Raw genomic sequence first — 56,258 nt, 5'->3', positions numbered from 1 at the left:
CCTTTTCGTCCTTCGTGCTCTCCGCCTTCTTCTCGCCGGAGATAACCAGCTGGTTGCCGTCCAGGCTGACCTTGATATCTTTGTCGTCCACGCCGGGAAGTTCGGCGGTCACTTCGAAGGCATCCTTGGTTTCCGCCACGCTGACTGCTGGCGCCCCGGCACCAATGCTGGGAGAAGGCAAACCCTGATCGAAAACGCGAAGCGCGTTCTCCATTTCACGCCGCATGGCCCTGAATGGGTCGAATGCAGGCTCCTGGCTGGTAGTCCACAATCTCGGAAGGCTCATCTGGGTTCTCCGCAGGTTGAAGAAGGAGAAAAACAGCCTGCTCCTCGCGGTCATGGCGACCTTGATGTAGCGCAAAACCGCGGGGGTAATTTCGAGGCGGAAAGGCCGGCATGACGATAAAGGTGAACGCGTCAACGGAGTTGACCTAATCACGGCAACAAGCTTGGGCTGCGCGGCGCATGTTTAGCCGTGACGTTCCCAGGCGCAGACGAGCGCTACCGCGTCTCTTCTATATATCTTGGATTAATCGTGCCCTCAGCATGGCACGTGGCGGCGACGATAGCAGTAGGGACAACCGTATTGGCCTGGTGCGTAGTAGCCCGGCGCGAAATAGCCGGGTCCGTAGGCAGCGACTCCAGCTTCGGCGCCGGGGATGCCAGAGCCAATTGCGGACTCCGGAGGCGCGGTAGTAGCGGCCACGATAGCGTGAGTAGTCGACCTCCGTCACGCCGGACGAGCAGGCCCTTGTTTCAGAAGAACAGCGCCCGGCGAGACTGGAGCAGCCTCTGAAGGGGAGCACGGAGTCCAATAATGTCCACTCATTTTCATGAGTGGACAAGGAGGAACGGAGCCCGCCAATGAGGCGTCCAGCTGTAGCGGATTTGTTCTATTTCGAGCGGTTGATCTGAATAGATGACAGGCTTGAATCACAACAGACAGGCGGAGACTCCGGTTACTCTCACGGGCATGGATGTCGTAAGCCGTCGTAACCAAGATACGTGCCGGAATACGGGTCATAAGACCTGAAGCGTTGCGCACAATAGCTGACCGCGTCGCCCACATAGGGAGCCGGAGCGACGTAGACCGGCCCGGGACCGTAGCCGTAGTATCCGTAGGGTTGCGTTGCCCCAATGATCGCTCCGCCGATCAGCGCGCCCGCGATGCCTGCACCAATTCCGACACCCGCGCCGCCGTGCCAGCCATGGCGATATCGCACGGTCTCGACCGATGGCGCCACGGCGCTGCGCAACATCAGCGGGGAGGTTACCGGAGCGGCAATGACAGGAGCAACGAGAAGTGGTGTGGTGGCGATGATGAGTGCAGCCAGCACGGTTTTGGACGACTTGTTCATAGGGCATCTCCAAGTTCATTTTCGGGGAGCGCAGCTACCCGTATCCGGTGTCTCAAAAACGACAATGATCCGAGAAGGCTTGTACGAATTGATCTAGCGCAACGTCAGCGTGCATCGATTGGACAAATCCGATTTCGTCTCATCGGAGAGCTCGTGAAGCTGCAGCGCTGCGTGATTGAGCGCGGTCAGCGCATTCTCGTCATCGTCGAAGGTCGCGACGCCGCCGGCAAGGATGACACGATCAAGTCGATCGTCGAACATCTAAGCCCGCGTGATACCCACGTCGTGGCGCTGGGGCCGGCAAGCAATCGGGAACAGTGTTCATGGTACTTCGAGCGTCACGTTTCGCACTTGCCCGCGGCAGGAGAGATCGTGCTGTTCAATCGCAGTTGGTATTACCGGGCTGGAGTTGAGCGCGTCATGGGCTTCTGCACCAAGGAGGAAACCGAGGAATTCCTCGAGACCGTGCCGGCATTCGAGGCAATGATCGAGCGTTCGGGTATCACGCTGCTCAAGTACTACCTTGATATTTCGAAACAAGAGCAGAAGCGACGGCTCGCCGACCGCCAAAGGGATCTATTGAGCAATGGAAGCTGAGCTCCATCGATGCCAAGGCAACTCCCTTCCGGGACGGACCAGTCGCCCAGTGCATCTACGTAACGGCAATTAGTTGCCCTATCACGAGTGCGGGAACCTGGCTACTGATGGTGAGAAAGATTCTCAGCGGCCGCTGTCGCCAGCGCCGTGATGGATCAGACGCGAATGAGTTGCTTGGGTTTGGCCCGTCGGGACATTGGCCGAATTCGGATTGTTGGAATCGTGCGTGGAATGTTTCATCAAGGAACAGCTTGAAATGGATCGCCTGCCGGCCGGCGCGTTCGTCAGCCCATGCGGCGCGGCAACACGGTTCGACGTCGAGGGACAGCGGGCCGCGGCCGGTTGGAAGTTCCTATGGAGCGGGCGGGGTGGAAGCTGCTAGAACCGACGCATTCACGAGGACAGAACAATGACAGCCAAACGCGTGGTGTTCACCGGGGGAACAGGCAAGGCGGGCAGGCATGTGCTGCCGCATCTGCAGGACGAGGGCTACGAGCTCCTCAACGTCGACCTCAAGCCGTTCGATCACCCCGGGATCAACACCCTGATCGCCGATCTGACAGACAGCGGCCAGGCCTTCAACGCGCTGACCACGCATCATGGCTTCGGCGGCTTCAACGCCGGCCGGCCGCCACGGGCGCCGGATGCGGTGGTGCATTTCGCCGCGATCCCGCGGGTGCTCATCGAGCCCGACAATGAGACCTTTCGCGTGAACACGATCAGCACCTACAACGTCATCGAGGCCGCGGCGAAGCTCGGCGTGCGCAAGATCATCATCGCCTCCAGCGAGACCACTTACGGGGTCTGCTTTGCGGAGGGCGACAAGGACTTCAGGAGCTTTCCGCTCGAGGAGGACTACGACACCGACCCGATGGACTCCTATGGGCTGTCCAAGGTCGTGAACGAAAAGACCGCGCGGGCGTTTGCAATGCGCTACGGCATCGACATCTATTGCTTGCGCATCGGCAACGTCATCGAGCCGCACGAATACGACATGTTTCCGCGCTTCCTCGCCGATCCGCCGTCGCGCAAGCGCAATGCGTGGTCCTATATCGACGCCCGCGACCTCGGCGAGATCGTGCATCTGGCGCTCCAGAAGGACGGGCTCGGCTTCCAGGTCTTCAACGCCGTCAACGACACCGTCACCGCAACGATGCCGACGCGCGAGCTGCTGCGGCGTTACTGCCCGGACGTGCCGGTGACCCGCGAGCTCGGCGAACGCGAGGCGCCGCTGTCGAACCGCAAGGCGCGCGAGGTGCTGGGGTTCAAGGAAGCGCATGACTGGCGGAAATATGTAAAGGTGGGATAGCCCGACCACATCCAACGATCAGAATTGTTGCCCAGCTCTCTCAACGACGTCGTGGCCGGGTCAAGCCCGGGCATGACGGGTCACTCAACTGGCGGATGCGCACGGCAGCTCGCTCGTCACGACATCCGCCGCCGGATCGCGAGCATCGCCAGCGACAGCGCGATCGTGCCGACGATGAACACGGCCGCCGCCGAGACGATCGCCGGGCTGATGTTCTCGCGGATGGTGGCGAACATCTGCCGCGCCAGGGTGCGCTGATTGGGGCCGGCGACGAACAGCGTCAGCACCACCTCGTCCAGCGAGGTCGCGAAAGCGAACAATGCGCCGGAGATGATGCCGGGCAGCGCGATGGGAAAGGTCACCGAGCGCAGCACCACGGAGGGCGAGGCGCCGAGGCTCGCGGCGGCCCGCTCGAGCTGGATATCGACGCCCTGCAAGGCCGAGGAGACGTTGACCAGCACGAACGGCACGGCGACGACGGTGTGCGCGATGATGACGCCGAGATAGGTGTTGGTGAGCCCGTAGCGCGAAAACATCAGCTGCATGCCGACGCCGAGCACCACCGCCGGCACGACCATCGGCAGCAGGAACACGGTGCGCAAGGTCGAGATCAGCAGCGAGGCGCGCCTGCCGCGCAGGCCGAGCGCGGCGAGCGTGCCGAGCAACGTTGCAAGGGCTGTGGTCCCCGAGCCGATCAGCAGGCTGTTGACGATGGACAGCCGCCAGGACTCGGCCGTGACCAGCTCGCGAAACCAGCGCGTCGAATAGCCGGGAATGGGGTAGTTCAGGAACACGCTGTCGGTCAGCGACAACGGCAGCACCGCGATCAATGGTCCGAGCAGGAACACGACGACGGCGATCGCGAACAGCAGCTTGATGAGCGGCAGCCATTTCATGCGCGCTGCTCCTCGGCCGAGGTCAGCCGAATGTAGACGGCATAGAGCAGGATCGTCATCGCCAGCAGGACGAGACCGAGCGCACCGGCCATGCCCCAGTTCGCCGCCCCCGTGGCGTAGTAGGCGATCACCGAGCTGATCATCTGGTCGTTGGCGCCGCCGATCAAAGCGGGCGTGATATAGTAGCCCAGCGCGGCCATGAATACGAGCAGCGCTCCCGAGACGACGCCGCGCATCGAAAGCGGCAACAGCACGTGGACGAAGGCGCGCAGCGGATGCGCGCCGAGCGAGGCCGCCGCCGGCATCAGGTTGCGCGGGATCGCGATCAGCACGCTGAAGATCGGCAGCACCATGAACGGCAGCAGCACATGCGTCATCGCGATGACGACCCCGAGCCGGTTGAACATCAGCGGCACCGGCGCTGACGTCAGGCCGAGCCCCTTCAAGGTGGCGTTGATCAGGCCGTTGTCCTGCAGCACGACATACCAGGCCGCGGTGCGCACCAGGAGCGAGGTCCACAGCGGCAGCAGCACCGCGCCGAGCAGGATCTGCCGGCGCCAGCCCTCGACCGAGGCGGCCACCATCGCGAACGGCAGGCCGATGAGGATGCAGGCCAGCGTCACCAGCGCCGAGGTCACGAAGGTCCGGATCATGATCAGGCGGTTGGCCGAGGCGCCCTCCGGCATCGCAGCGATATTGCCGGCGGCGTTGCGCTCGAGGTCGACGGCGGCGAGCAGGTTCTTGTCGGTCCAGGGCGAGGCCACGGCCTCGGCGATGGTCGTCCAATAGGAGGTCTCGCTCCAGCGCGAGTCGATCGCGGCGAGGTCGACCGCGCCGGAGCTGTCGAGCGCGCGGCGGGTCTTGCCGAGCAGGCTGCGGAAGCCGGACTGCGCGCTGTTCAGGCGGCGAACGAGATCGCCGAACTGCTCGTCATTGGCCAGCTTGCGGATGTCGTCGACGAACGCGGCCTGTGCGGTTGCAGGAGGCACGCTTATGCGGTCCCAGCGCGCCAGCGCCTTGTGGGTGCGGGGCAGGGACTCGGTCGCGACCGGATCCGATACCGCCGACTTCATCATCGTCACCAGCGGCACGACGAAGAACGACAGCATGAACGCCAGAAGCGGCGCGAGCAGCAGGGCCGCCTTCAGGCGCTGGGCGAGGTCTGGTCGCATGATCCCACCACCCAGACATCCGACGCCGCGAATGACAGCGCCACGTCGCGGCCGACCTCCGCCGCCTCGCTCATGCGGTCGCCCTTGATGATCAGCCGCTGCTCGCCGACTGACGCCACGAGCCGCACGTGGTCGCCGAAATAGACGGCATCGAGGATGCGGGCGGTGAGACGGTTCGCCGTCGCCGCAGCATGATCGTTGATCCGGATCGCCTCCGGGCGGATCGAAACCTGCACCTTGCCGCCGTCGCCGCGTACGACGCCAGAATGCGCCGACAAGGACAGCCCGGAGTCCGTGGTCAACCGCACGGCTTCGCCGGCGTGCTCATCGACCTGGCAGGTCAGCAGGTTGGTTTCGCCGATGAACTCCGCCACGAACGGCGTGCGCGGCAGCTCGTAGATCTCGCGCGGCCGGCCGATCTGCTCGATCCTGCCGTGGTTGAACACGGCGATGCGGTCGGACATCGTCAGCGCCTCGTCCTGATCGTGGGTGACGAACACGATGGTGAGGCCGAGCCGGCGGTGCAGGTCGCGGATGTCGAGCTGCATCTGCTCGCGCAGCTTCTTGTCGAGCGCGCCGAGCGGCTCGTCCATCAGCACCACCTGCGGCTCGAACACCAGGGCGCGGGCAAGCGCGACGCGCTGCTGCTGGCCGCCGGACAGCTGCGCCGGCTTGCGCTCGGCCATGGTCGACAGCTTGACCATGTCGAGCACGCGGGCGACGCGCTGCGCGATCTCGGGCTTGGACGTGCCGCGCATCTTGAGCGGAAAGGCGATGTTGTCGCGCACGCTCATATGCGGGAACAGCGCGTAGTTCTGGAACACCACACCCATGTTGCGCTTGTGCGGCGGCAGCCCGTCGACCCTGGCGCCGCCGACCTCGATCGTGCCGCTGGTCGGCTGCTCGAAGCCGGCGAGCATCATCAAGAGCGTGGTCTTGCCGGAGCCGGAGGGCCCGAGCAGGGCGACGAACTCACCGCGCGCGATATCGAGATCGAGATCGTCGACCACGGTCAGCGCAGCGAAGCGCTTGACCACCTGCCGGAACGAGATGAAGGGGGTATCCATGACGGAGGCTTTCGGCGCGGACCTCGCCGGGACTCATGCACGAGGAGGGCAGGCGCGCGTCGCGACGACGATCATCGCGCGCCCGGTTTGCTGATGCGGCGAGCCTCAGCGCGCCAGCCAGGCGTTGAAGCGCTTCGACAGCTCTTCCGAATTGTCGGTCCAGAAGCCGACGTCGAGCGCGATCGCCTGCTTGAGATTATCGGGGGTCGTCGGCAACTCGGCGGCGAATTTTTCCGGCACCAGCTTGGCGGCGGCGATGTTCGGCAGGCCGTAGGCGATGTATTCGGGCAGCTTGGCCTGGTTCTCGGCCTGGCTCGCAAACGCGATGAAGTTCATCGCGGCATCCTTGTTCGGCGAGCCCTTCAGCACCACCCAGCTGTCGACCGCGTAGATGCTGCCCGGAAACACGAAACCGAAATGCTTGCCCTCCGTGCGGTTGATGGCGCTGATGCGGCCGTTATAGACCGAGGTCATCGCGACCTGGCCGGACGACAACAGCTGCAACGGCTGCGCACCGGCCTCCCACCACACGATGTCGGCCTTCAGCGCGTCGAGCTTCTTGAAGGCGCGGTCGACGCCCTCCTTGGTCTTCAGCATCTTGTAGACGTCGGCCGCCGGCACGCCGTCGGCCATCAGCGCGAATTCGAGCGTGTATTTGGCGCCCTTGCGCAGGCCGCGCTTGCCGGGAAACTTCGCCGTGTCCCAGAAGTCCGCCCACGTCTTCGGCGCGTCCTTGATCTTGTCGCCGTCATAGGACATGCCCGTCGACCAGACGATGGCGCCGACGCCGCAATCGCTCACGCCGGCCGGGATGAAGCCTTTCTTGTCGCCGATCTTGCTCCAGTCGATCTTCTCATAGATGCCGTCGCTGCAGCCGAGCTCGAGCTCCTCGGCCTCGACCTGCACCGCATCCCAGTTCGGCACCCCGGCCTTCACCTTGGCCTGCAGCACGCCGTAGCCGCCGTCCCAGCTCTCGTCGAGCACGGTGGCGCCGAGCTTGGCGGCGAACGGCTGGAAGTAGATCTTGCGCTGCGCGTCCTGATAGTTGCCGCCCCACGACACCACCGTGAGATCGCGCGCCTGCGCCGCCGCGGCGAGGCTCAGCACGGCTGCCGCAGCCACCAGCACCGTCTTCGAGACGGTGAGGGCCGCGCGTGGCGTCGCCCGACCCGTTCCGTTCGACACCTTCACACCCGTGGGGCTGGTCCGCCGTGAAAACATGCTCGATGATCCGTCGCGCTTTGAAAGGTTCAAAAAAGCTATCGGCTGTTCCCAGCCGTGGCAAGCGCGAGTTTTGATCGTGAGATGATGCCATTTTGGCGCTAGGGGCGGCGTCGGCCGCGCTGCGGCGGGGCGTGTTGAGATCGTCCGCTGCCGGCGCCTGGCCTGGTCCGGCCGGGTTCAACCTCGGTGACGCGTTGGGGGCTTGCGGCCCTACAATCCGGCGCTGCAGCCTTGATCGTCCGGGCAGGCAAGTGCCGGTACCGGTTCGCTCTCCGCCGAATTGTCGACGACGAGGCCGAGCGCCGGTCTGCTCGTCGCCCGTGCACGGGTCGGAGCCGGCAGCCGCCGCGCTGCACCGTGTGTGCCGATGCGTTCAAAACCCTTTGCCGTCTTCTTCAGCCTGGCGGCGACGAGATGATTCAAAAAATCCATGTTGCAACTCCTTCGGTCGAATGACCCGGCGGCCTGGTGCGGGACAGGCCGCCGGGTCGGCGCAACGTGCTGGAGTTGGCGTCCTCCATTCCGCTGCGCTGGTCTGTGATCCAGTTCACAGTCGCTGAGAATTGATCGTGCCCCGGATCATCGGGGAAGCGTGATGAGGACGCCGACTGTCACTTGCCTCTACGAAACAAGAGACGATTGCGTTTCTCCGCGTCCGACATCACGCTTGTTCACATGCCGTTTACTCCGCAGGCTGCGCTGCCACCGTGCCGTGGCCGCCGTGCTGGGTCAGCGGCTTCATGCCGGTCAGCGTTCGCAGCAGCACGTAGAACACGGGCGTCAGGAACAGGCCGAACACGGTGACGCCGATCATGCCGGAGAACACCGCGACCCCCATCGCCCGCCGCATCTCCGAGCCTGCACCGGTCGATAGCACCAGCGGCAGCACGCCCATGATGAAGGCCATCGACGTCATCAGGATGGGGCGCAACCGGAGCCGGCTGGCCTCGATCGCGGCGCGCAGCGGCGTGCGCCCGGCGAATTCGAGCTCGCGGGCGAATTCGACGATCAGGATCGCGTTCTTGGCGGAGAGGCCGACGAGCACGATCAGGCCGATCTGGGTGAAGATGTTGTTGTCGCCCTTCGAGAGGTAGACACCGAACATCGCCGCCAGCAGCGCCATCGGCACGATCATCAGGATCGCGAGCGGCAAGGTGAGGCTCTCGTACAGCGCGGCCAGCACCAGGAACACCAGCAGGATCGCGAGCGGAAACACCCACAGGCCCGAATTGCCGGCGATGAACTCCTGATAGGTCAGGTCGGTCCATTCGAAGGCGAAGCCCGGCGGCAGCACCTCGGCCGCGACCCGCTCCGCCGCCGCCTGCGCCTGGCCCGAGGAGAAGCCGGGTGCCGCTGCCGCGTTGATGTCCGACGACAGGAAGCCGTTGTAGCGGATGGCGCGTTCGGGACCTGCGCTCTGTCGCACGTTGAGCAGCGCCGACAGCGGCACCATGTCGCCGGAGGCGGAGCGCACCTTGAGCTGGCGGATATCGTCGGCACGGGCGCGGAACGGCGCGTCGGCCTGCACGCGCACCGAATAGGTGCGGCCGAACTTGTTGAAGTCGTTCACGTAGTACGAGCCGAGGTAGATCTGCAGGGTGTTGAACACCTCGGTCACGGGCACGCCGAGCTGCAGCGCCTTGGTGCGGTCGATGTCGGCGAACAGTTGCGGCACGTTGACCTGGAAGCTCGAGAACACGCCGGCGATCTCCGGCGACTTCTGCAGGCCCGCCATGAACGCCTTGGTGACGTCGTTGAGCGCCTCATAGCCGAGCCCGGCGCGGTCCTCGATCTGCAGCTTGAAGCCGCCGATCGTGCCGAGGCCGTTGACCGGCGGCGGCGGGAACATTGCGATGAAGGCGTCTTGAATGCCCGCATATTTCTTGTTGAGCTCCATCGCCAGCGCGCCGCCGGACAGCGACGGATCCTTGCGCTCGTCGAACGGCTTCAAGGTCGAGAACACGATGCCGGCATTGGAGGAGTTGGTGAAGCCGGAGATCGACAGGCCGGGGAAGGCGACCGAGCTCTCGACACCGGGCTGGGTCAGCGCGATGTCGCTCATCTTGCGGATGACCTCCTCGGAGCGGTCGAGCGTGGCGCCATCGGGCAGTCGGGCGAAGCCGACCAGATACTGCTTGTCCTGGCCGGGCACGAAGCCGCCCGGCACCTGCTTGAACAGCACGGCGGTGGCGCCGACCAGCAGGACGTAGAGGATCATCACCGCGGCCTTGCCGGTGATCACCTTCGACACGCTGCCGCTGTAATTGTCGGAGGCGCGGACGAAGGCACGGTTGAAGCCGCGGAAGAACCAGCCGAGGCTCTTGTCGAGGATGCGGGTGAGGCGGTCCTTCGGCTCGTGGTGGCCCTTGAGCAGCAGCGCCGACAGCGCCGGCGACAGGGTCAGCGAGTTGACGGCGGAGATCACGGTCGAAATCGCGATCGTCAGCGCGAACTGCTTGTAGAACTGTCCCGTGAGGCCGGAGATGAAGGCGAGCGGCACGAACACGGCGACCAGCACCAGCGCGATCGCGATGATCGGTCCGGACACCTCGCGCATCGCCTGGTAGGTGGCGTCGCGTGGCGACAGGCCGCTCTCGATGTTGCGCTCGACGTTCTCGACCACGACGATGGCGTCGTCGACGACGATGCCGATGGCGAGCACCAAGCCGAACAGGCTGAGCGCGTTGATCGAGAAGCCGAACAGGTGCATCACCGCGAAGGTGCCGACGATCGAGACGGGCACCGCCAGCAGCGGGATGATCGAGGCGCGCCAGGTCTGCAGGAACAGGATCACTACGATCACGACCAGCACGATGGCCTCGAACAGCGTGTGCACGACGGCCTCGATCGAGGATCGCACGAACTGGGTCGGATCGTAGACGATGTGATACTCGACGCCCTCCGGCATCGTCTTCTTGATCTCGGCCATGGTGGCGCGGACGTTGTCGGAGATCTGCAGCGCGTTGGAGCCGGGCGCCTGGAAGATCGGGATCGCCACCGCCTGCTTGTTGTCGAGCAGCGAGCGCAGTCCATATTCCGAGGCGCCGAGCTCGATGCGCGCGACGTCGCGCAGCCGCGTGATCTCGCCATGGGCGCCGGTCTTCACCACGATGTCGGCGAACTGGTCCTCGTTCGACAGCCGGCCCTCGGCATTGACCGAGAGCTGCAGGTCGAGCCCCTTGACGCTGGGCGATGCGCCGACCACGCCGGCCGCGGCTTCGACGTTCTGCGCCTGGATCGCCTTGACGATGTCGGACGCCGACAGGCCGTGCTCGGCCGCCTTCTGCGGATCGACCCAGACCCGCATCGAATAGTCGCCGGCGCCGAACAGCTGCACGTCGCCGACGCCGTCGATGCGCGCCAGCCGGTCCTTGACGTTGAGCACCGCGTAGTTGCGCAGGTACGTCGTATCGTAGCGGCCGTTCGGCGAGATCAGATGCACGACCATGGTGAGGTCGGGCGAACTCTTCTTGGTGATGACGCCGAGCTGGCGCACGACGTTGGGCAGCCGCGGCTCGGCCTGCTGCACGCGGTTCTGCACCAGCTGCGTGGCCTTGTCCGGATCGGTGCCGAGCTTGAAGGTGACCGTGAGCGTCATCGCGCCGTCGGTGGTCGCCTGGCTGCTCATATAGAGCATGTTCTCGACGCCGTTGATCTGCTCCTCGATCGGCGTCGCCACCGTCTCGGCGATCACCTTCGGATTGGCGCCGGGATAGGTCGCGCGCACCACGACGGAGGGCGGCACGACGTCGGGGTATTCGGAGATCGGCATGGAGAACAGCGCGATCAAGCCGCCGAGGAAGATCAGCGTCGACAGCACGCCTGCGAAGATCGGCCGGTCGATGAAGAATTTGGAGAGGTTCATGGGAGGCCCCGTGGTCGGGAGATGTCAGCGTGTAGTGTGGATTTCGCTTGGCCTGTTTGGCTCGCTGCCGCCTCACATCCGGTGTCGTCCCGGCGAACGCCGGGACCCATACCGCGGACGGCCAATTGGTGAAAAAGACTGCGGGTCATCTTCCTTGGTCGACAAGCAGGGCCGGTGGTTATGGGTCCCCGCTTTCGCGGGGACGACAGTTGTGGTGGTCGCGGATAGCCGGGCCTCAATGACGATCAGCGCTGCGCCAGTTGCTTGTTGTCTGACGCCGCCCCATCGCGTGCGCCCATCGCGGCCACCTGCGTCTTCAACAACGCACCCGGCCGCACCCGCTGCAGGCCGTTGACGACGACGCGCTCGCCGGGCTTGAGACCGGCGGAGATGATGCGCAGGCCGTCGACGCTGCCGCCGAGGCTGACCGGGCGATAGACAGCGCGCTCGTCGTCACCGACCACCATCACGAATTTTTTGTCCTGGTCGGTGCCGATGGCGCGCTCGTCGAGCAGCACCAGCGATTGCTGCTGCGGCTGGCCCATGCGCACGCGCGCGAACTGGCCGGGGATCAGCCGGCCGTCCTCGTTCTTGAACACGGCGCGGACGCGGATCGTGCCGCTCTGCCCGTTGACTTGATTGTCGATCAACTGGATGTGGCCGGATGCCGCGATGCCGCCCGAGGTCGTCATCTCGACCGGGATGCGGTCGAGATTGCCGCGCTTGCCCGAGCCATCGGCGATCGCCGACAATGCGCGCAACACCAGCTCTTCGGTGGCGTCGAAGCTCGCATAGATCGGATTGACGGACACCAGCGAAGTCAGCACCGGCGAGGCCGAGCCGGCGGCGACGAGGTTGCCGACGGTGACCTCGATCCGGCCGACCCGGCCGTCGACTGGCGCCCGCACCTGTGTGTAGTCGAGGTTGAGTTTGGCCGTCTGCAAGGTCGCCTCGGCGGCCTTGACGTTGGCGATCGCCTCGCGATTGCCGTTGTCGCGCTGGTCGTAATCGCGCTTGGTCACGATCGAATTGCCGACCAGCTGCGCGCCGCGCTCCAGTTCGTTGGCAGCGAAAGCGGCGCGGGCGCGCGCCGCTTCCAGCTGCGCCTGCGCCCGGTCGACCTCGGCTGCGTAGGGCGCCGGGTCGATCTTGAAGAGGACGTCGCCAGCCTTGACCAGCGAGCCCTCGGTGAAATTGGTGCCGAGAATGGCACCGGCCACCCGCGGCCGGATCTCGACCCGCTCGACAGCTTCGAGCCGGCCGGAGAACTCGTCCCACAGGCTCGCCTTTCGCGGCTCGACCACGGCAACCGTAACGGCGACGGCCTGTTCGGGGGCCGCAGCGCGGGCTGCATTCGGCGCGGAACTGAAGTTGAAATAATGGGAGCCGGCATAGGATCCGGCGGCAATCAGCAGGCCAGCGGCGGCGACGGTGCTCAGCCACCGCTTCAGGCGGCCGGAGGAACGAATTTCGGGCGAAGGCATTGGCGCGCTCCAGTTTTGTAGTGCTCGCTACAAATGTGGCGCTGGCAACCGGTTCGCAAGAGACTTATGTAACGGATACTACGAAAATAGTAGCCCGACTTTCGGCGACTGCGCCAGATCAAAGAAATCGCGTTCAATAACAACTAGATAAGAATCGGACGGGGCGGAGACGGAACAGGAGTTTTGCACATGGGCATCGGACGGCCCCGGACTTTCGATCGCGACACCGCGCTGGACCAGGCGATGGAGGTGTTCTGGCGCCATGGCTATGAGGGCGCCACCATCGCCCAGCTCACCGACGCCATGGGCATCAACCCGCCCAGCCTCTACGCCGCGTTCGGCAGCAAGGAGGCCCTGCTCAGGGCCGCGCTCGACCGCTACACGGCGCGACGGGAGGCCTGGATGGACGAGGTGCTGAGTGCGCCGACCGCCCGCGAGGTCACCGCGCGGATGCTGATGGGCGTCGCCGAGAAACAGACCGATCCCTCCAATCCGCCCGGCTGCCTGCTGGTGCAGGGCGGTCTCGCCTGCGGCTCCGGCTCGGCCAATGTGCCGTTCGAGCTCGCGGCCCGCCGTGCGCAGACCGAGGAACAGCTCCGGCAGCGTTTCGATCGCGCAAAGGGCGAAGGCGATCTGGCTGCCACCGCCGACCCTGCGGCGCTCGCCCGCTATGTCTCGGCCGTCATCACCGGCATGAGCGTGATGGCGTCGTCAGGCGCCGACCGCGAGGCGCTGACGCAGGTCGCGCTGGTCGCGATCAAGGCGATCGAGGATCAGTCGGTCGCGGTTGAGAGCGCGGTCTGACGCCGCTCATGCGCTGGGCGACGGGGCGCTCTTCATTCCTGCCGGCTTGTGCTGATGGACGCGATGCGGTCCCCTGCGCCGCATCCTCGTCCCTCGCGCGAACCAAGAGCCTCCCCTCCATGCGTGTCTTCTCCGCCGCCCTTGCCACCGAGACCAACACCTTCGCGCCGATGCCCACGGGGCTCGCGACCTTCCATGAGCGCGCCTACTTCCCGGCCGGCCAGCATCCGGACAAGATGCAGATGCATGGCGGGCCGCTATGGGCTGCGCGCCAGGTCGGGCCGTCCAAGGGCTGGACGCTGATCGAAGGGCTGGTGGCTGCGGCCGTGCCCAACGGGCTGGTCACCCGCGCCGCGTTCGAGACCCTGCGTGACCAGATTCTTGCCGACCTCAAAGCCGCGCTGCCGGTCGACATGGCGTTGATCGGCCTGCACGGCGCGATGATCGCCGACGGCTACGATGATTGCGAGGGTGAGCTGCTCGCGCGCATCCGCGAGATCGTCGGGCCCGATGTGGTCATCGGTGCGACGCTCGACCCCCACGTTCACATGAGCGAGCTGATGGTCAGAAGCGCCGATCTGCTGATCTGCTGGAAGGAATATCCGCACACCGACATCCTCGAGCGCGCGCAGGATCTGGTGAAGCATTGCACCGAGATCGCCGAGAAGCGGCTGAAGCTGCAGAAGGCCCTGGTCGACACCGACATGATCGTCACCCTGCACACCACGCGCGAGCCGGTGCGCAGCTTCGTCGACCGCATCACCGCGCTCGAAGGCAAGGACGGCATCGTCTCGGTCTCGATCGTGCACGGCTTCGGCTGGGGCGACACGCCTGACATGGGCACCAAGGTGCTGGTCTACAGCGATGCCGCCGTCGATCCGGATGGTGTCAGGGCGAAGGCGCTGGCACGCCGCCTTGCGGACGAACTGATCGGCATGCGCGAGGCGGTGACCGAGCGTATGCCCGCCGTCGATGCCGCGCTTGACCAGGCATTGGCGACAGACGGCACCATCGTGCTCGGCGATGCCAGCGACAATCCCGGCGGCGGTGCGCCCGGCGATTCCACGTTCATCCTGCGCCGGCTGCTCGACCGCAACATCGGCAATGCCTGCCTCGGTCCACTCTGGGATCCGATCGCGGTGCGCATCGCCTTCGATGCCGGCGTTGGCGCCAAGCTGCCGCTGCGGATCGGCGGCAAGATCGGTCCGCTGTCGGGTGATCCGGTCGATGCGACCTGGGAGATCAAGGCGCTGAAGGAGAACATGGTGATGACGGGCCTTGCCGGCACGCCCGCCAAGCTCGGCGATTGCGCGTTGATCGTGAGCAATGGCGTCGAGGTCGTGATCACGACGTTCCGTTGCCAGGCGTTCGGCACCGACTTCTTCACGCAGCTCGGCTGCGATCCTGCCACGCGCAAGCTCGTCGTGGTGAAATCCGCCCAGCATTTCCGCGCGGCATTTGCGCCGCTCGCGGCCGACATCATCATGGTCGATGCGCCCGGTGTGGTCGCGCGCGACGTGACGACGTTGCCCTACAGGAAGATCAAGCGTCCGAAATGGCCGCTCGATGAGTTGCTGCAACCATCGCGTGCATGATGTCCCAGAATGCGACGCTCACCGTGCCGCTGTTAAGGTTCGGAACGCGGCTGGAACGAACCGCGTCCGAATCGCTTGCGAATCACGGTTTGAAATCTGTTCACGGCTAGATGTCGTAGCTCTCAAAGACGGCGCGCAACATGCAGCGCCAGCGATTCTGATCGCGCGGCTCGGCTTGCGCCAGAAGGTTAAAGGCGCAGAGGCGCGCCGGCGTTGTTGGAGAGGAAGCTATGACCCGAATGCGGGGGCGGGCCCGTTCACGTCGTCGACGATCCGAACCGTCGCATCCACGCCGCCCTCAGACCGATCGGTATCGGCGCGAATGGCCCCGGCGGCGCGCGCGTGATCAGGGCGACCAGCAGGAGCGCGGCGATCGCGAGCCAGAAGCACAGCCAGAACGCGTCGAGATAAGCGAGCACGTTGGCCTCGCGCTGCACCTGCGCGGCCAAGGTCCCGACGGCGCGGGCCTTGGCCTGGCCTGCGCCATGCGCGGCGAAATAGCCGGTCAACCGTTGCAATGCGCGTGCGACGTCGAGATCGCCGCTCCGGATGTTGAGGCCGAGATAGGCCGAATGCACCTGCTCGCGCACCCGCAGCCACGTGCCCATCAGGGCGACGCCGATTTCGGCGCCGCCGAGCCGCATCACCTGGATATAGGCCGCAAAGGACGTCGCGCGGGCCGGATCGGAATTCGACAGCGCGAGGATGATGATCGGAAGCAAGGTCAGGGCCTGTCCGATCGACTGCAGCACGACGATGACGATGAAATCCTCGCGCGCCCAGGCATGGGTGATCTGGGTGCCGAGCAGATTGGCCGCCGCGAAGGCACTGAGACCGAGCACGACGACGATGCGAGGATCGAGATGGCGAAGCAGGACGATCGACAGCGGCACCAGCACGACCATCGGCAGCGCGCCGTAGATCAAGAGCAACGAGCCGCTCTGCTCCGGCCGCAACTGCGTGATGGTGACGAGGAAGTTCGGCACCAGCGACGCATTCGAGAGGCTGGTCAGCGTGTAGAGCAGGATCACCACCAGCGACAGCCCGATGTTGCGCGAGAACAGCACGTTGAAATGCGCCCATGGCTGCGGGGCGAGCGCCTCGTTGACGAGGAACAGGACGAACAGCGCGGCGCCGCCGCACAGCAGCGCCATCACCGTGCCCGATTGCAGCCAGTCGAGCCGGTTGCCCTGGTCGAGACCGGCATAGATCATCGCCACGGCGCTGCCGAGCAACAGCATCCCGCCCCAGTCGGCGTTCTCGAGCAGCGCGCGGTTGACGGGCTCGGCCGGGGTGCCGAGATAGACCATCAGCGCCATCAGCGGCGCCAGCACGACGCCCTGCCAGTACAGCCACTGCCAGCCGAGATGCTCGACATAGAAGCCGACCAGCGAGGTCGAGGTATCCAGCGCGAAGCCGACCCGGATCGCATAGATCGAGATGGCCGGTAGCCACCAGCGGATCGGCAGGTTGCGGAAGATGATCATCAAGGTGGCCGGCACGAAGGTGCCGAGCAGCATGCCGTGCAGGATCGCGAGCGCGATCAAGGTCGGATAGTCGCGCACGAACGGAATGATCAGGGACAGCACCGCATAGATGAGGCTGGGAATACCCAGCACACGGCGCAGACCGAACACCGTCGCGAGCCACGCCACGGCCGGCGCGATCACGATCTGCGAGCCGATCGCCGCGGTGGACAGCCAGGCGCCCTCGTCAAAACCGAGCGAGAACGCGCCGCGCAGATCGGGCAGGCCGACCGAGGTCAGCCGGCTGTCGAAATTCGCCAGGAACGAGCCGAGCAGGACGGCGCCGACGGCAAACAGCGGATGCGCCGCCTGGCCGCCGCGCGACAGCGGTCCGCGCTCGGTCTCACTTGGTGCCATCGGCCTGGCCGGCGGTGCGGATGTGGGTCACGACCGACATCCCCGGCAGCAGCCGCGCGAGCAGCGGCTGGTCGCCGTCGAGGGCGATGCGGACCGGAATGCGCTGTACGACCTTGGTGAAATTGCCGGTGGCATTGTCGGGCGGCAGCAGCGCGAATTGCGAGCCGGAGGCCGGCGCGATCCGCTCGACGCGGCCGTGCAGGCTTTCGCCGGGGAACGAGTCCACGGTGACCTCGACCGGCTGGCCGGGCGCGACATGGGTGAGCTGCGTTTCCTTGTAGTTGGCGATGACGAAAACATGCGGTAGCGGCACCACCGCGATCAGGCTGCTGCCGATATTGACGTAGTCGCCGACCTGCACCTGGCGCTGTCCGACGACGCCGTCGAATGGCGCGGTGATCCTGGTGTAGCCGAGCTTGAGCCGCGCCGCGGCGAGCGCGGCCTTGGCGCCGGCGAGATCGGCGCCGCGCTGCTTCTTGGTGCCGGTGAGCACCTCGAGCTGATGACGCTGCGCGGCGATCACCGCGCGGCTCGCGCGCACGTCGGCCTGCGCCTTGGCATAGGCGGCGGTGGCTTGTTCCAGCCGCTGTTTGGTACCCGCTTCGCTCTGCGACAGCGACTGCTGGCGCTCTTCCTCCTGCCTGGCCTGCACCTCGGCCGCGCCGGCCGAGACCTGCTGCGCTTCGGCCTGCGCGATGGTTGCGTATTGCAGCTCGACCTGATTGCTGAGGTTGTCGAGCGCCGCCTGTGCCGCCTCGACATTGGCCTCGGCCTGCGACACCTGTGCCTCGTAGTCGGCCGGATCGATCTGGACCAGCAGGTCGCCGGCCTTGACCTGCTGGAAATCGCTGACCGCGACCTTCGTCACCTCGCCGGCCACGCGGCTCGAGAGCTGCGTCAGGTCGGCGCGCACATAGGCGTCGTTGGTCGACTGGGTCGTTGCGTTGCCGGTCCAGGCGTTCCAGCGCGTGGTCGCGAGCGCCACGAAGGCGAGCGCTGCGATCACCGCAAGCAGCGGAATGCCGAGACGCGCCGAGAGCCCGGGCGCCGCGGCGGACGAGGGCGGTGGCGTCGCTGCAGCGCGCGCCGCCGCGTCGACGTTGCTCGGTGTTTCACTCAAGGGACGTCTCCCGCATCGGCCGACGCTGATCAGTCCGACGACTCGTACCCCATTCTGCGCCGCGTGCCACCTGGACTCTGGATTGTGAGCCATGCACCCGGGGGCATGGACATCTGCGCGCCGAACGGACCGGCGTGCCGGGCGGGCGCACAGGCACGGCCTGCACCTGGAGCCGCGCCGACCTCGCAGCGCCGTGATCGCGCCAACGACATCAGCGCTGGACTCGCTGCCACGGCCAGCCTGCGCATGATGTCCCAGAATGCGACGTCGTGCGCGCTCACGTTAACGTTCAGAACGTGGCTTGAACGAACCGCGTCCGAATCAGCGGCGCGGCCCGGTACGAGGTCTGTTCACGGCTAGATGTCGTGCTGTCATCGCGTGACATCAGCTATTCGGCGTCACTTGACCGCAATTTGGACGACCGGCTGGGTGCGAGAGCGTTAAGAGCACGGAGCGGCCTGCCGCCAAGCGGTTGTCGGTGACGCCGGCCGGCGCGCGCTGCCCGGTTGCAGCGGTCGCCTCGCTGGGTCACATTTCGCATCCGCGACTCGATCCAGCCGTTTGCTGATCAGGAGGCCTTCATGCATGGATCACAAGGGAGCGATCCTGGTTGCCGGCGGCGCCGGCTACATCGGGGCTCATTGCTGCAAGGCTGTCGCCGAGGCCGGCTACGCGCCGGTCTGCTACGACAATCTGTCCACCGGCCATCGCCGCACTTCAACGCCGGCGGTGCCGACGCGTCAGGCCTGATCGGTGAGCTGCGCGATCCCGAGACGCACCTCATCCCGCGGGCGCTCACGGCGATCCTCGGCTATGTGCCGGACTTCGCGATTTTCGGCACCGACTATGACGGCACGATCATCCGCTCGGCCTGGACCTGGCACCAGACCGCGCACCCGCGGATCGCGTGAGGCCGATGCCGCGTGCCTTGAGCTCGTCGGGGAAGCTGTTACGCCGCGGCCGGCGGCGTGTGCGCGAACTGGTCCACGAAGCTCATCTCCGCGCGCTCGTCATCGACCGACCAGCAGCCGATCTCGGAAGCGCCCCGGAAGAAGTGGACGCTGTGCACCGGTGAGCGGACATCGTCGCCGCGAATGATCTGGAGCAGGGTCCGCGCCACGCGGCGGTGATCGCCGGGGAGCCTGAGGTCGAAGAATGCGTCGCCATAGCCCGGCAGGATGGTGCCGGTCGAATCGCGAACTTCCATGCGCAACTGTGCCATGCTCGCATTGAACGCCAGCAACGGTTTCCGCCCGGTAAATGCCGCCGGGCTCGCGCATGTTCGGATTTGCGGTGTGGTCTCACCATGAAGCGTGTAGCGCGCTCGTCGCCACCAGCGGCACGTGGACGAGGAGCATTGACAAAGAGCTGCCGTTCGAGAAAGCGGCCGGCCTTGTCAGCGGCGCATCGAGGATCACGTCATCGGCCGTGCTGGCGAATGATGATCGCCCAAGGGATCACCGGGTCTTCTCCAGCACCGGTCGCTCTGCGGTGACGAGTGCTGCCGCGGGTGCAATCCCTTCATTGCGGGGGATCATCGGCAGTTCGACCAGGACACGCGTGCCGGTTGACTGGTTGGCGCTGACGGAGAGGCGGCCGCGGAGCTGCTCGACCATCCCCTTGATCATCCGGAACCCCAGGCTCGCGCGCGGTTGATCGATGTCGAAACCGGCCGGCAGACCGACACCATGATCGGACACGCTGAGGTGTAGCCAGCCGTCGATGTCACGGGCGGAGATGTCGATCGTCCCGTCCCGGCCGGGGTAGGCATGTTTCACGGCGTTGCTGACCAGCTCATTGATCAGCAGGCCGAGAGGAACGGCATGATCGGCCGAAAGCCGTATCGGGTCGGAGTCGCTGCGCAGCACATTCGTTCCCGCGACGCGTTGCAGCCGGCTGCAGAAGTCATTGAGGAAGACGTCGACGTCGATCAAGCCGATCTGCGAGGCCCGCGAGAGATGATCATGAACCTGGGCAATGGCCGCCACGCGCGATCCTGCGTCTTCGAGGGCGCGCTTGGCTTCAGCCGAATGCGACCCGAACGACTGGACGCGGAGCATGGCCACGACGGATGCGAGGCTGTTCTTGACGCGGTGGCCCATTTCGCGCGTCAGCATGGCTTGATGGTCCAAGGCTTCCCGGAGCCGCGTCTCCTCATGCAGGCGCTCGATTGCAATCCCGACGATGTCGGCGAATGCAGTGAGGAAGGCAACGTCTGCCTCGTCGAAGCGGCGGGGGGCCGGACTGTCGACCTGGAGCACGCCGAAATAGCCGCCGCCTTGTCCGCCGCGATCGATCCGGACGCTGATCGACGTCTTGATGCCGCGGTCTACTGGAAGAAGTCCCGGTGTCTCGAAGCGACCATCAGGGGGGCCGCGACTGGTGATGATGGCTTGACCTGTCTGGAAGGCGCGGCCAGCAGGCGAGGCGCTGTCCACGACGAACGATGATTGCTCGACCGGGCTCGGCCATCCGTAACCCGCGCGGACCAGCAGTCTCTTGCCATCCGCCACGAATTCCATCGCCATCGTGAACGGTGCATTGAGGCCCTTGGCGCAGAGCGCGGTGGCGCGCTGAAGAACGCTGTTGATATCGCGGGTCTGCAATGCAGCACGACTGAATTCGGCGAGCACAGATTGTTGGATGAGCCTGTAGCTGCGTATGTCATTCCGGACGCCTGCCCGCTCGAGAAAGATCGGAAAAGCGGTATCTTGGCTCTGATGTCTCAACACGCGAATTCTCCAAAACAGGACGCACTCCGACTACAAATTCCCCGCTGCTCTCTTCCTTACAATTTGATATTATGAGACTATTGTGTTGCCGTTCCCGGTCGGAGTCTGAGCAAAAGCGAACATGGGTCCAGTTTGCCGCAGCGCAATTCGTCGGGAGCCGAATCGAGGAGAATGGCTCCCCGGCGCGGGCAGTAGCACCTGACGCTCGCTGTGCCCCCCGCGCGCTCATCCAGAGGACCTTCCACGGAGAGCGGGCACTGATGCCGTGGCGAGAGGCGTGCTCATGCCAGCCTTTCAGTGGGCGGGGCAGCACCCTCATCATCGGAGACCGCCCTATGCGAGCCAGGCGGCAGGCCGGGTTGGCGCGTCGGCCAGCTCCGCTCATTCGGCGGCAATTCTTTCCGCTCGGTGGTGTGGCCCACCGACAGCGAGTCGTGGGGCGTGTGACAGATGGATCCCGAAGAGCGCATCTGCCGATGCGCTGCTGATGATGCACGACCGGGCCGAAGGGGCGGTGCTTCCGTACACGCATGAATTCCTGTCGCAGATCCTCGGCGCCAATCGCAAGTCGGTGACGCTTGCCGCGCAATCCATGCAGGCGGCCGGCCTGATCAGCTATCGTCGCGGCACCATTCAGGTGCTCGACCGGCCCGGACTCGAGAAAGCCTCGTGCGAATGTTACGCCATCGTCAAGCAGCGGTTCGATGCATTTCTCCAGCCGCCCACGACGGCGGTGCGCAGCCAGCATTGATTTGATGGTGGCGTGGATCGAGCAGGGCCAGCTCGATCTCGAGATGCACGGTCACTCGAGATGCACGGTCATAGGCTCTTGAGGGGCGCCTTGCCTTCAACCGACTTCACGCCTGCGATATGCGGCTGATCGTGCAGAACCACGTTCAGCAGGGAGTTGTGGATCACGAGATGGCCGTTGTAGTCGATGAAGCCCAGCTTGCGGAACTTGTTCATGAAGTGACTGACCCGCGAGCGGGTGGTGCCGATCATGTCGGCCAGCATCTCCTGGCTGACCTTCGCGATGACCCGCTGCGGCTTGCCGTCATTGCCGAAATTGGCCAGCAGCAGTAGCGCCCGCGCAAGGCGCTTCTCGCTCGAATTGAACAACTGATCGATGAGATCGGCCTCGACGCGGATCGTGCGGGCGAGGATGTGCGAAACGAACACCTCGGAGAACGCCGGCTGCTCGCGCAGGGTGCTGATCGCGGCCGATTTGGTGATCCGCAGGATTTCGCTGTCCGTGATGGCCGACGCCGCCGACAGCCGATGAGACTGGCCGGCCAGGCACCCCTCGCCGAAAAAATCGTCCTGACCGAGCAGCGCGATGACCGCCTCCTTGCCCTGCTCGGAATGGACGACGATCTTGACCGTGCCCGTGATGATATAGAACAGCACATCGGCGAGGCCGCCCTGGGAAAAGATCTGCTGGTCCTTTCGGTATTTCCCGATCGTCCGGCCTGGGCCTTCGGTCTTCAGGAACACCGCCGGATCGAAAGCCTGCTTCTTTGGCTGCGGCTTTGCGGCCGTCGGCGGCTTTACGATGGGTCGCTTCGCCATGTGTTCTCCGGGTGAAACGCGAGTGCTGAATACTTCGAAACCGGATCTCGGCATCACAGTTGGGCAGGCGCGAACGCAGCATAGCGCCTTTCGCGGCCGCTTGACAGCGCAGCGCCTATTTCGACGGGACACGCGCAGCCGTTTCGTGTTCCAGTGACGCAGCGGAGCGGGAATTAGTTAATTCATGTTATCAGACATTAGCATCGCACCGCTAATGCAGCGCAAACAGACCCAGCGCCTCGCGTACGTCGCGCAAGGTCGCATCGGTGACGGTGCGCGCCAGTTCGGTGCCGTGCCTGACGATCTCGAGAACATGGTCGGGATCACGCGCAAACGCTGCCCGCCGGTCGCGGATCGGCGCGACCACGGCCTGCAGCACGTCATCAAGTCGCTGCTTCACGACGCTGTCTCCGAGGCCGCCGCGGACGTAGCGCGCCTTCAGGTCCGCGACCGCCGCGTGATCGTCGTCGAACGCGTCGAGATAGGTAAAAACGACATTGCCTTCGACACGCCCCGGATCGGCGGCCCTGACGTGGCCGGGATCGGTGAACATGCGGCGGACGGCATCGCGAATCTGGTCCGCGGTGGCGGAGAGTGGAATCGTGTTGCCCTGTGATTTGCTCATCTTGGCCTTGCCGTCCACGCCAGGCAGGCGTCCGACGCTCGGGATCAGCGCGCGTGCCTCGGGGAGCACCTCCGTGCCCGCTTGGCGGTTGATGCGGCGGACGATCTCGTTGGTCTGCTCGATCAGCGGCGCCTGGTCCTCGCCGACCGGCACGATGGTCGCCCTGAAGGCGGTGATGTCCGCGGCCTGCGCGACGGGATAGCACAGGAAGCCGGCCGGTATATCGCGGCCGAAGCCGCGTGTCTGGATCTCGTCCTTGATGGTCGGGTTGCGCTCGAGCCGCGCCACCGTGACGAAGTTCATGTAGAGCAGCGTGAGATCGGCCAGCGCCGGCAGGTGCGATTGCAGGCAGATGGTCGTCATCTCCGGGTCGATGCCGACGGCGAGATAGTCGGTCGCGATCTCCAGGATGTTCCGGCTCACCTTGCCCGGATCGTGGGCGTTGTCCGTCAGCGCCTGGGCATCGGCCAGCAGCAGGAATTGCCGATGCGTCGATTGCAGCGCGACGCGGTTCTGCAGCGAGCCGACATAGTGGCCGAGGTGCAGGGGGCCGGTGGTCCTGTCGCCGGTCAGGATGACGGGACGTTCTGGCATTGAGAGAGGCATCGTGGTTCTCCAGAAGTGAGAACCGCCGCTCGATCGAGCTCTTCGATGCTGTTGATGACAAGAACCGCGTCGCAGGCCGATGAACGGCGGCGACGGGCGAATGAATGACGAGGCCGTGCCGCTCCTAGATGGAGCGCCACCACGTGTTCGCGTGCAAGGTCTCAGTCTTGATCATGCGATCGATATGGCCGAAAGCGCCGATGAAAGCAACCCGCTCATGCACGCTGCACGGAGCGGCGAGCCCAGGCCATTCAGCCTATTCGAGATCTATTGCGTGATACTGGCCGGTCTTGTCGAGCTGCGTGCCCCAGACCTTGTGCAGCGCCTGGTGGTCGGACGGGCCGAAGCTCACCCTTGATCCAACGCCCAGCTCGTAATTCCGCATCGATTCGAGGACATCGACCAGCGACTCGGTGTCGACAGCGGGACCGGCGCGACGCAGTCCTTCGATCAGGATGTTGGCGGTGAGATAGGCTTCCAGGGACGAGTAGTCCGCCGGCTCTCCCGGGAAATATCTGTCGAGCGCCTTCTTGTAGTTCAGGGTAACGGACGCGTAGCCGTCGACCGCCGGCGTGACCTGGGTGCAGATGACGCCGTCCGCATAGCGCGGGCCGAGCACCATCAGCTCACTGGCGAGGCCGGTGCTGCCGACACCCGAAATCGTCGCGTAGATCATGTCCGGATACAGGTCGCGGGTCTTCTCGATGAACTTGGCCGCGGCGCGAAAGGTGGCGACCAGCACCACCGCCTTGATCGCATGCTTCTGCCGGCGCAGTTGCGCGATGGCCTCGTCGACATTGACGGTGTTGCGGCTGTAGCTCATGCGGAAGGCGTCGCCCACGCCGCCGCGCAGCCCGTGCATCGCCTTGCTGACACCCTCCCACCCCGCGTCGCCGTAGGCATCCTGCTGGGTGAGAACTCCGATCTCCTGCGGACGCAGCTTGCGGCTCTTGACGAGATAGTTCACGAGCGCATGGGCTTCCTCGGCGTAGCCGGCACGGTAGTTGAAGACGTAGCGATCCGGCGGATCGTGGCGGAGCGAAGGAGCGCCGGTGAAGGCGCCGAAATAGAGCGCATGATGCTCGAGCGCGTACGGCACCGAGATCAGGGCCGTCGGACTGCCGTAGTTCTCGACGAAGCCGAACACCCTGTGCTGCTCGTAGAGTTCCTTCATCGCGTTCAGCGTCCGCGTCGGCTCATAGGCATCATCGGCCGTGTAGAGCTTGAGCTGCCGGCCATGCACGCCGCCTTCCTCGTTGGCCTGCGCGAAGGCGAGGTCGATGCCGAGCTTGAGCTGATGGCCCATCTCCCTGGCCGGACCAGAGAACGGCGCCGCCATTCCGAAGCTGATTTCGGTATCCGTCACGCCCTGGACCGGGGGCCGCGCGCTGGTCGGCTGCGCCGACGCGGCATTGGCCATCCGTGTATCGAACTTCGGCGCGCGGTCCTCCTCCCTCAGCGGCAGGCTCTGATCCGGCGTGACGACGGGGACGGCGCTCGCAATCGCTCCAGTTGGGAGAGCATCTTGGACCGGTGCAACGGTCTGCGCGGCTCGGGCCGGCGATGACGGCACCGTTGCCGTGGCTGCAACCTCCGCACGGCCGTTGGCGGAGAGCCCAGCACTCCACCGCGTCGGAAGTTTCGTCGCTGCAAAGCCGGCCACGCCTGCGGCGACAGCCACGAGCCCCATCATGCTCAACGCGCCGAGGAGACGCCGTTCCCGTGGCGGCCGAGGAACCTCCTGCACGCCATAACGGGACGCGAATTCAGCAGGGGTAGGCCGATCGTGCTCGTCGCGCCACGGTTGTTCATACAGCGGACGCCGGCCGTCGTCGTAGCCGGACGGGAATGGCGGATCGCGGTCGTCATTGGGCGCACGCAGATGTCTCACGATTTTCCCCTTGGCTCGCGCGTCATGGACTCGTTGGAGTTTTTTCTGGATCGCGCGGCATACGCTGCAGGTTCTGCCGGCCGGATGAGCGTGGCCATGCGCCGAGATCTGCACATGTCACACGAACTAACACTCGTCGTCGAGCGTCGGTGGAACGGCAGTTCCAGACATGTTGTCTGGAACAAGTCCGAACGTCGGCATGATACTGCGAAGCAATGGGGCGGTTGTTTGTTCTCGCCGTCAATTCCGGCTGAACAAGGCGGGAGCCGCGCCGCCGGGGCAGCAACTAGCTATCGCAGCAGGCAGGAGAGAAGTGCCGTGAAGCAGCCGTACTTGTTGTTGGCATCAGCATCCGATGACGCTGCGCGCGACGCCGAGCTCCGCGTCACCGGCCGGCCGTCTCCTCCGCCACCAGTCCCGTCACCATCGCCTTCACCATGGTCGCGATCTGCGCGCGCAAGGCCGCGAGCGGCACAGCGATCAGCTTCTGCTCCAAGCCGAGCGCGACCATGCCGTGGACCGCCGAGAACAGGCTGCGCGCGGTGACGCTGATGTCGTCGAACGAGCGCTGCGGAAACAACGCCGCCAGCGGCTGGTGGATGTGACGGAACAGGTGCATCTGGTCGGCGATGGCCCAGTCGGGCAACGGCTTCTCGGGCGCCATGCGATGCTCGAACAGCGCGCGCCAGAGCTCGAGATTGTGGGCGGCGAAGTCGCAATAGGCGATCGCGATGCGCACCAGCGCAGCCTCTGGGCCCGGCGGCCCGGCGCTTTCGGCCGCCGACAATTCCGCGTCGAGCCGCGCCAGGGTGCGTGATCCAACCATCAGCACCAGCTCGTCGACATCGGCGACGAGATTGTAGACCGCGCCATTGGCGACGCCGATCTCCTGGGCGAGATCGCGCGTCTTCAGACCGACGAGACCCCGCGTGCGGATCATCCGCTCGGCGGCCTCGATCAGGGCTTCGCGCTGTTTTGCACGTCTTTCCAGTGTCTTGGACATTGTTAACCAAAATATTGAGCGATGCTCAAAATATTCCTTGAGCGTCGCTCATGGCTGCGCTAGAAGAAACTATATGAGCAATGCTCATAACAGGGAGTTCACAATGTTCAAGACTGTTCTGACGCTGTTTCGGGGCACCGTGGCCGTCGCGGAGGAGGAGCTGCAGGACCGTACCGCACTGGTGATCCTGGATCAGCAGCTGCGTGACGCCGCTGCCGCCGTCGATCGCAGCAAGCGCGCGCTCGCGCTGGCCATCGCGCAGGACCAGCAGGAGGGCAAGCGGCTCGAGGCGACCCTGGCGCGGATCACCGATCTCGAGGTGCGCGCCACCGCAGCGCTCGACGGCGGCCGCGAGGATCTGGCCCGCGAGGCGGCGCAGGCGATCGCCGGCCTCGAGGCCGAGCGTGACGCGGCCAGGACGGCGCGGGCGCTGTTCGCGACCGAGATCACCAGGCTGAAGAAGCATGTCGCCAACGCCGAGGCGCGCATTGCCGAGCTCGATCGCGGCCGGCGGATTGCGCGCGCCTCCGAGGCCGTGCGCAATCTGCGCCGCGGCGGCATCGAGGCGGCGCGTCCCTACGAATGCACGCTGCCAGAGGCCGAGGCGACCCTGAAGCGGCTGCGCGAGCGGCAGATGGAAGCGCAGGCCGCCGACGAGGCGCTGATGGAGCTCGATGCCGCGACGGGCCCGATCACCACGGCCGAGAAGCTCGCCGAGCAGGGCTTTGGCCCGCGCATCAAGACCACCGCCGACGACGTGCTGGCGCGGCTGAAAGCCGGCCGCACTGCACCGGCCAACTGAATTTCGTCACCACCGATCGAAACCCATCAGCCAACCTGATTGTCATCATAGGAGCCGACCATGAACCAGAACACCCAGCCCCACAGCAGCGCCTTCATCACCTTCTCCTACGCCTCGTTCGCCGCCTCCGCTTTCCTCGTTGCTCTCGGCGTGTTCTTCATGCCGATCGATCTCTGGATGAAGGGCTATCTGACGATGGGCATCGTCATGCTGGTGCAGACTTGCGTCACCCTGACCAAGACCCTGCGTGACCGCCACGAGAGCGGCAAGCTCGTCAACCGCATCGAGGACGCCCGCGCCGAGCGCCTGCTGATGGAGGTGTCGAAGGCGGCGTGAGCAGCGGTTTCCTCGCCTCTCCCCGCTTGCGGGCAGAGGCCGGATTGCATCGAAGATGCAATCCGGTGAGGGGGACATTCCGCGAGTGCCGGGAAGCGGTGGATGCGATGGCGTCCACCGCTTGCGGTCGTTCAACCTGCGTTTACCGTCACTGACGCTCCGTCCTGCGTCATGATCATGAATTAACGGCGCGGAGCGTATGTCGTGAACTTTAGGCACGGCTTCGGCGAGCCGTTTCTGATCGGGCAGGTGGATGAGAGCAATGAACGTCGTCGCAACGGTCAGGCGTATCCACGACAATGTCGGCTTCTGGCTGACGGCGCTGGGGCAGGAGGCGATGGACCTGTCGCTACGAACCCATGCGGAGTTTCGCACGCGCATCGTCGAGAGCCCGGGCACGACCCTGGACGACGCGGCGCTGGCGGCGCTCGTGGCCGATCTCCGCACCGTCGCCGGCAAGACGCTGCCCGCCGGCGAGCTCACCTACGGCATCTTCTCCGGAGCGCGCGAGCCGCTCGCGCGCGCCATCATCACCGTGGTGTCGGAGGAGGCGGGCGGCCGGCCGATCGCCTTTAATGCGCTCGCGGTGATGCAGGTCGAGCGCGACGGCGACACCCAGCAGGTGATCCATCTCGGATTGGTGATGGTCGACCCGGAAGCGCGCGGCAAAGGCCTGTCCGGCGTGCTTTACGGCCTCACGACGCTGCTGCTGTTCATCCGTGACGGCCTGCGGCCGAAATGGATCTCCAACGTCACGCAGGTGCCGGCGGTGGCCGGCATGGTCTGCGAGACCTTCTCCGACGTCTATCCGTCGCCGCTGCCGCAGGCCCGACAGAGCTTTGCGCATCTTCAGCTCGCGCGCGGCATCATGCGGGCGCATCGCGCGGTGTTCGGCGTCGGCGGCGAGGCCGGGTTCGACGAGGCGCGCTTCGTCATCACCAACGCCTATACCGGCGGCTCCGATGCGCTGAAGAAGACGTATGACGATGCGCCCAAGCATCGCGACGCCATCTACAACGGCTTCTGCGCGCGCGAGCTGGACTACACCAGGGGCGACGATCTGCTGCAGCTCGGCCGAATCGATCTCGCCGCCGCCCGGCGCTATCTGCTGCGCGAGATCCCCTCCGGCTCGCTGCCGGCGCTGCTGGCGACCTCGGCCGTGCTGGCGCTGCAGCGGATGATCCTGCCGCTGGTGCATTGGCTCGACGACACCAGGACGTTCGGCACGCTCCGTCCGCGCCTGCAGCCCGGCGAACCCGCGCCATGACGGCCGGCATCGTTGCGGACTCCGTCGTCAACCTCTGCGGCGCGATCGGCCTCGCGGTGGCCGCCGCCATGCTGCACCGGCGCGACCCGAGGGGACCGCTGACGGCGCGGCTCGTCGTTCTGCTCGGGACCGTCGCCTCGCTGTTCCTGTTGCGTGGCATCGCCTGGTGGACGGACAATGCATTTCTCGACCGCATCTCGCTGATTCCGGCGGCGCTGATCCCGCTCGGCGCGCTAGTGGTGACGGAAGGTCTGCTGCGGCGACACGCGCATCGCGCGCTCAAGGCGATCGCGCTGGCCGGCGGCGTGGTGCTCGCGCTCGCCGGCGCGCTCGGTCCGGCCGAGTTCGAAAGCCACCACACAATCGTGCTGTCGGCCTTTCAGCTCGCGGGCTTTGCGACCTGCGCCTGGCTGCTGCTTCGCCGCGACCGCGCGAGCCTGCTGGCCTGGGAGAACCGCGTCATCGATCGCGTCGCGTTCGGCGCCGTCATGGTCATTCCCTTCATCATCACCGATTTCCGCGTGCTGGCGCCGAGCATGCCGGTGCGGCTCGGCGCATTGGGCGCGCTGCTGGCGGTGACCGCGATCCTGATCGCCGGCGCCAGCGCGGAGACGCAGCGTCAGGGCGGGCTGCTGACATTGTTGCGAATCCTCGGCGCCGCCCTGCTCGGCGCCGCCGCGGCCGCGCTGTCGCCGGACGTCGATGCGGCGCAATTGATGCGTTTCTGCGCGGTCGCGGTGGCCGGCGTGCTCACGATCGGGCTGATCGGCGATGCCTTGCGCGCGATGCTGCAAGCCCGCGAGCCGGGCGTGCTCGACTCGATCGGGGCCTCGATCGCGGCGACGCGCGACGATCTGATCGCCGAGCTCACGCGCCAGCCGGTCTTCGAAAGCGCACGCCGCTGTCGCGAGGATGAGCTGACCGCCTATGATCCGCCGCTGCTGCGCGACTTTCTCGCGTCAAGCGGTGTGCTGCGCCGGGCCGATGCGCCGTGGCGGCGGGCGGTCACCGACCCCGCCGTCGAGCGCGTGGTGGCGCTGATGGATGCGCGGCATGCGACGCATGTCATCGTGCTGTCGCACCAGCCGGTCGATCTCATCGTGCTCGCGGTCTCCGTGATCTCGGCCGATCCGGCCACTGAAACCGCGCTCGCGCTCGTCAGGCGCCTGCTGATGCAGGCGCCGGAGCTACAGGTGATCACGCCCACATGTGATGATGCTGTGGCATCTCCATCATCGGACCGTCCATGACCAGGGTTGCCGGAGCGGCGCCGGCGTGTGCTGCCGGCGCGGCGCTGGGAAGCATGATCACGTTCGAGGCCGGCGCGCTGGTGATCGCGGCCAGCAGCGCGGCGGCGTCGGCACTGTTGCCGCCGCCGGTGGTCGCCAGCACCTGGCCGATCGTGATGCCATCGACATTGTAGGCGCCGCCATTGACCGGGATGTTGTTGCCGCCGACATCGGCTGCGTTCTGGTGCATCTGGTCGGCGGCCGCGGCGACCAGCGCCTTGTTGCCGGCCTGGAAGCCCTCGAGGATCTTGGCGATCTCGGCGCCGAGCGTGCTCTGGTCGCCGAGCAGCTCGTTGTCGAAGCGGGCCTGGAAGATGCCGCCCTGCGCCGCGTCGAAATCGGTGACGTCCTTCTTGAAGGTTATCAGGTCGGCGGTGACCTTGGCCATCGCGGCGGCGTCGCCGGAATTGACGGCTGATATCGCCGCCTTGCCGAGCGCGTTCGACTGGGCGATGAACATGGCCCAGAAATCGGTCTGCGCCTGGTTGTCCTGATAGGCCGGCGTCGGGTTGAGGAAGTCGCCGAAGCCGCTCCAGCCGTTCAGGCCGTTCTGCTGCGCCATGTTGGCGAGATTGGTGTCGCCGGCGACGATGTCGATGATGTCGAGGAAGTCGTCGTTCAGCGCGCGGCCGATGTCGACATTGCCGGCCGCGCCGTTGATGTGGGTGTTGACGAGCGCGAGCTGGTCGATGATGGCGAGCGCGTGCACGCCGGTCAGGCCGCCGAACTGCAGCGGATTGGCGGCGACCAGCGCATTGAGGCCGGCGATCAGCGCGTCGACATCGTCCTGGATGACATCGACATTGCTTTCGTTCACGCCGCCGATCAGCCGGTTGGCGGCATCGTTGAAGATCAGGCCGAGCTCGGCCAGCGTGCCCTTGGCGGCGGTTGCGGCCGTCACGCCTTCGGGCAGCAGCGCCGGCGCCTGCAGGAAGCCGGTGGCGCCGTCGGCATTGGTCGCCTTGCCCGCAAGGTTCGGATCGTTGTTGACGACGTTGAGGATGTCGAGATGCGCGTTGCGCAGCGCGGTCTCCGCGGCGGCGATGCTGCCGAACGCGCCGCCGCCGGTCACCGAAGCCATCGCGGCATCCTGCGCGACCGTGATGTCGGCGAGGATCTTGTTGATGTTGGTGAGCGTCTGACCGGTGAACTGGCCGGCGGCAACCATCGCCTTCAGACCATCCTGAATCACGGTGAGATCGCCAGTGTAGTTGTAGACGCTGCCAAGCCCCTGGCCGCCTTCCTCGACCACGTTGCGCCACAGCCCGCCTTCGAGAAAGCGCGTCGCGTCGTTGAAGACGACGCCGAGATCGGCAAAGCCGAGCGCGGGCGTCGGCGGCGTGGGCGGTGTCGGCGTGGGCGGCGTCGGAGGCATTGGCGCAGGCGCCGGCTGGCAGTGATGATTGTGATGATGATGGTGGTGGTGGTCGTTGTGATGATGGTGACCGTGGTGACTGTCGTGATGGTGACGGTGATGGCGCGACATGTCCAACGTACTCCTCAAAGCTGCGCACCACTGCGGATGAGCCGAAGCAACGGGGCGCGGCTGACGCGGGTGCGGATGATGAGGGCTATCTGCTGCCTGCTTCGTGGCTGCTTCGCGCAGGGATTGTGGAATGCGTCTGCGTCAGATTGTCGTGCGGCGTACGGGTGGCGCTCCCGCAGAGCTGCGACATCTCACCGCTTGACGGTTGAGGGGCGCTTCAAGAGCCGGCGACCGGCGGCGACGTCGCGCCCGCGGCAAATCAGTAAGTTGCAAGAGCGTTCGACCGTAGCGATTCGGTCGATGGGTAGACGTCCCGAACGCACGCGGACCGCCTTGCGACGATCCGACGCGTCTGGGAGCTTGTGCTGAGACCGGGAGCAGCTATGCGCCGCCGCTCCGATGTGGTCGGATCATGGCGATATCTTTGCGAACGCCGCGAATGCGTCGGCGTAGTCGGCATGCCAGCGCGACAGCGGCGGCCGGTTCTCGACGATGTCGCCGGCCGCCCACAGGATGCGCCGCTTGTCCAGCGCGCGCGGCACGTCGTTGTCGGGGCACAGCACGTAGAAGTCGCCGGCCGTAACCCGCTCCAGCATGAAGTCGACCGTCTGCTCCGGCGTCCAGGCGGCGGCCGGCTTCTCGACGCGGCCATTCGCGGTGAGCGGCGTGAACACGAAGCCCGGAATGAACAGATGCGCCGTCACCTGGCAGCCGGGCGTGTTGCGCAGCTCGTGCTGCAGCGCCTCGGTGAACGCCTTCACGCCGGCCTTCGAGACGTTGTAGGCGGGATCGCCGGGCGGCGTGGTGATGCCCTGCTTGGAGCCGGTATTGATGATCAACGCCGGCTTGCTCTGGGCGATCATGTTGGCTGCGAACACCTGCGCGCCATGGATGACGCCCCACAGATTGGCCCCGAGGATGCGCTGCCAATTGTCGTCGGCAAGCATCTTGCTGCCCGGCTGGATGCCGGCATTGTTCATCAGCACGTCGATCGCGCCGAAGCGCTGCCGCACCGCCGTTTCGAGCGCGACCACGCTGTCCCGGTTGCTCACATCGACCGTGGCGGTCATGACCGCAGCTTCGCCACGCTTGGCCGCAGCCGCGAGCCTGGCGGCGGCGTCGCGGAGCCGGGCCTCGTCGACATCGGCGATGCAGACGTTCATGCCGCGTTCTGCGAAGCGCATGGCGGCGGCAAGCCCGATGCCGGAGGCGCCTCCGGTGATGACGGCGGTGTGGTCGGCGGATAAGGCAGGGTGAGACACGGCAGGTTCTCCGGCATGACGATGAGATGCTGGTGTATGACGTCCTGGCGCGGCCGCAAGATCATCCGGCTGACGGCAAGACGGGTTTTTGCGGCTGCAACGCGAGGCGCATCAGTCCGGTCGCAGATGCATCGCGTCGGCTGGAACCGGCTTACGACGCGGCCTTGGTCCCGCGGGTCTTCCTTGGCTTCTCGATGTCGCTGCGCAGCGCGGCGAGATCCTTCTTCACGGCGTCAGCCGCGTCGCGCTCGATGCGCCGATAACGTTCGACCAACTGCGCGCCGAACGCCGTCAGCGCTGCGCCACCGCCATTGCGGCCGCCGGTCTGCCGCGCGACCGCGGGCTGACGGCACACCCGGTTGATCTCGTCGACGAGGTCCCAGGCCCGCTTGTAGGACATGTCCATCGCGCGCCCGGCCGCAGAGATCGAGCCGTGTCGCGCGATGTTCTCCAGCAGCGCGATCTTGCCCGGCCCGATCCGGCTGCCGTCATCGAGATCGATGCGCAGGCTGAGCGAGGGCAGGGCGTTCGCTTTCGGCATGGAGGGTCTGCTCGTACTGACGTGGGGCGGACATTGCCACCATCATGTTTTGCGAACAAGATGATCCCAATCGACAATCGCAACGACATCTGGGGACGAAATGCTGCCTGCGCTGTTTTCACCGCTCACGATCGGTCCTTATCACCTCAAGCATCGCGTCGTGATGGCGCCGTTGACCCGCATGCGCGCCGCAAAGGAGACCCTCGCGCCGCGGCCGCTCAACGTCGAATATTATGCGCAGCGCGCGACGCCGGGCGGGCTGATCATCGCCGAGGCCTCGCCGGTCGCGCCGACCGGCACCGGCAGCCCGAACGTGCCGGGCATCTACAGCGCGGCGCAGATCGCGGGCTGGAAGCAGGTCGTCGACGCGGTGCATGCCAAGGGCGGATTCATCTTTCTGCAACTCTGGCACGTCGGCCGCGTCTCGCACTCCTCGTTCCAGCCGGGCGGCGCGCTGCCGGTGGCGCCGTCGGCGATCGCGATCGGCGACGATCTCAAGGCAATGACGGCGGACGGCAGGCCGGCGACCTACGAGAGGCCGCGGGCGCTGGAGACCGACGAGATCCCCGCGCTCGTCGCGGCCTATGGCCAAGCGGCGAGCAACGCGATCGCGGCGGGCTTCGACGGTGTCGAGGTGCATGGCGCGAACGGCTATCTGATCGAGCAGTTCCTGCAGACCCGCAGCAACCAGCGCACCGACCGCTATGGCGGCGGAATCGCGAACCGCTGCCGCTTCCTGCTCGAGGTCACGCAGGCGGTGATCGACGCCTGCGGCGCCGACAAGGTCGGCGTGCGGCTGTCGCCCTATGGCATCGCCAACGGCTCCGGCGAGGCCGAGCCGATGCCGCTCTATACCTACGCGATCGAGGCGCTCAACAAGCTCGGCATCGCCTATCTGCATCTGATCGAGCCGCGCTCCTCCGGCGCCGGCCGCGCCGACGTCAACTGGCAGAACGTGCCGTCGGCCATCGCTCTGTTCCGGCCGGTGTGGAAGGGCGTGCTGATCGGCGCCGGCGGCTTCACCGGCGAGCCGGCGGACGCCGCGATCCAGGCCGGCCACGCCGACGCCATCGCCTTCGGCCGCACCTTCATCTCCAACCCGGACCTGCCGCGCCGGCTGCGGCACGGCTGGCCGCTGACGCCGTATCACCGTCCCACCTTTTATGGCGGCGACGCCAGGGGCTATACCGACTATCCGGCCTATGACGAGATGGCGCCCGCTTAGCTCGACTGCGTCACGAGAGCCGAGCAGTCGCGTTTTCATTGTCATTCCGGATTCAAGGCCGGTGGCCTTGCCCCGGAATGACGCCGTGGATGGATGCTTGTCATGCCCAGATCCGCTCCCGCCGGCATCGCCTCTGGCCAATGCCTGTGCGGCCGCGTCGCCTTCGAGATCGACGTCCCGGCGCGCTGGGCCTGGCATGATCATTCATCGCCCAGCCGCCGCGCCCATGGCGCGGCCTACGCCACCTATGTCGGAAGCTGGCGCAAGCGCCTTCGCATCACCTCGGGTGCGGATGCGATCACCCGCTACGAGGACGACGCCGCGAAAGCCACGCGCAGCTTCTGCAGCAGCTGCGGCTCGCCTGTGTTCTACGAGCGCGCCCGCTCGCCGCACATGGTGAACATCCCGCGCGCGCTATTTGCAGCACGAACCGGTCGCGAGCCGCTCTATCACGTTGCCATCGAGGAGGCGCCGGATTGGGCCTACACCGGCGCGCCCCTGGTGCCGCTGAAGGGTTTTCCCGGCGTGGTCTGGCAGCGCGCGCAGCGCAAGAAGCGCGGCTCGCGCGAAGGGATGTTCTGATCCGCGGGCAGCTTGGCATCGTCACAATGAGCGCACTCAAGGAGCCGTACTGATTGGCAAGGTCGTGACATGATCTTAGCCGGAGCCATCGATGAGAAGCCGGACCAACGGCCCCTCCGCCGTCATTGCGAGGAGCGTCAGCTCCGAAGCAATCCAGACTGCCTCTATGACAGACGCTGGATTGCTTTGCTTCGCTCGCAATGACGGAGTGAGAGCTTGCCGAGAACGAACAAGGCCACGACCCAGAGGAAAACGCCACCATGAAGAACCGCACCACCGGACGCTCGGCCTTCCTGGCGCTGCTCAAGGACGAGGGCATCACGCATCTGTTCGGCAATCCCGGTACCACCGAATTGCCGATCATGCATGCGCTGAAGGATCATCCCGATCTCACCTACGTCATGGCGATGCAGGAGAGCCTGGTGGTGGCGATCGCCGACGGCTTCAGTCGCGCCTCGGGACGCCTCGTCGCCTGCAACGTCCACGTCGCGCCGGGTCTCGGCAACGCCATGGGCGCGCTCTACAATGCGCAGTTCACCGGCACGCCGATGATCCTCACCGCGGGCCAGCAGGAGCAGGGCCACGGCCTGATGGAGCCGCTGCTCTACGGCCCGCTGGTGCGGATGGCCGAGCCGCTGGTGAAATGGGCCGTCGAGGTGACGAGGCTGGAGGACCTGCCGCGCATCATCAGGCGCGCCGCCAAGGTGGCGACCACGCCGCCGACCGGTCCCGTCTTCATCTCGCTGCCCGGCGATATCCTCAATGCCGAAGCCGGCATCGAGCTCGGCCGTTCCACCCGGATCGATGCGCGCGTGCTGCCGGCCTCTGGTGCGTTGCAGGCGCTGGCGCAGCGCATTCTCAGGGCGCAGCGGCCGGTGATCATCACCGGCGACGAGATCGTCAAGAGCGATGCGCTGCGGCAGGCGGCCGAGTTCGCGTCGGCGATCGGCGCTCCCGTGCATCAGCAGTCCGCGCCCTATGGCGCGCATTTCCTGTCCGAGCATCCCTGCTACATCGGCTCATTGTCGCGCGCGCAGAAGCAGGTCCGCGACCTGCTCGCGCCACACGATCTTCTCATCGTGCTCGGCGCCGATCCCTTGCGGATGTCCGTGCATAGCGAGATCGAGCCGCTGCCCGAGGGCTTGCCGATCGTGCAGATCGGTCTCGTCGATTGGGAGCTGGGAAAGAATTTCGGTGCCGAGATCGCGCTCAAGGCCGACGTTCGCGAGACGCTGCTTCAGCTCACGCCGCTCTTACACGAGCTCGGCGGCGCGGCCCTGCAGGCGCGTGCTCAGGAGCGCGTGGCCGAATTGTCCTCGAAGAACTGGAGCGCACGGCGCCGGACGCTGGCGGCGCAGATCGAGGCGGCCCGCGAGCGGACGCCGATCGACCCGGACTATCTGGCGCTGCAGGTCGCCGAGGCGATGCCGGAGCACGGCATCCTGGTCGACGAGGGCCTGACCTCGGCGCGCTACATGACGGCGCTGTGGCCCTATCGCGACCGCTACAATTATCACGGCCTCGCCTCCGGCGGCATCGGCTGGGGCCTGCCGGCCTCGGTCGGCGTCAGTCTCGCCAATCCCGATCGTCCGGTCGTGTGTTATTCCGGCGACGGCAGCGCGATGTATTCGATCCAGGCGCTGTGGACCGCAGCGCATCACAAGCTGCCGCTGTCGGTCGTCATCGTCAACAATGGCGGCTACCGCATCATCAAGCAGCGGCTGCTGTCGTTCCACGGCGACGACAACTACATCGGCATGGATTTTGCCGACCCGCCGGTGGATTTTGCAGGGCTGGCACAGTCGCTCGGCTGCGAGGCGATGCGCATCAGTGATCCGCGCGAGCTGAAGCCGAGCTTGTCGGACGCGTTCCGCAGGCCCGGCGCCAAGCTGATCGAGGTGATGGTCAGCCACGCGGTGAATTGAGAGACTGCGCCTCTGGATTGTCAGTTGACCACTTTCGTCCGGAACGAGGAAGGTGCTGGCGCTACACGGGCGGGGCGAGGAGTACCGAGCAAGCCGCAGCGCGATCCAACCACCGAGTTTGATGGCAGGCTACGCGGTTCCGAAATCCGAGACTTGCTTGATATCAGCATTGAATTCAAACCCAGCCCCTTCCGCTCGCCGCGCGATCCCGATATGACGCCGCCTTCGTTGTGACTGGAAAAGCGCCATGACCAGGATTGATGCAATTGCCCGTGCCCGTCAGACGCTGACGAGCGGTGACTTCTTGGCCGAGCTCGGCCGCCGGGTCGCCTATCGCACCGAGAGCCTCAATCCCGAGCGCAAGGACGAGCTCGCGGCGTATCTGACCAAAGAGCTGACGCCGTCCTTTGCCGCCCTCGGCTTTTCCTCCGAGATCGTGCCCTCGCCGAGCGGCAAGTCGCCGTTCCTGATCGCGGCCTACCACGAGAGCGACAGCGCCCCGACGGTGCTCAGCTATGGCCACGGCGACACCGTCGACGGCATGGCTGGTGAATGGCGCGACGGCCGCGATCCCTGGGCGGTGACGCCGGCGGGCAATCGTCTCTATGGCCGCGGCACCGCCGACAACAAGGGCCAGCACAGCGTCAACATGGCGGCGCTGCGCGCGGTGCGCGAGGCGCGTGGCGGCAAGCTCGGCTTCAATGCCAAGTTCATCATCGAGATGGGCGAGGAGATCGGCTCGCCCGATCTCGCCAAGGTGGCCGATCTGCATCGCGACGCCTTGAAGGCCGACGTCTTCATCGGCTCGGACGGCCCGCGGCTGTCGACCGCGCGCCCCACCATCTTTCTCGGCTGCCGCGGCGGCATCCGGTTGCATCTCGACGTCAACCTGCGCGAGGGCGGCAATCACTCCGGCAATTGGGGCGGCGTGCTCGCCAATCCGGCGACCATTCTGGCGAACGCGATCGCCACGCTGGTCGACGGCCATGGCCGCATCAAGCTGGAGTCGCTGAAGCCGCCGCGTCTCACCAATGCGATCCGCGCCATCCTCGCCGACGTGAAGGTGGAGCCGACCGCCGACGAGCCGGCGCTGTCGGACAATTGGGGCGAGGAGGGGCTGACGCCGGCGGAGCGGCTCTATGCCTGGAATACGCTCGAGGTGCTCGCGATCTCCTCCGGCAATATCGACAAGCCGGCGAATGCGATCCCCGGCCGCGCCCGCGCCGTGCTGCAGCTGCGTTTCGTCGTCGGCACCAAGGTCGACAGCATCGTGGCCGACGTGAAGAACCATCTCGCCGCGCATGGCTTCCCGATGATCGAGGTCAGCATGGCGCAGAGCTTCATGGCCTCGCGCGCCGACATCGACAGCCCCTGGATCAAATGGGCCGCCGAGTCCATCAAGATGAGCACCGGCAAAGCGCCCGCCGTGCTGCCGAACTTCGGCGGCTCGCTGCCCAATGACGTGTTTGCCGACGTGCTGAAGATGCCGACCATGTGGGTGCCGCATTCCTATCCGGGCTGCTCGCAGCACGCGCCGGATGAGCACATTCTGCTGGATGTCACGGAGGAGGCGCTCGGCCTGATGGCCGGGCTGTTCTGGGATCTCGGCGAGCTGCAGAAGCCGTTGTGAGGCGAGAAGGGGGCATGCGCACAGATCTCTTGGCGTTATCGGTGCTCACCTCTCGCTGCCTGAGGCGGGGTGAGCGACGCCCCGGTCGTGTTCAGCGCCTGCGGCCGCCCTTCGAGACGGCCGCCTTCGGCGGGCTCCTCAGGGCGAGGACTGGTGCCTTGGCGAACTCCGCGGTGACCCTCATGGTGAGGAGCGCCGCGCCGATCAGGAAGATGGAAGGCGGGCTTGCTGCGCGCGGCGCGTCTCGAACCATGAGGTCCGTGTGTCGTGCGGTCGCATTGTCGCGTGCGGACACCGCCCGAGTGAGACTTTCGTCTGGTCGCGGGGCTCGCGAGCCCCGCGTAGTTTACCATCCCGGCGTTCGGCGCGGCCGTTTCAGCCCGAACGTCTTGTCGAAGGGGACGCGGGACAGGCAATTTGTCGCAATCGTCCGAGGACGTCCCGCCGCGGGGTGGTCTATGGTGCCCGCGCTCGTCCGGCCGGAGATCGTCCGGGGGCGGGGGCCATTTTGAGTTCGCTGTGGTTTATGCAAGCATCCGGCGATCAGCCGGATTGAGGAGATCAGTTATGAAGCAGCTTCGCCTATTCGGTCTTGCCGTCGCCGCCGCGCTCTGCGCCGGCCAGGTGCAGGCCGAGGACCTGACGGGGACCCTGAAGAACATCAAGGAGACCGGCACCATTACGCTCGGCGTCCGCGACTCCTCGATCCCGTTCTCCTATCTCGACGACAATCAGAAGCCGATCGGCTTTGCCATCGACATCTGCATGGGCATCGTCGATGCCGTGAAGAAGGAGCTCAAGCTCGACAAGCTCGACGTGAAGCTCAACCCGGTGACGTCGTCGACCCGCATCCCGCTGCTCGCCAACGGCACCATCGATCTCGAATGCGGCTCGACCACCAACAATGCCGAGCGCCAGAAGCAGATCTCCTTCACCAACACCCACTTCCTGACGGCGAGCCGCTACGTCTCGAAGAAGGCGAGCAAGATCAACGCGATCGACGATCTGAAGGGTAAATCGGTCGTGTCGACCGCCGGCACCACCAACATCAAGCAGCTGACCGAGGCCAATGCCGCGCGCAATCTCGGCATCAACATCATCCCGGCCAAGGATCATGCCGAGGCCTTCCTGATGGTGGAGACCGATCGCGCCGTCGCCTTCGTGATGGACGACATTCTTCTTGCGAGCCTCGTCGCCGGCTCCAAGGATCCGGCCGCCTACGTCGTTTCCAAGGACGCGTTCTCGAAGCCTGAGCCCTACGGCATCATGCTGCGCAAGGACGACCCGCAGTTCAAGAAGGTCGTCGATGCCGCGACCGCCAAGATCTACACCAGCGGCGAGGGCGCCAAGCTGTATGACAAGTGGTTCATGCAGAAGGTCCCGCCGAAGGGCCTGAACCTGAACACCCCGATGTCGGCCGAACTGAAGGCCGAGTTCGCCAAGCCGTCGGACTCGCCGGATCCGGATTCGTACAAGCCGTAAGGTGAGGTCGCAGCTCTCGCGCCGAATTCGATGCGCCCCCCTCCCCCTTGCGGGGAGGGGTCGGGGGTGGGGGTCTCAGGAAAGACTGCCCGTGTGGACCCCCCACCCCGACCTCCCCCGCAAGGGGGGAGGGAGCGCAGCGAGTTTTTGGCAAAGACTGTGTAATGCGACTTGCGAGCTAATTCCCTCTCAGGATGTCCCCGTGAACTACACCTGGAACTGGCACATCTTCCTGGAGCCGAACCCGACCGGGGCCGGCACCTATTTCGACATGCTGCTGTCGGGGCTGAAGGTCACCATCGTGACCTCGCTGTCGGCCTGGGTGATCGCACTGATCTGCGGCACGATCGTCGGCATCCTGCGCAGTCTGCCCTCGAAATTGGCGACCTGGATCGGCTTCGCCTATGTCGAGTTCTTCCGCAACATGCCGCTGCTGGTGCAGCTGTTCCTGTGGTTCTTCGTGCTGCCGGAGCTGCTGCCGCAAACCGCCGGCCTGTGGCTGAAACAGATGCCGAATGCGCCGTTCTATACGGCCGCGGTCGGCATCGGGCTGTTCATGTCGGCGCGCGTCGCGGTGCAGCTCGCGGCCGGCATCGGCTCGCTACCGCGCGGCCAGAAGCTGGCGGCGACCGCGCTCGGCCTCACCACCTTGCAGGCCTACCGTTACGTGCTGCTGCCGATGGCTTTCCGCATCATCCTGCCGCCGCTGACGTCCGAATTTCTCAACACGGTCAAGAACAGCGCCGTCGCAATCACGATCGGTCTGATCGAGCTGACGGGCGCTGCGCGCGCCATGCAGGAATTCTCGTTCCAGGTGTTCGAGGCCTTCAGCGCCGCCACCTTGATGTATCTCGTCATCAACGTCATCGTCGTGATCGGCATGCGGCTCCTGGAGCGCGCAGTGGCGGTCCCTGGCTACATCACGGGCAAATGAGATGCTGGCCAATTTCGATTTCGACGTCATCCGCCGCTCGCTGAGCTATCTTTTCATCGACGGCATGACCTTCACGCTGACCTTGACGGCGCTGTCGGCGACGGGCGGTCTTGTGTTCGGCACCCTGATCGCGCTGATGCGGCTGTCCGGCTATCGGGTGATGGGCTTTATCGCCGGGCTCTATGTCGACTTCATGCGCTCGCTGCCGCTGGTTCTGGTGATCTTCTGGTTCTACTTCCTGGTGCCCTATATCGGGCAGTGGATCACCGGCTCGTCGCGGCCGATCAAGGTCGGCGCGTTCGCGTCCTCCCTGATCACCTTCATCCTGTTCGAGGCGGCCTATTTCTCCGAGATCATGCGCGCCGGCATCCAGTCGATCTCGCGCGGCCAGCCGGCCGCGGCCTCGGCGCTCGGCCTGACCTATGCGCAGACCATGCGCTACGTCGTGTTGCCGCAGGCGTTCCGCAACATGCTGCCGGTGCTGCTGACGCAGACCATCGTGCTGTTCCAGGACACGTCGCTGGTCTACGTGCTCTCGATTCCGGACTTCCTCGGCGCAGCCTCGAAGGTCGCCCAGCGCGACGGCCGTCTGGTCGAGATGTATCTGTTCGCGGCCCTGGTCTACTTCACCATCTCCTGTGTCGCGTCCTACGGCGTCCGCCGCCTGCAGTCGCGCATCTCCATCATCAGATAGTCGGCTCCCATGATCGAAATCAGCCACGTCAACAAATGGTACAGCCCGAGCTTCCAGGTGCTGAAGGACTGCACGACCTCGGTCGCCAAGGGCGAGGTGGTGGTGGTCTGCGGCCCCTCCGGCTCCGGCAAGTCGACCCTGATCAAATGTGTCAACGCGCTGGAGCCGTTCCAGGACGGCGTGATCACGATCGACGGCCTCAAGGTCAATGATTCCAAGACCAACCTGCCGAAGCTGCGCTCGCGGGTCGGTATGGTGTTCCAGCACTTCGAGCTGTTTCCGCATTTGAAGATCATCGACAATCTCTGCCTCGCCCAGCAGAAGGTGCTGGGTCGTGGCCATGAGGAAGCGACCGCGAAGGGCATGAAGCTCTTGGATCGCGTCGGGCTGAAGGAGCAGGCGCAGAAATTTCCGGCGCAGCTCTCCGGCGGCCAGCAGCAGCGCGTGGCGATCGCACGTGCGCTCGCCATGGATCCGATCGCGATGCTGTTCGACGAGCCGACCTCGGCGCTCGATCCGGAGATGATCAGCGAGGTGCTCGACGTCATGGTCGATCTCGCCCGCGAGGGCATGACCATGATGGTCGTGACCCACGAGATGGGCTTCGCCAGGAAGGTCGCCCACCGCGTCATCTTCATGGACCGCGGCGAGATCGTCGAGGACGCCAAGAAAGAGGATTTCTTCGGCCAGCCGCGCAGCGAGCGGGCGCAGCAGTTCTTGTCGAAGATCCTGTCGCATTAGCACTTACCGTCGTTCCGGGGGCGCGCAACGCGCGAACCCGGAATCTCGAGATTCCGGGTTCGATGTTGCGCATCGCCCCGGAATGACGGCGAGAGTAACAATTGGTGTACGCAGATGGCTTTGCGTGCGCAGATGAGAATGGAGACACGTCCTTGGACCCGATCGCTTACGTCAACGGCGCCTTCGTGCCCCTGTCCGAGGCCAAGGTCTCGGTCCTCGATCGCGGCTTCCTGTTTGCCGACGGCATCTACGAAGTGGCGGCGGTGCTCGATGGCAAGCTGGTCGACAGTGCCCCGCATCTTGCTCGCCTGGAGCGTTCGGTCGGCGAGATCGGGCTGGCGTTGCCGGAGAGCCTGGCGCGGATCGAGGAGCTGCAGAAGGAGCTGGTCGCACGCAACCGGCTCGACCAGGGCATGGTCTATCTGCAGGTGACGCGCGGCGCCGACAAGGGCCGCGACTTCCCGTTTCCCAAGGGCGACGTCAAGCCGACCTTGGTGATGTTCGTCACCGCCAAGGACATCATCAATGCGCCCTCGGCGAAGACGGGAATTGGCGTCATCACCGTGCCCGACATCCGCTGGGCGCGCCGCGACATCAAGAGCGTGGCGCTGCTCGCGCAGGTGCTCGCGAAGCAGGCGGCCGCCGCGGCCGGGGCCGGCGAGGCGTGGATGGTCGAGGACGGTCATGTCACCGAGGGCGGCTCGTCCTCGGCCTTCATCCTGACCAAGGACGACGTCATCGTGACGCGGCCGAACTCGAACGCGATCCTGCCGGGCTGCACCCGCAAGGCCGTGGTGAAGCTCGCCGAGGAGCGCCAGCTCAAGGTCGAGGAGCGGCCATTCACGGTGGAAGAGGCGCTCGCGGCGAAGGAAGCCTTCATCACCAGCGCGAGCTCGTTCGTGCAGCCGGTGGTCACGATCGACGGCAAGCCCGTCGGCGACGGCGAGCCGGGACCGGTGGCGGCGCGGCTGCGCGAGATCTATGTCGATTTTGCGCGCGCCACGGCGGTGTAGTTGGAGGAGACGATAGAGCAGGTGCAGCATCGAAACCCGTTTGAATTGTCCGGCGCTTTGCTATCGTGGCGACGAACGAAACAGAAATCAGGGAGGAGTTTCGATGCGGTATCGCTTGAGTGGGCTCGCGGCCGGACTATTGATTGCGGGCGCAGGCATGACGGGAGCGGCATTGGCCGATGACGGCTGGGTGACTCTGGTCGACTCCACGACCAAGGCCGACTTCACCGAGGTCGGCAAGGCCAATTGGGAGATGAAGGACGGCGCGCTGTCGGCCGACAAGCTCGACGGCAAGGATCCATCGTATCTGGTGACCAAGGCGAGCTACAAGGACTTCCAGATCAAGGCCGAGTTCTGGGTCGATGACGCCGCCAACAGCGGCATCTTCATCCGCTGCGACCAGTCGGCGAAGATCGACTCCAACATCTGCTACGAGGTCAACATCTTCGACAAGCGGCCCGATCCGAAATACGGCACCGGCGCGATCGTCGACGTGTCCAAGGTCGATCCGATGCCGAAGGCCGGCGGCAAGTGGAATACCTACGAGATCACCGCCAAGGGCACGCGGCTGACCGTGATCCTCAACGGCGAGAAGACCGCCGATGTCGACGACAGCAAGCACGCGGCGGGACCGATCGCCCTGCAATACGGCTCGGGCGTCGTGAAGTTCAGGAAGGTGCAGATCAAGCCGCTGTAGCGGCCGTGCATTCCGGGCAGCGGCGCTGGCCGCGGCTGGCGCGGTAGAGGCTCTTGCAGTACCAGCGGCGCGCCATCATCTGCAGGGGATGGCGGGCCAACCGGGCCAGCGTCACCAGTTCGAGCATGGCGGGCATTGCGGACTCCTCTCCTACTTTCCAACTCTTGTGAAATGGGGCGGCACTTCGTTTGCGGAAGTGCCGCCCCAGTCGCATCAGCCATGCAGCTTCTTTGCGGTCTCGGCGATGACGCGGCCCTGATAGCGCGCCCCCGCCAGCTCGTTCGCGCTCGGCTGCCGGCTGCCGTCACCGCCGGTGATGGTGGTGGCGCCATAGGGCGAGCCGCCGGTGACCTCGTCGAGCTTCATCTGGCCGGCGAAGCCGTAGTTGAGGCCGACGATGGTCATGCCGAAGTGCAGCAGGTTGGTGATGATCGAGAACAGGGTGGTTTCCTGGCCGCCGTGCTGGGTCGCGGTCGAGGTGAAGGCGCCACCGACCTTGCCGTGGAGCGCGCCCTTGGCCCACAGGCCGCCGGCCTGATCGAGGAAGTTGGCCATCTGCGAGGCCATGCGGCCGAAGCGGGTGCCGGTGCCGACGATGATCGCGTCGTAATCGGCGAGCTCCTCGACCTTGGCGATCGGGGCAGTCTGGTCGAGCTTGTAGTAGGAGGCCTTGGCAACGTCGGCCGGCACCAGCTCGGGCACGCGCTTGACGTCCACGGTGGCGCCGGCCTCGCGGGCGCCTTCGGCCACCGCGTTGGCCATCGCTTCGATGTGGCCGTAGGCGGAGTAGTAGAGAACGAGAACCTTGGTCATGGCAGTCTCCGTGGGGCGAGGATGATCGGGAAGAGCGTCCCGGCCGGATGCCCGGCCGGGATCGCGTGAGACGGTTAGGCGGCGTCGACGAGCACCAGCTCGGAATCTTCGAGCGCGGTGATCTTCAGCGTGGCCTCGTCGCGGATGGCGGCGCCGTCGCGGGCGTTGACTCGGACGCCGTTCACTTCGACGCTGCCGGCCGCGGGCACCAGATAGATGTGCCGGGCCTTGTCGGCGCTGTACTCGGCGGTCTCGCCTGCCTTCAGCGTGGTGCCGAGTACGCGCGCCTTGGCGCGGATCGGCAACGCGTCGCCGTCATCTGCGAAGCCGCTCGCCAGTGTGACCAGCTTGCCGGAGCGGTCGGACTTCGGGAACGGCTTGGCGCCCCAGGTCGGCTGGCCGCCATCGGTGGCAGGCTCGATCCAGATCTGGAAGATCCGCGTCGTGGTCGGCTCCAGATTGTACTCGGAGTGGCGGATGCCGCTGCCCGCGCTCATCACCTGGACGTCGCCGGCCTCAGTGCGGCCCTTGTTGCCGAGGCTGTCCTGATGCGTGATCGCGCCTTCGCGGACATAGGTGATGATCTCCATGTTCCGGTGCGGATGTGCAGGGAAGCCGGTGTTCGGCGCGATCTCGTCGTCGTTCCAGACCCGCAGGGCGCCGTGGCCCATGTTGCTGGGGTCGTAATAGTTCGCGAACGAGAAATGGTGCTTGGCCTTCAGCCAGCCGTGGTCGGCGCCGCCCAGCGCCGCAAAGGGCTTCAATTCGATCATGGGTTTGCTCCGTTGTTGCACGTCGGCCGCGAGCCGCCGTGCCGTTGGGCACTGGAATAGGCTGACGATCCGAGTATAGAAATAGAAACTATTGAAACCCATTGTTTCCAAAAGTGAGATTGCCGCCAATGGCGCGACTTCCGGATTTCGAGGCGATGGCGATCTTCGCCAAGGTCGTCGAGCTGCGCTCCTTCGCCGGCGCGGCGCAGGAGCTGAGCCTCTCCAAGGCGTCAGTGTCGAAGGCGGTGAGTCGGCTCGAGGAGCGTCTGGGAACGCGGCTGTTCAACCGCACCTCGCGCCGTCTGGCACTGACGGACGCCGGACAGCGCCTGTCCGAGCGCGCGGCGCAGCTGCTCGCCGATGGCGAGGCGGCGGAGACCGAGGCGCTGGCGCAGTCGCTGACGCCCCGCGGCCTGGTGCGCTTCGCCGTGCCGATGACCTTCGGCGTCAAGAAGATCGCGCCGCTGCTGCCGGCTTTCCTTGAGCAGTATCCTGAGGTCTCGATCGACCTGCACATGAGCGATGCGACCGTCGATCTCATCGGCGAGGGGTTCGATCTCGCGCTGCGCATCGCGCGGCTGCCGGACTCATCACTGGTGGCGCGCCGCCTCTGCGCGATGCCGCGCTACACGGTGGCGGCGCCGTCCTATCTGAAGCGGCACGGACGGCCGACGCATCCGATGCATCTTGCCGAGCACAAATGCTTCGGCTACGCCTATCTCTCCACCGCCGGCGTCTGGCACTACACCAACGCGGCCGGCGAGCAGGCCAGCGTGCGGCCAGCTGGACAGCTGCGCGTCAACAATGGCGAGGCGGTGCTGCCGGCGGTCATCGCCGGCCTCGGCATCGCCGACCTGCCGGACTTCATCGTTGGCGACGCGATCGCCTCGGGCGAGGTCGAGGTGATCCTGAAGGGCTGGAGCCAGCCCGAAGGGGCGATGCATCTGGTGATGCCGCCCGGCGGCCCGCGCCCCGCCCGGGTCGAGGTGCTGGCGGAGTTCCTGGTCAAGGAGCTGGCGAAAGGGAAGCGCAAGTGACGTTCGGGGGAGTGGTTTCCATGTGGAAGCAGCTGCCGAGCGCCGTTGCAAGGTGCGCCGTCGCTCTCGGAATCATTGGGTTTTTGCTACCGCTCGGATTGGGGGTGTTTCCGGACGATTGGCTGAATGCGATCGAGCTTCCAAACGCGCTTGGCTCGGCCCGGGTTGCAGCTCCAAATGGACGCGTGTTTGTTGCGAGCGAGCCGTTGGGGAGAGTGCAGCGCTATGGTCCCCAGGGCTTCGAGCGAGGTTTTTACGTCGGTTCGCAAGGCGGCGCCTTCGATATCGGTGTCAGTGACGCGGGAGATGTGCTGATCTGCTCCGTGCGTGCACGTGCGTTGATCGTCTACACACAAGACGGCGTCGAGACCGCCCGGCGTGGACCCTGCACCTTCAACGACGCAAATGGTGGACTCATGCCCGCGTCCCGGAGCTATGAGCGCAACGCTCGAGTGCCGGAAATCGCTTTCGGATGGTTCGGACTGCTGGCGGTGCCGCTCTGGCATCCGTTCGTTGCATGGTTCATGGCGCTCATGGGGGCGCTATTTTTGAAGTCGGGCACCGCTCGCTCGCAAGACAGTGAGCTTTCGTCAGTCGCCAAATGAGCGCACGACGCGATGAAGCTGCCGCGCCTGGTATCATTTCGGTGCGACGACTAAGTCGCGACCTCGCAAACGTCGACCCATTCGGCCGATGTCAGCTCGGCCATGCGGTCCGGCGTGATCTTGACGGCGCTATGGGTCGAGCCTGCCGCCGGCACGACGATGTCGAAGGCTTTCAGCGAGACGTCGCAATAGACCGGCAGCGGCGATTTCAGCCCGAACGGACAGACGCCGCCGACCTCGTGACCGGTGATGTCGGCGACCTCGTCGAGGCCGAGCATCTTCGGCTTGCCGCCGAACTGCGCCTTGACCTTCTTGTTGTCCATCCTTGCGTGGCCCGCGGCGACGATCAGGATGACGCGCTCGCCGACGCGCAGCGACAGCGTCTTGGCGATGCGGGCCGGCTCGACACCATAGGCTTCCGCCGCGAGCGCTACGGTGGCGGAACTCTGGCTGGAGACGAGGACGTCGATGTCGGGGGCTTTTTCGGTGAAGAAGGCGCGGACGGAATCAAGGCTCATGTTTGGCGACGATCTCGGGCAGTTCGGATAGCGCAGCAATACGATAGTCCGGCGCAAAACCCAACTCGTCCATCTGGCTGCGCAGCGCCTTGAACAGGGTGAGCGGCGCGACGAGGTCGGTCTTGTTGCAGGCAGCCGCCATGGCGTCCGGGGTGACGCGCTCGATCCAGGCGACGTTCAATCCGAACGCCTTGGCGCCGCAGACGTCCCAGGGGTTGGAGGATACGAACAGCACCTCGTCGGGTGTAAACCCGAGCGTCTCCTCGATCAGCGCGTACGCCTGGGGACTCGGCTTGAAGATCTTCCGGGCATCCACGCTGATGACCGCATCGAGCGGAGCATCGAAGCCGCTGGCCTTGACCAGGCTGTCGAGCATCGCAGGGCTGCCGTTGGAGAGGATCGCGAGCCGATGATCCTTCATCGCGGCGAGCGCAGCCCTCGCATCGGGGTAGGGATCGAGATCGAGATATTTGGCGATGATTCGGTCTCGCGTCGCGGCATCGGCCTGCAGGCCCAGAATGCGCAGCGTGTAGCTCAGCGCGTCGCGGGTCACGACGGCGAAATCCACGTAGCGCTGCATCAGCGAGCGCAGCCAGGTGTATTCGAGCTGCTTGATGCGCCAGATCTGCGTGATGATGTCGCCATGGCCGGGAAAGGCCTGCTCGGTCACGGCCGCTACCGACTGGATGTCGTACAGCGTGCCATAGGCATCGAAGACCACGGCTTTGAAGGGCACGGCGCTCACCTGATCGAAAGCATACAGGCGCTACGGCTGATGGCCACCGCGCCTGCGGATGATAGCATGATGGCTGACGAAACGAGCCGCCGGACGGTCTCAGATCCCGAGCAGCTTGCGGGCGTTGGCCTTCAACACCTTCGGCCGGATCTCGTCGCGAATCTCGAGTTTGGCGAAATCGGCGAGCCAGCGGTCGGGGGTGATCACCGGCCAGTCCGAGCCGAACAGCATCTTGTCCTGCAGGATCGAGTTGATGTAGCGCACCAGGATCGGCGGGAAGTACTTTGGCGACCAGCCCGACAGGTCGATATAGACGTTCGGCTTGTGGGTCGCCACCGACAGCGCCTCCTCCTGCCAGGGGAAGGAGGGATGGGCGAGGATGATCTTGAGGTCGGGGAAGTCGGCCGCGACGTCGTCCATGTACATCGGGTTGGAATATTTCAGCCGCATCCCCATGCCGCCCGGCATGCCCGAGCCGACGCCGGTCTGGCCGGTGTGAAACAGTGCGATCGCGCCGCCGTCGTTGATCGCCTCATACAGCGGATAGGCCAGCCGGTCATTGGCGTAGAAGCCCTGCATCGTCGGGTGGAACTTGAAGCCGCGGACGCCATACTCCTCGATCAGCTTGCGCGCCTCGCGCACGCCGAGCTTGCCCTTGTGCGGATCGATGCTGACGAAGGGGATGAGGACGTCGAGATGGTCGGAAGCGACCTCGAGCATCTCGTAATTGTTGTAGCGCCGAAAGCCGGTCTCGCGCTCGGCGTCGACCGGGAAGATCACCGCGGCGATGTTCTTGGAGCGATAATAGGCGGCGGTCTCCGGCACCGTCGGCGGATGCTTGTGCGGCGACTTGAAGTAGTCGGCCATCTGGGCCTGGAAATCGTCGTAGCCGTCATCCGCATGCATGCCGCAGGGCTCCTCGGCATGGGTATGGATGTCGATGGCGACGACATCGTCGATCTTGGGCAGAGCGAGCTTGGGCATGGGCGTTCCCGGCGGTTGGTTCTTGGCTTTGGAAAATTGATTATATGATATAACAAATTTGGCAATCGCCAAGTTGGATCGAGGGGCGCGTCGCCGGCCGGTTCTGTTGAAGCCGGGGCCCGCCATGATTGACATCCGGCGGGCTGGTGGTTAGAAACCGGCCAATCCGGGCGACTTGGTCGCTTGCGGAACTCCCTTTGTATTTGCCACTTCCGGCCTGTCCAACACGGCCTTTCAACGTATCAGGATGTCCCATGAAGGTCCGTAACTCGCTGAAGTCGCTGCGTGGCCGCCATCGCGCCAACCGTCTGGTCCGCCGCAAGGGCCGCGTCTATGTGATCAACAAGGTCCAGCGCCGCTTCAAGGCGCGCCAGGGCTGATCCCGTAGATCTCCCCTCGAGAAGAGGGGCCTCCTCACAGGTCTTTGAGGCGCGTGCTGCTTTGCAGGACGTGCCGACTGCGTTTAGACTTGGGGCATGGCCAAGCGATCCTTGCGGGCGATTCTTCTCGCCGTTGTCGTCATTTCGGTACCGCATCTTGCCTTTGCGCAGGGGGAGCCGCGGGCCGGCGTCAAGCCAAAGCCGCCCGAGGCTCCGGCCAAGCTGCCGAAGATCGGCGCCGACAAGACCAAGGGCCTCGATTTCCTGTTCGGTGCCCTGAAGGCGGCGCCCGACGAGATCAGCGCCAAGCATGTCGAGGCGCGGATTTGGGCGATCTGGCTGCAGACCCCCAGCGATACCGTCGCCCTGCTGATGTCGCGCTCCAAAGCCGCGATGGACGCGAAGCAGAACGAAGTTGCGCTCAAATTGCTCGATTCGGTGATCAAGCTCCGGCCCGATTATGTCGAGGCCTGGAACCGTCGTGCGACCATCTATTACCTCCAGAACGATTACGGCCGCTCGCTTGCCGACATCCAGCAGGTCCTGCTGCGTGAGCCGCGGCACTTCGGCGCGCTCGCAGGTCTCGGCATGATCATGCAGGATCTGGGCGAGGAGAAGCGGGCGCTGGACGCGTTCCGCAAGGCGCTCGAGGTCAATCCGCATCTCGACAAGGTGCCGGAGCTGGTGAAAACCCTCACCGAGAAGGTCGAGGGGCGCGACATCTAGCCGTAACGGCCGATTAACCACGTCTGGGCGGCCGTCCTTGTCGGTCCGGCCACGCGAACCTAGCTGCCTCTCAACGATGGATCTCGGCAGGAGAGACGCGATGCGGCGGGCGGTGCTGACGGCAGCGCTGGTGACGACGACGATGTCGGCCGCCTGGGCCGAGGATCCGGATCTGTTCTGGGTGGTCGGCAACCGCGCCACCAATCGCTGCGAGATCGTGACCAGCAATCCGGTCGTCACGATCATGGGCGACATCTGGTTCGCGTCCGGCCCCTTCAAATCGAAGGATGACGCCAAGCTCGCGAGATCCACGATCAACGCGTGCCCGAACAAGGACATGACGCAGGAGGACTGATCGGCTCGCCCGCGAGCGGGCCGGCGGCTCAGTGGAACGCGGTGCTGCGGCGGTCCGGCAGGCCGTACTGGGCGGCCGCGGCATAGAGTTGTGCGATCTCGGCCTCGAGATGCTCGTTGACCAGCAGCAGCGCCTTCAGCGCGCCGCGAAGGTCGCCGTTGCAGCTCGCGACGATCTCGTCGATGGCTGCCTCGCTTGAACGAAAGCTCATCGGTAACCCCCTCCCAAAACACCAAACTAAACGCAGGGCCGGTCATCGTGCTTCGACTGCGCAATGACCCGACCGCAAGTAATTCACGGCCATCGGCTGATTGCGAGGAAATGTCCTGACCATGGTTATAAAATGGCCGACGACGCCATCATGACAGGATTCGCGGGCGAAATGACGGGAGGCGGGTGCCGGCGCCGCAACCTGCTGCGATCTGACCCGTATCTGTCCAGGTGACAGGCAGAAAATCATCAATGATTTCAATACTCGTAGTGGGGGCCCTGGGGCTGCTGGCGCTGCTGACCCAGGCTGGCGTCGTGCTGATGGAAAGACGCTATCCGGCCCAGGGAGAGGCGGTCGAGGTCGGTGGGGCGACCATCAATCTTGTGGATATCGGGCCGCGTGACGGGGAGCGGCCGCCGCTTCTGCTTGTCCACGGCGCCAGCTCGAACCTCCAGGCGATGCGCAGGCCGCTCGGCGACCTGCTCGCCCGGCGTCATCGGGTGCTCCTGGTCGACCGTCCCGGCCACGGCTGGAGCCCGCGCGATCGCGCCGAGGATTCGACGCCCGCGGTTCAGGCCCGCATGCTGGACGAGGCGCTGGCCCGGCTCGGCATCGGCCCGGTGATCCTCGTGGTCCATTCCTGGAGCGGTGCGCTCGGCCTGCGCATGGCGCTCGACTTCCCTGACCGGGTCGCGGGCCTCGTCATGCTGGCGCCGGTCGCCTATCCCTGGCGGGGCGGGGTCGGGCAGTACAATGCGGCCGTCACGACGCCGGTGGTCGGGCCCTTGCTGGCGCATACGATCACGCTGCCGCTCGGCCTGGCGCTGATGGCGCCTGGTGCCCGCGGCGTGTTCGCGCCGCAGGAGATGCCGGACGATTTCGTCGACCGGACCGCGACGCCGCTGTTGCTGCGGCCGCGCGAGTTCCTGGCCAATGCGCGCGACCTCGTCACCCTGAAGCAGGCGGTGATCGAGCAGGCGCCGCGCTATGGCGAGATCAAGGTGCCGGTCACGATCCTGGCCGGCGATGCCGACAGGACGGTCTATACCGAGATCCATTCCCGGCCGCTCGCGCGGGTCTTGCCCCAGGCGCGCCTGATCGTCGTGCCCGACCTCGGGCACATGGTCCAGAATGCGGTGCCGGAGCTCGTGGTGGGCGAGGTCGATCGGATGGTCAGCGCGCTCACAGCCGTCGAAGCGGCACCCTGATGATGGAAAGGCCCCGGCGTCTGCCGGGGCCTCCAGGTCTCGAGCGGAGGGCCGCGGCCGGCCGCTTACTGCTTCTGCTTGCCGTCCTTGTCGAACGACGCGACATAGGCCCAGAGATTGTTGATCTCGGTCTCGTTCTTGATGCCCGCGAAGGTCATCTTGGTGCCGGGGATCTTGGCCTTCGGGTCCTTGATGTATTCCTTGAAGACCGCCTCGTTCCAGGTGATGCCCGAGTTCTTGTTGGCTTCCGAATAGTTGTAGTCCGGCGCGCTGCCCGACTTGCGTCCATCGAGGCCGTTGAGTTCCGGACCGACCTTGTTCTTCGCGCCTTCGCCGATCGCGTGGCAGGGCAGGCACTTGTTGAAGGACGTCTTGCCGGCGGCCGCATCCTGCGCCAGCGCGGCAGACGCCAGCGACGACGAGGCGAGGATGACGAGCGCGCTCAAAGTCATTTTCTTCATGGATCAGGCTCTGTGGGTTACGAGACGAGTTTGCGCGCAGGTTGTGGCATGGCCTCAGGCGACGCACAAGCGGGGAAGCGCTGAGGCAAATCAGCATAATGGCTGAGTTTGTTGCTCTGCCGCAAACTCCGATGCTGATCCGCTGCCTATCCAAACCGTTTCCGTTGTGATTGATATGCCAGGGCAAATCGAGGGCCGGAGGAACGCGATGGCGATCATGATGCCGGAAGCTGATCGGGCGGTGCTGGCGCGCCGCGACGAGATCGTTGCTGCACTGCGCGCAATCGTGCCGGGCGAAGGCGTCATCGACAGCGCCGCCGAGATGCTGCCTTACGAGTCCGATGGGTTGATGGCCTACCGCCAGCCGCCGATGGTCGTGGTGCTGCCGGAGACCACTGCGCAGGTCTCGCGAGTCCTGAAATATTGCCACGAGCAGGGCATCAAGGTGGTTCCGCGGGGCTCGGGGACGTCGTTGTCCGGCGGCGCGCTGCCGCTGGCCGATGGCGTGCTGCTCGGGCTCGGCAAGTTCAAGCGCATCCGCGACATCGACTTCGACAACCGCGTCGTCGTCACCGAACCCGGCGTCACCAATCTCGCCATCAGCCAGGCGGTTGCGCATGCCGGCTTCTACTACGCACCCGATCCGTCCTCGCAGATCGCCTGCTCGATCGGCGGCAATGTCGCGGAGAATTCCGGCGGCGTGCACTGCCTGAAATACGGCATGACCACCAACAACGTGCTCGGCTGCGAGATCGTGCTGATGACCGGTGAGGTCCTGCGCATCGGCGGCAAATGCGCCGAGAACGCCGGCTACGACCTGATGGGGCTGATCACCGGCTCCGAGGGCCTGCTCGGCGTGGTCACCGAGGTGACGGTGCGCATCCTGCAGAAGCCGGAGACGGCGCGCGCGCTGATGGTCGGGTTCGCCGAGGTCGAGGCCGCCGGCGAATGCGTCGCCCGCATCATCGGCGCCGGCATCATTCCCGGCGGCATGGAGATGATGGACAAGCCCGCCATCCACGCCGCCGAAGCCTTCGTTCATGCCGGCTACCCGCTCGACGTCGAGGCGCTGCTGATCATCGAGCTCGACGGCCCCGGCGTCGAGGTCGACGAGCTGATCGGCCGCGTCGAAACGATTGCAAACGCCTGCGGCTCGACCACCTGCCGCATCTCGACCTCCGAGGCCGAACGCAATTTGTTCTGGGCCGGCCGCAAGGCGGCGTTTCCCGCCGTCGGCCGGATCTCGCCGGACTATCTCTGCATGGACGGCACCATCCCGCGCGGCGCGCTGCCGAAGGCCCTGGCGCGCATCCGCGAGCTCTCGGAAAAATACCAGCTCGGCTGCGCCAACGTGTTCCATGCCGGCGACGGCAACCTGCATCCGCTGATCCTGTACGACGCCAACAAGCCGGGCGAGATGGAGCGCGCGGAAGCCTTCGGCGCCGACATCCTGCGCTGCTGCGTCGAGCTCGGCGGTGTCCTGACCGGCGAGCACGGCGTCGGCATCGAGAAGCGCGACCTGATGCCGGAGATGTTTTCCGAGATCGACCTCAACCAGCAGCAGCGGGTGAAGTGCGCCTTCGACAGCCAGGGTTTGCTCAACCCCGGCAAGGTCTTCCCGACCCTGCATCGCTGCGCCGAGCTTGGGCGCATGCATGTCCATGGCGGCAAGCTGGCGTTTCCGGATTTGCCGAGATTCTGAAAAACGCGCGGGAGAGCAGGGCGGCATCGTTTGGTGTCTGCTCGATCTCACGTCCCGCAAATGCTGGAGACCCTCATGGTGAGGAGGCGCGATAGCGCCGTCTCCAACCATGAGGCCACCGTACGGGCCTCGCCCTTCGAGACGCCCGCCTGCGGCGGGCTCCTCAGGGTGAGGAGCGGAAGTCGTGCCCAGAACACGTACCGTGTAGATCGATCCAGCACTCTCGCTCTCTCCATGACCACGCTGCTGACGGTCCATGTGCCGCGCCGCTCTCGGAGCTGAACCCTCATGGTGAGGAGGCGCGCAGCGCCGTCTCGAACCATGAGGCCCGTCCAGCCATGCCGACGGCGTGAGGTCCATATCCCAGGCAATATCGGACATGACTTCGCATCCCCGCGGCGCATGACGCCCGGATCGTGCGATCGTCCGCCCTCCAAAACAAACGAGAGGGCGCAGGGAATGCCGGGTGAAGGCCTCACCCATGGCCCGCCTGCGAAAAAAATGCAGGCGGCAGGTACCACAGGTTCAGCCGAACATCCGGCATTCCCCGCGCGGCGGTCTTAACGCTTATACGTGCTCGCCTCGGGGATCGGCGTTCTTGTCCCCGTCGCCTGCCAGCCCCGCAAAGGGCACGACACGCTTGGCCTCAGCACCGGGAGGCCAGGCCCACACGATTTCACGTCCGCGTCGACGTCGTTCGTCGGCATGATCAGATCACGCTGCGACCCGACACGGCCACCGCATCCCCACCTCGCATATCGTGACGACCGCGCGTACGCCCCTCTCGGTGAGGCGGGATGGGGGAGTCATACATGAGTTCTGTAAAAACGAAAGCGGAGATTTTCAGCGCCAGGGGAGTCCTTCCGTTCCTCGTTGAAATAGCTCGCGAAATGAGTTTATCCGGGCGGGGCGATTTGGCCTTCGTCCGTCGCCTTTGTGCGCCGAGATCACGCAAAATCGGAAAGGTGATTTGCCCGACGAGGCTGGGCAAGAACTCAGTGTTCACGGTAAGATTTGGGGGCATGACGAATCGGCCGTTCAAG

Annotated in this window: 55 protein-coding genes and 1 pseudogene (1 of these 56 running past the window's edge); 28 read left to right on the top strand and 28 right to left on the bottom strand. The window is 65.4% G+C overall.

The window, feature by feature from the left end:
• Positions 1–286, bottom strand: the 5' portion of a protein-coding gene (locus QX121_RS28605) for an Hsp20/alpha crystallin family protein (RefSeq protein WP_315795972.1). The gene continues 233 nt to the left of window position 1, outside the view; 286 of the gene's 519 nt are visible here — the first part of the coding sequence; it begins with the start codon at positions 284–286; the stop codon falls past the left edge of the window.
• A 679-nt stretch (positions 287–965) separates the two neighbouring features.
• Entirely contained in the window at positions 966–1,358 is a 393-nt protein-coding gene (locus tag QX121_RS28600) for a BA14K family protein (protein WP_315736495.1), read from the bottom strand.
• A 153-nt stretch (positions 1,359–1,511) separates the two neighbouring features.
• On the opposite strand from QX121_RS28600, the gene QX121_RS28595 reads away from it, so the two are divergent.
• Together QX121_RS28595 and QX121_RS28590 are read left to right on the top strand one after the other, a co-directional pair.
• Complete coding sequence (locus tag QX121_RS28595; protein ID WP_315813635.1) at positions 1,512–1,955, top strand: hypothetical protein; 444 nt, start codon at positions 1,512–1,514, stop codon at positions 1,953–1,955.
• Positions 1,956–2,364: 409 nt separating this feature from the next.
• The gene (locus tag QX121_RS28590; protein ID WP_315813634.1) at positions 2,365–3,264 is read left to right on the top strand and encodes an NAD(P)-dependent oxidoreductase; all 900 of its coding nucleotides are present in this window, start codon (positions 2,365–2,367) and stop codon (positions 3,262–3,264) included.
• 116 nt (positions 3,265–3,380) lie between these two features.
• Here the strand turns inward: QX121_RS28590 and QX121_RS28585 are convergent, their stop codons facing one another.
• The 7 genes from QX121_RS28585 to QX121_RS28555 all read right to left on the bottom strand — a co-directional run bounded on the left by QX121_RS28585 (position 3,381) and on the right by QX121_RS28555 (position 12,972).
• Positions 3,381–4,160 carry an ABC transporter permease gene (locus QX121_RS28585; protein WP_315813633.1) on the bottom strand — a complete coding sequence of 260 codons (780 nt, stop codon included), beginning with the start codon at positions 4,158–4,160 and terminating at the stop codon, positions 3,381–3,383.
• Entirely contained in the window at positions 4,157–5,269 is a 1,113-nt protein-coding gene (locus QX121_RS28580; protein ID WP_315813641.1) for an ABC transporter permease, read from the bottom strand. The genes QX121_RS28585 and QX121_RS28580 overlap by 4 nt, the downstream gene beginning before the upstream one ends.
• 35 nt (positions 5,270–5,304) lie before the next feature.
• Positions 5,305–6,399 (bottom strand): ABC transporter ATP-binding protein, encoded by a 1,095-nt coding sequence (locus tag QX121_RS28575; RefSeq protein ID WP_315736498.1) that lies wholly within the window; start codon positions 6,397–6,399, stop codon positions 5,305–5,307.
• Positions 6,400–6,504: 105 nt separating this feature from the next.
• Complete coding sequence (locus tag QX121_RS28570; protein ID WP_315736499.1) at positions 6,505–7,620, bottom strand: ABC transporter substrate-binding protein; 1,116 nt, start codon at positions 7,618–7,620, stop codon at positions 6,505–6,507.
• Between the two features lie 213 nt (positions 7,621–7,833).
• The gene (locus QX121_RS28565) at positions 7,834–8,055 is read right to left on the bottom strand and encodes a hypothetical protein (protein WP_315779124.1); all 222 of its coding nucleotides are present in this window, start codon (positions 8,053–8,055) and stop codon (positions 7,834–7,836) included.
• 250 nt (positions 8,056–8,305) lie between these two features.
• Positions 8,306–11,488 carry a multidrug efflux RND transporter permease subunit gene (locus QX121_RS28560; RefSeq protein ID WP_315736501.1) on the bottom strand — a complete coding sequence of 1,061 codons (3,183 nt, stop codon included), beginning with the start codon at positions 11,486–11,488 and terminating at the stop codon, positions 8,306–8,308.
• 245 nt (positions 11,489–11,733) lie between these two features.
• On the bottom strand, positions 11,734–12,972 hold the full coding sequence (locus QX121_RS28555; protein ID WP_315779123.1) for an efflux RND transporter periplasmic adaptor subunit: 1,239 nt from the start codon (positions 12,970–12,972) through the stop codon (positions 11,734–11,736).
• Between the two features lie 189 nt (positions 12,973–13,161).
• Between QX121_RS28555 and QX121_RS28550 the strand changes: the two genes are divergently transcribed.
• A complete protein-coding gene (locus tag QX121_RS28550; RefSeq protein ID WP_315779122.1) occupies positions 13,162–13,776 on the top strand; it encodes a TetR/AcrR family transcriptional regulator in 615 nt (204 codons plus the stop codon).
• A 119-nt stretch (positions 13,777–13,895) separates the two neighbouring features.
• Positions 13,896–15,371 carry a M81 family metallopeptidase gene (locus QX121_RS28545; protein WP_315813632.1) on the top strand — a complete coding sequence of 492 codons (1,476 nt, stop codon included), beginning with the start codon at positions 13,896–13,898 and terminating at the stop codon, positions 15,369–15,371.
• 257 nt (positions 15,372–15,628) lie between these two features.
• Here QX121_RS28545 and QX121_RS28540 read toward each other — a convergent pair whose 3' ends face one another.
• Positions 15,629–17,254, bottom strand: a complete 1,626-nt coding sequence (locus QX121_RS28540) for an MFS transporter (protein WP_315813631.1) — start codon at positions 17,252–17,254, stop codon at positions 15,629–15,631.
• The gene (locus QX121_RS28535) at positions 17,241–18,374 is read right to left on the bottom strand and encodes an HlyD family secretion protein (protein WP_315736506.1); all 1,134 of its coding nucleotides are present in this window, start codon (positions 18,372–18,374) and stop codon (positions 17,241–17,243) included. Before QX121_RS28535 ends, QX121_RS28540 begins: the two co-directional genes overlap by 14 nt.
• Before the next feature lie 585 nt (positions 18,375–18,959).
• Here QX121_RS28535 and QX121_RS28530 point away from each other — a divergent pair.
• Positions 18,960–19,240 (top strand): annotated as a pseudogene (locus QX121_RS28530) (NAD-dependent epimerase/dehydratase family protein); the annotation flags it as partial.
• A gap of 83 nt (positions 19,241–19,323) precedes the next feature.
• On the opposite strand, the gene QX121_RS28525 reads toward QX121_RS28530, so the two are convergent.
• Both QX121_RS28525 and QX121_RS28520 read right to left on the bottom strand, forming a co-directional pair.
• The gene (locus tag QX121_RS28525; protein WP_315779118.1) at positions 19,324–19,581 is read right to left on the bottom strand and encodes a hypothetical protein; all 258 of its coding nucleotides are present in this window, start codon (positions 19,579–19,581) and stop codon (positions 19,324–19,326) included.
• Between the two features lie 250 nt (positions 19,582–19,831).
• Positions 19,832–21,106: a sensor histidine kinase gene (locus QX121_RS28520; RefSeq protein WP_315813630.1), complete on the bottom strand. Its 1,275-nt coding sequence runs from the start codon at positions 21,104–21,106 to the stop codon at positions 19,832–19,834.
• Between the two features lie 487 nt (positions 21,107–21,593).
• Here QX121_RS28520 and QX121_RS28515 point away from each other — a divergent pair, with 487 nt between their 5' ends.
• Positions 21,594–21,857 carry a helix-turn-helix domain-containing protein gene (locus QX121_RS28515; protein WP_315813629.1) on the top strand — a complete coding sequence of 88 codons (264 nt, stop codon included), beginning with the start codon at positions 21,594–21,596 and terminating at the stop codon, positions 21,855–21,857.
• A 68-nt stretch (positions 21,858–21,925) separates the two neighbouring features.
• Here QX121_RS28515 and QX121_RS28510 read toward each other — a convergent pair whose 3' ends face one another.
• The 4 genes from QX121_RS28510 to QX121_RS28495 all read right to left on the bottom strand — a co-directional run bounded on the left by QX121_RS28510 (position 21,926) and on the right by QX121_RS28495 (position 26,800).
• Positions 21,926–22,675 (bottom strand): Crp/Fnr family transcriptional regulator, encoded by a 750-nt coding sequence (locus tag QX121_RS28510; protein WP_315736510.1) that lies wholly within the window; start codon positions 22,673–22,675, stop codon positions 21,926–21,928.
• Between the two features lie 211 nt (positions 22,676–22,886).
• The gene (gene trpS / locus QX121_RS28505) at positions 22,887–23,906 is read right to left on the bottom strand and encodes a tryptophan--tRNA ligase (protein ID WP_315736511.1); all 1,020 of its coding nucleotides are present in this window, start codon (positions 23,904–23,906) and stop codon (positions 22,887–22,889) included.
• Positions 23,907–24,162: 256 nt separating this feature from the next.
• Complete coding sequence (locus QX121_RS28500; protein WP_315813628.1) at positions 24,163–25,326, bottom strand: ABC transporter substrate-binding protein; 1,164 nt, start codon at positions 25,324–25,326, stop codon at positions 24,163–24,165.
• 856 nt (positions 25,327–26,182) lie between these two features.
• Positions 26,183–26,800 (bottom strand): TetR/AcrR family transcriptional regulator, encoded by a 618-nt coding sequence (locus QX121_RS28495; RefSeq protein WP_315813627.1) that lies wholly within the window; start codon positions 26,798–26,800, stop codon positions 26,183–26,185.
• Between the two features lie 103 nt (positions 26,801–26,903).
• Between QX121_RS28495 and QX121_RS28490 the strand changes: the two genes are divergently transcribed.
• The 4 genes from QX121_RS28490 (at position 26,904) to QX121_RS28475 (ending at position 30,455) form a co-directional block, all read left to right on the top strand.
• Positions 26,904–27,602 carry a PspA/IM30 family protein gene (locus QX121_RS28490; protein WP_315779109.1) on the top strand — a complete coding sequence of 233 codons (699 nt, stop codon included), beginning with the start codon at positions 26,904–26,906 and terminating at the stop codon, positions 27,600–27,602.
• A gap of 60 nt (positions 27,603–27,662) precedes the next feature.
• A complete protein-coding gene (locus QX121_RS28485) occupies positions 27,663–27,938 on the top strand; it encodes a YiaA/YiaB family inner membrane protein (RefSeq protein ID WP_315716622.1) in 276 nt (91 codons plus the stop codon).
• Positions 27,939–28,200: 262 nt separating this feature from the next.
• On the top strand, positions 28,201–29,205 hold the full coding sequence (locus QX121_RS28480) for a hypothetical protein (protein WP_315813626.1): 1,005 nt from the start codon (positions 28,201–28,203) through the stop codon (positions 29,203–29,205).
• The gene (locus tag QX121_RS28475) at positions 29,202–30,455 is read left to right on the top strand and encodes a hypothetical protein (RefSeq protein WP_315813625.1); all 1,254 of its coding nucleotides are present in this window, start codon (positions 29,202–29,204) and stop codon (positions 30,453–30,455) included. Before QX121_RS28480 ends, QX121_RS28475 begins: the two co-directional genes overlap by 4 nt.
• Here the strand turns inward: QX121_RS28475 and QX121_RS28470 are convergent.
• The 3 genes from QX121_RS28470 to QX121_RS28460 all read right to left on the bottom strand — a co-directional run bounded on the left by QX121_RS28470 (position 30,403) and on the right by QX121_RS28460 (position 33,783).
• Positions 30,403–31,980: a hypothetical protein gene (locus QX121_RS28470; protein ID WP_315813624.1), complete on the bottom strand. Its 1,578-nt coding sequence runs from the start codon at positions 31,978–31,980 to the stop codon at positions 30,403–30,405. The genes QX121_RS28475 and QX121_RS28470 overlap by 53 nt on opposite strands.
• Before the next feature lie 410 nt (positions 31,981–32,390).
• Complete coding sequence (locus QX121_RS28465) at positions 32,391–33,242, bottom strand: SDR family NAD(P)-dependent oxidoreductase (protein WP_315813623.1); 852 nt, start codon at positions 33,240–33,242, stop codon at positions 32,391–32,393.
• A gap of 151 nt (positions 33,243–33,393) precedes the next feature.
• Positions 33,394–33,783: a winged helix-turn-helix domain-containing protein gene (locus QX121_RS28460; protein WP_315813622.1), complete on the bottom strand. Its 390-nt coding sequence runs from the start codon at positions 33,781–33,783 to the stop codon at positions 33,394–33,396.
• Positions 33,784–33,883: 100 nt separating this feature from the next.
• Here QX121_RS28460 and QX121_RS28455 point away from each other — a divergent pair, with 100 nt between their 5' ends.
• The 10 genes from QX121_RS28455 to QX121_RS28410 all read left to right on the top strand — a co-directional run bounded on the left by QX121_RS28455 (position 33,884) and on the right by QX121_RS28410 (position 44,706).
• Entirely contained in the window at positions 33,884–35,008 is a 1,125-nt protein-coding gene (locus QX121_RS28455) for an alkene reductase (protein WP_315813621.1), read from the top strand.
• A 102-nt stretch (positions 35,009–35,110) separates the two neighbouring features.
• A complete protein-coding gene (locus QX121_RS28450; protein ID WP_315736520.1) occupies positions 35,111–35,590 on the top strand; it encodes a GFA family protein in 480 nt (159 codons plus the stop codon).
• Positions 35,591–35,850: 260 nt separating this feature from the next.
• Positions 35,851–37,515 carry a thiamine pyrophosphate-binding protein gene (locus QX121_RS28445; RefSeq protein WP_315813620.1) on the top strand — a complete coding sequence of 555 codons (1,665 nt, stop codon included), beginning with the start codon at positions 35,851–35,853 and terminating at the stop codon, positions 37,513–37,515.
• A gap of 247 nt (positions 37,516–37,762) precedes the next feature.
• Positions 37,763–39,145: a M20 family metallopeptidase gene (locus tag QX121_RS28440; protein ID WP_315813619.1), complete on the top strand. Its 1,383-nt coding sequence runs from the start codon at positions 37,763–37,765 to the stop codon at positions 39,143–39,145.
• Between the two features lie 567 nt (positions 39,146–39,712).
• A complete protein-coding gene (locus tag QX121_RS28435; RefSeq protein ID WP_315777932.1) occupies positions 39,713–40,627 on the top strand; it encodes an amino acid ABC transporter substrate-binding protein in 915 nt (304 codons plus the stop codon).
• A gap of 202 nt (positions 40,628–40,829) precedes the next feature.
• Complete coding sequence (locus tag QX121_RS28430; protein ID WP_315813618.1) at positions 40,830–41,561, top strand: amino acid ABC transporter permease; 732 nt, start codon at positions 40,830–40,832, stop codon at positions 41,559–41,561.
• 1 nt (position 41,562) lies between these two features.
• A complete protein-coding gene (locus QX121_RS28425; RefSeq protein WP_315736525.1) occupies positions 41,563–42,255 on the top strand; it encodes an amino acid ABC transporter permease in 693 nt (230 codons plus the stop codon).
• A 9-nt stretch (positions 42,256–42,264) separates the two neighbouring features.
• A complete protein-coding gene (locus QX121_RS28420; protein WP_315736526.1) occupies positions 42,265–42,996 on the top strand; it encodes an amino acid ABC transporter ATP-binding protein in 732 nt (243 codons plus the stop codon).
• A gap of 152 nt (positions 42,997–43,148) precedes the next feature.
• The gene (locus tag QX121_RS28415) at positions 43,149–44,009 is read left to right on the top strand and encodes a D-amino-acid transaminase (protein WP_315779090.1); all 861 of its coding nucleotides are present in this window, start codon (positions 43,149–43,151) and stop codon (positions 44,007–44,009) included.
• A gap of 103 nt (positions 44,010–44,112) precedes the next feature.
• A complete protein-coding gene (locus QX121_RS28410; protein WP_315796018.1) occupies positions 44,113–44,706 on the top strand; it encodes a DUF1080 domain-containing protein in 594 nt (197 codons plus the stop codon).
• On the opposite strand, the gene QX121_RS28405 is transcribed toward QX121_RS28410, so the two are convergent.
• The 3 genes from QX121_RS28405 to QX121_RS28395 all read right to left on the bottom strand — a co-directional run bounded on the left by QX121_RS28405 (position 44,693) and on the right by QX121_RS28395 (position 46,292).
• Positions 44,693–44,842, bottom strand: coding sequence for a hypothetical protein (locus tag QX121_RS28405; protein ID WP_315736529.1), 150 nt, complete (start codon positions 44,840–44,842; stop codon positions 44,693–44,695). The genes QX121_RS28410 and QX121_RS28405 overlap by 14 nt on opposite strands.
• Before the next feature lie 77 nt (positions 44,843–44,919).
• Positions 44,920–45,519, bottom strand: a complete 600-nt coding sequence (gene wrbA, locus QX121_RS28400) for an NAD(P)H:quinone oxidoreductase (protein ID WP_315779088.1) — start codon at positions 45,517–45,519, stop codon at positions 44,920–44,922.
• Between the two features lie 74 nt (positions 45,520–45,593).
• Positions 45,594–46,292: a pirin family protein gene (locus QX121_RS28395; protein ID WP_315754620.1), complete on the bottom strand. Its 699-nt coding sequence runs from the start codon at positions 46,290–46,292 to the stop codon at positions 45,594–45,596.
• A 128-nt stretch (positions 46,293–46,420) separates the two neighbouring features.
• Between QX121_RS28395 and QX121_RS28390 the strand changes: the two genes are divergently transcribed.
• Complete coding sequence (locus QX121_RS28390) at positions 46,421–47,329, top strand: LysR family transcriptional regulator (protein ID WP_315813617.1); 909 nt, start codon at positions 46,421–46,423, stop codon at positions 47,327–47,329.
• A gap of 20 nt (positions 47,330–47,349) precedes the next feature.
• On the top strand, positions 47,350–47,934 hold the full coding sequence (locus QX121_RS28385; protein WP_315813616.1) for a hypothetical protein: 585 nt from the start codon (positions 47,350–47,352) through the stop codon (positions 47,932–47,934).
• Positions 47,935–47,984: 50 nt separating this feature from the next.
• On the opposite strand, the gene QX121_RS28380 is transcribed toward QX121_RS28385, so the two are convergent.
• The 3 genes from QX121_RS28380 to QX121_RS28370 all read right to left on the bottom strand — a co-directional run bounded on the left by QX121_RS28380 (position 47,985) and on the right by QX121_RS28370 (position 50,172).
• Entirely contained in the window at positions 47,985–48,452 is a 468-nt protein-coding gene (locus QX121_RS28380) for a YbaK/EbsC family protein (protein WP_315736534.1), read from the bottom strand.
• The gene (locus QX121_RS28375; RefSeq protein ID WP_315813615.1) at positions 48,442–49,188 is read right to left on the bottom strand and encodes a haloacid dehalogenase type II; all 747 of its coding nucleotides are present in this window, start codon (positions 49,186–49,188) and stop codon (positions 48,442–48,444) included. The genes QX121_RS28380 and QX121_RS28375 overlap by 11 nt, the downstream gene beginning before the upstream one ends.
• Before the next feature lie 99 nt (positions 49,189–49,287).
• Positions 49,288–50,172, bottom strand: coding sequence for an amidohydrolase family protein (locus QX121_RS28370; RefSeq protein WP_315754629.1), 885 nt, complete (start codon positions 50,170–50,172; stop codon positions 49,288–49,290).
• 254 nt (positions 50,173–50,426) lie between these two features.
• On the opposite strand from QX121_RS28370, the gene ykgO reads away from it, so the two are divergent.
• The 3 genes from ykgO to QX121_RS28355 all read left to right on the top strand — a co-directional run bounded on the left by ykgO (position 50,427) and on the right by QX121_RS28355 (position 51,633).
• Complete coding sequence (ykgO, locus tag QX121_RS28365) at positions 50,427–50,552, top strand: type B 50S ribosomal protein L36 (protein ID WP_006611362.1); 126 nt, start codon at positions 50,427–50,429, stop codon at positions 50,550–50,552.
• Positions 50,553–50,648: 96 nt separating this feature from the next.
• Positions 50,649–51,278 carry a tetratricopeptide repeat protein gene (locus QX121_RS28360; protein ID WP_315736537.1) on the top strand — a complete coding sequence of 210 codons (630 nt, stop codon included), beginning with the start codon at positions 50,649–50,651 and terminating at the stop codon, positions 51,276–51,278.
• Between the two features lie 100 nt (positions 51,279–51,378).
• A complete protein-coding gene (locus tag QX121_RS28355) occupies positions 51,379–51,633 on the top strand; it encodes a hypothetical protein (RefSeq protein ID WP_315813614.1) in 255 nt (84 codons plus the stop codon).
• Between the two features lie 28 nt (positions 51,634–51,661).
• On the opposite strand, the gene QX121_RS28350 is transcribed toward QX121_RS28355, so the two are convergent.
• Positions 51,662–51,844: a hypothetical protein gene (locus tag QX121_RS28350; RefSeq protein ID WP_231319498.1), complete on the bottom strand. Its 183-nt coding sequence runs from the start codon at positions 51,842–51,844 to the stop codon at positions 51,662–51,664.
• A 251-nt stretch (positions 51,845–52,095) separates the two neighbouring features.
• Between QX121_RS28350 and QX121_RS28345 the strand changes: the two genes are divergently transcribed.
• Positions 52,096–53,052 carry an alpha/beta hydrolase gene (locus QX121_RS28345; RefSeq protein WP_315813613.1) on the top strand — a complete coding sequence of 319 codons (957 nt, stop codon included), beginning with the start codon at positions 52,096–52,098 and terminating at the stop codon, positions 53,050–53,052.
• A gap of 65 nt (positions 53,053–53,117) precedes the next feature.
• Here QX121_RS28345 and cycA read toward each other — a convergent pair whose 3' ends face one another.
• Positions 53,118–53,513, bottom strand: coding sequence for a cytochrome c-550 CycA (cycA, locus tag QX121_RS28340; RefSeq protein WP_315736540.1), 396 nt, complete (start codon positions 53,511–53,513; stop codon positions 53,118–53,120).
• A gap of 208 nt (positions 53,514–53,721) precedes the next feature.
• Here cycA and QX121_RS28335 point away from each other — a divergent pair, with 208 nt between their 5' ends.
• Together QX121_RS28335 and QX121_RS28330 are read left to right on the top strand one after the other, a co-directional pair.
• Positions 53,722–55,215, top strand: coding sequence for an FAD-linked oxidase C-terminal domain-containing protein (locus tag QX121_RS28335; protein ID WP_315813612.1), 1,494 nt, complete (start codon positions 53,722–53,724; stop codon positions 55,213–55,215).
• Between the two features lie 812 nt (positions 55,216–56,027).
• On the top strand, positions 56,028–56,258 hold a 231-nt coding region (locus tag QX121_RS28330; RefSeq protein WP_315813611.1), incomplete at its 3' end, for a hypothetical protein.

The organism is Bradyrhizobium sp. SZCCHNR2028, assembly GCF_032380995.1.
Taxonomy (GTDB): domain Bacteria; phylum Pseudomonadota; class Alphaproteobacteria; order Rhizobiales; family Xanthobacteraceae; genus Bradyrhizobium.
The sequence above is the reverse complement of the archived record's forward strand: the minus strand, read 5'-3'. Positions and strand labels throughout refer to the sequence as shown.

Coding starts and splice junctions, on each gene's coding strand:
- QX121_RS28600 (WP_315736495.1), bottom strand. CDS start 1,358: ATGAACAAGTCGTCCAAAACCGTGCTGGCTGCACTCATCATCGCCACC.
- QX121_RS28590 (WP_315813634.1), top strand. CDS start 2,365: ATGACAGCCAAACGCGTGGTGTTCACCGGGGGAACAGGCAAGGCGGGC.
- QX121_RS28585 (WP_315813633.1), bottom strand. CDS start 4,160: ATGAAATGGCTGCCGCTCATCAAGCTGCTGTTCGCGATCGCCGTCGTC.
- QX121_RS28580 (WP_315813641.1), bottom strand. CDS start 5,269: ATGCTGTCGTTCTTCGTCGTGCCGCTGGTGACGATGATGAAGTCGGCG.
- QX121_RS28575 (WP_315736498.1), bottom strand. CDS start 6,399: ATGGATACCCCCTTCATCTCGTTCCGGCAGGTGGTCAAGCGCTTCGCT.
- QX121_RS28570 (WP_315736499.1), bottom strand. CDS start 7,620: ATGTTTTCACGGCGGACCAGCCCCACGGGTGTGAAGGTGTCGAACGGA.
- QX121_RS28565 (WP_315779124.1), bottom strand. CDS start 8,055: ATGGATTTTTTGAATCATCTCGTCGCCGCCAGGCTGAAGAAGACGGCA.
- QX121_RS28560 (WP_315736501.1), bottom strand. CDS start 11,488: ATGAACCTCTCCAAATTCTTCATCGACCGGCCGATCTTCGCAGGCGTG.
- QX121_RS28555 (WP_315779123.1), bottom strand. CDS start 12,972: ATGCCTTCGCCCGAAATTCGTTCCTCCGGCCGCCTGAAGCGGTGGCTG.
- QX121_RS28550 (WP_315779122.1), top strand. CDS start 13,162: ATGGGCATCGGACGGCCCCGGACTTTCGATCGCGACACCGCGCTGGAC.
- QX121_RS28545 (WP_315813632.1), top strand. CDS start 13,896: ATGCGTGTCTTCTCCGCCGCCCTTGCCACCGAGACCAACACCTTCGCG.
- QX121_RS28540 (WP_315813631.1), bottom strand. CDS start 17,254: ATGGCACCAAGTGAGACCGAGCGCGGACCGCTGTCGCGCGGCGGCCAG.
- QX121_RS28525 (WP_315779118.1), bottom strand. CDS start 19,581: ATGGAAGTTCGCGATTCGACCGGCACCATCCTGCCGGGCTATGGCGAC.
- QX121_RS28515 (WP_315813629.1), top strand. CDS start 21,594: ATGATGCACGACCGGGCCGAAGGGGCGGTGCTTCCGTACACGCATGAA.
- QX121_RS28510 (WP_315736510.1), bottom strand. CDS start 22,675: ATGGCGAAGCGACCCATCGTAAAGCCGCCGACGGCCGCAAAGCCGCAG.
- trpS (WP_315736511.1), bottom strand. CDS start 23,906: ATGCCTCTCTCAATGCCAGAACGTCCCGTCATCCTGACCGGCGACAGG.
- QX121_RS28500 (WP_315813628.1), bottom strand. CDS start 25,326: ATGGCCAATGCCGCGTCGGCGCAGCCGACCAGCGCGCGGCCCCCGGTC.
- QX121_RS28495 (WP_315813627.1), bottom strand. CDS start 26,800: ATGTCCAAGACACTGGAAAGACGTGCAAAACAGCGCGAAGCCCTGATC.
- QX121_RS28490 (WP_315779109.1), top strand. CDS start 26,904: ATGTTCAAGACTGTTCTGACGCTGTTTCGGGGCACCGTGGCCGTCGCG.
- QX121_RS28485 (WP_315716622.1), top strand. CDS start 27,663: ATGAACCAGAACACCCAGCCCCACAGCAGCGCCTTCATCACCTTCTCC.
- QX121_RS28480 (WP_315813626.1), top strand. CDS start 28,201: ATGAACGTCGTCGCAACGGTCAGGCGTATCCACGACAATGTCGGCTTC.
- QX121_RS28475 (WP_315813625.1), top strand. CDS start 29,202: ATGACGGCCGGCATCGTTGCGGACTCCGTCGTCAACCTCTGCGGCGCG.
- QX121_RS28470 (WP_315813624.1), bottom strand. CDS start 31,980: ATGTCGCGCCATCACCGTCACCATCACGACAGTCACCACGGTCACCAT.
- QX121_RS28460 (WP_315813622.1), bottom strand. CDS start 33,783: ATGCCGAAAGCGAACGCCCTGCCCTCGCTCAGCCTGCGCATCGATCTC.
- QX121_RS28455 (WP_315813621.1), top strand. CDS start 33,884: ATGCTGCCTGCGCTGTTTTCACCGCTCACGATCGGTCCTTATCACCTC.
- QX121_RS28450 (WP_315736520.1), top strand. CDS start 35,111: ATGCCCAGATCCGCTCCCGCCGGCATCGCCTCTGGCCAATGCCTGTGC.
- QX121_RS28445 (WP_315813620.1), top strand. CDS start 35,851: ATGAAGAACCGCACCACCGGACGCTCGGCCTTCCTGGCGCTGCTCAAG.
- QX121_RS28440 (WP_315813619.1), top strand. CDS start 37,763: ATGACCAGGATTGATGCAATTGCCCGTGCCCGTCAGACGCTGACGAGC.
- QX121_RS28435 (WP_315777932.1), top strand. CDS start 39,713: ATGAAGCAGCTTCGCCTATTCGGTCTTGCCGTCGCCGCCGCGCTCTGC.
- QX121_RS28425 (WP_315736525.1), top strand. CDS start 41,563: ATGCTGGCCAATTTCGATTTCGACGTCATCCGCCGCTCGCTGAGCTAT.
- QX121_RS28420 (WP_315736526.1), top strand. CDS start 42,265: ATGATCGAAATCAGCCACGTCAACAAATGGTACAGCCCGAGCTTCCAG.
- QX121_RS28410 (WP_315796018.1), top strand. CDS start 44,113: ATGCGGTATCGCTTGAGTGGGCTCGCGGCCGGACTATTGATTGCGGGC.
- QX121_RS28405 (WP_315736529.1), bottom strand. CDS start 44,842: ATGCCCGCCATGCTCGAACTGGTGACGCTGGCCCGGTTGGCCCGCCAT.
- wrbA (WP_315779088.1), bottom strand. CDS start 45,519: ATGACCAAGGTTCTCGTTCTCTACTACTCCGCCTACGGCCACATCGAA.
- QX121_RS28395 (WP_315754620.1), bottom strand. CDS start 46,292: ATGATCGAATTGAAGCCCTTTGCGGCGCTGGGCGGCGCCGACCACGGC.
- QX121_RS28390 (WP_315813617.1), top strand. CDS start 46,421: ATGGCGCGACTTCCGGATTTCGAGGCGATGGCGATCTTCGCCAAGGTC.
- QX121_RS28385 (WP_315813616.1), top strand. CDS start 47,350: ATGTGGAAGCAGCTGCCGAGCGCCGTTGCAAGGTGCGCCGTCGCTCTC.
- QX121_RS28380 (WP_315736534.1), bottom strand. CDS start 48,452: ATGAGCCTTGATTCCGTCCGCGCCTTCTTCACCGAAAAAGCCCCCGAC.
- QX121_RS28370 (WP_315754629.1), bottom strand. CDS start 50,172: ATGCCCAAGCTCGCTCTGCCCAAGATCGACGATGTCGTCGCCATCGAC.
- ykgO (WP_006611362.1), top strand. CDS start 50,427: ATGAAGGTCCGTAACTCGCTGAAGTCGCTGCGTGGCCGCCATCGCGCC.
- QX121_RS28360 (WP_315736537.1), top strand. CDS start 50,649: ATGGCCAAGCGATCCTTGCGGGCGATTCTTCTCGCCGTTGTCGTCATT.
- QX121_RS28355 (WP_315813614.1), top strand. CDS start 51,379: ATGCGGCGGGCGGTGCTGACGGCAGCGCTGGTGACGACGACGATGTCG.
- QX121_RS28350 (WP_231319498.1), bottom strand. CDS start 51,844: ATGAGCTTTCGTTCAAGCGAGGCAGCCATCGACGAGATCGTCGCGAGC.
- QX121_RS28345 (WP_315813613.1), top strand. CDS start 52,096: ATGATTTCAATACTCGTAGTGGGGGCCCTGGGGCTGCTGGCGCTGCTG.
- cycA (WP_315736540.1), bottom strand. CDS start 53,513: ATGAAGAAAATGACTTTGAGCGCGCTCGTCATCCTCGCCTCGTCGTCG.
- QX121_RS28335 (WP_315813612.1), top strand. CDS start 53,722: ATGGCGATCATGATGCCGGAAGCTGATCGGGCGGTGCTGGCGCGCCGC.